Genomic DNA, 55,504 nt, shown 5'->3' on the forward strand with positions numbered 1-55,504 from the left:
CGCACCGCATCCACCGAAATGCGCATGGCTGCCATCAAACGAAAAAGCCATGGCAGACGGGAGAAATCCTGGTTCCGCATCGGTTTCGATGCCCTGCGAAACCATATCATCCATCAGCCCAAAAACGCTGAACTCGCATGGACAACCGCYTGCCCAAAACGCTTCAGCCAAACTTGAGTCGTGTACTGTGGTTTCGAAGAAAAACGGAAACGGTCTAGCTAAGGAAATGCGGGCCGGATCCGACGATTTTCTCGTCGATCTCGCCGACCGCTGCCTTGTCCTTGCCGTCATAGTCGAGCGTCATCAGTATGTGCCGGATGAGATTGAGGCGGGCGCGGCGCTTGTCGTTGGCGCGCACGACCGTCCAGGGCGCATAGTCGGTATGCGTCTCCTTCAGCATCCGGTCGCGCTTTTCGCTGTAATCCTTCCACTTGCCGAGTGCTGCGATATCCATCGAGGAAAGCTTCCAGATCGCCCGCGGATCGAAACGCCGGTCGTGGAAGCGCTTGAGCTGCATCTCGCGGCCGATGTCGAGATAGAATTTGAAGAAGAAAATGCCCTCGTTGACGATGATATTCTCGATCAGCGGCGTCTGCTTCAGGAAGTGCTCGTACTGTTCGTCCGTGCAAAAGCCCATGACGGGCTCGACGCCGGCCCGGTTGTACCAGGAGCGATCGAAGAGGACGAATTCGCCCGCGGTTGGAAACTGTGCGACATAGCGCTGGAAATACCACTGACCCTGTTCGCGTTCCGTCGGCTTGGTCAGCGCCACGGCGCGGGCAAGGCGAGGGTTCATGTGAGCGGAGGTCGCGGCGATCGCCCCGCCCTTGCCGGCGGCGTCGCGTCCCTCGAAGAGCGAGAGCACACGTTTTCCGGTCGCCTGCAGCCAGAACTGGACCTTCACGAGCTCGGCCTGCAAGGGCGCCAGCTCCTTCAGATAGTCTTCATCCTTCACTTTCTTCTTGTAAGGATAGCCGCCGGAGCCGAGAGCGCCGTCCTTGACCCAGTCGGGCAGGACCGGATCGTCGACGTCGAACAGGCGTGTCTTGCCGTGGATATGCAGTTCGACCGCGCGGCTTGCCTTGGCGTCATCCATCAGCGTCCTCCTGTTCATGTCCCGCCGGCCGTATTGACGGGCGGCAAATGAGCGTCAAAGGCAGGTAATCACTGCCGCGGTCGTCTTGGCAAGCGTCGGACGTTCCCTTTCCATTTCGACGCGTTGTGGATAACTGCGAAAACTGCTGTCATGAATGCGCGGTATTCAGGCGAATCTTGAATTGCGAACGGTTGGAGCGGCGAAAAGCATTTGGAAGAGGATCTATCGTTTCAGAAAAGGCTTATCGGGCGCTTGCGCCATGACTGGACGCTTCTTTTGCTCGCGGCCCTCATCGCCCTGCTCGCTGTTGTGGAAGGCGCCAATGCCTTGGCGGCAATCGGCCTCTGGATCATATTCGGGACAGCCATTCTGGCGCGTCCGCCCCTGACGGTGGATGCGCCGGGTTCCGTCAAGACGCACGCGACGCCTGAGGACGGGGCAAGCATGGTGTCAGCGCTTGCCGCCGGTTTTGCCGCGCTCGACGCACCGGTGCTGGTGATTGGAAGCGATGCCTCGATCGTCATCCAGAACGCGGCGGCGGAAAAGGCGTTCGGCTCGTTCCCGGTCGGCGCCCACCTTTCGTCTAAACTGCGCTCGCCGGGCATCCTCGACATGGTGAACGAGACGATCGCCACCCGACGGCCGAATCAGATCGAGCACGCTGAGCGGCTTCCCTCCGAACGGGTCTACATCGCGCGCATCGCGCCGGTCGGGGCTGCAAGCGACGGGGCGTCGGACGCGCTGTTCGTGCTTTCCTTCCGGGATATTTCAGAGTTGCGTCTCATCGACCGCATGCGCTCGGATTTCGTCGCCAACGCGAGCCATGAGTTGCGCACGCCGCTTGCCTCGCTTCGTGGCTTCATCGAGACGATCCAGGGGCCAGCACGCGCCGACCCGAAGGCGCAGGAGCGGTTTTTGGGGATCATGCTCGACCAGGCGACGCGCATGAGCCGCCTCGTCGACGATCTCCTGTCCCTCTCGCGGCTGGAGCTGAAGTCTCATATCGCGCCGGATCAGTTGGTCGACATCGTGCCGCTGCTGGGTCACGTCCGCGACTCCCTCATGCCGCTTGCCCAGGAGGTCGGTGTCGACATCAAACTGCACCTGCCGGCCGGCAAGGCGGAAGTTCTCGGTGATCGCGACGAACTCGTTCAGGTGTTCGAAAACCTCGTCGAAAACGCCTGCAAGTACGGGCAGGATGGCAAGGTCGTCGACGTCTCCGTGACGAACGGGCCTGGAGCGCCCGTCGAAGTGACCATCTCGGACAGGGGACCGGGGATCGATGCCGAGCACGTGCCGCGGCTCACCGAGCGTTTCTATCGCGTCAGCGTCGCCGACAGCCGGTCGAAGAAGGGCACGGGGCTGGGACTGGCGATCGTCAAGCATATTCTCACGCGACATCGCGCCCGGCTGATCGTCAAATCGGAGGTGGGCAAGGGAACCGACTTTACCGTGCGCTTCTAAAGACCGTGCCGCCGATCCATAGCGCGCTGTTTTCATGCTTGAATTTCAACACTTTGGACTGTCATAATTGTTTCATTCGCCTGACATAAAACGTCGGTGCTTGGACCGCTATGGAAGGACGCTGAAATATGCGCAGCCTGCCCGTTGTCGGCTCACACAATTCAGGTCCCACGAAGGAACACGGATGACTGTCAGCAACGTTTCCATCGCATCGGTGCCCTTGTCCTTTGCTCCGGCAGCTTGGCCGGGTGTCACTCCGATTTTTGCCTCGCGCACGCAGATCGAGATGACGCGCCGCGCGCTGCGGCCTGGTCTGTCTGCCCAGCGCCTTCTCTTACCTTGAGGATAGAAGAATGCCTTCGACCCATATCTTTACAGCTTACGACGAAGATCTGAAGTTCCTGACGCGCCGCATCTCCGAAATGGGTGGCCTGGCCGAGCAGATGGTGGCCGATTCCGTCCGCGCGCTCGTGCAGAGCGATACGGCACTGGCCCAGAAGGTGATCTCCGACGACGTCATCCTCGACCACGCCGAACGCGAGGTCGGCGACAAGGCGATCTTGACCATTGCCCGCCGGCAGCCGATGGCGGCCGACCTTCGCGAAATCATGGGTTCCATCCGCATCGCCGCCGATCTCGAGCGCGTCGGCGACCTCGGCAAGAACACCGCAAAGCGCGTCATCGCGGTGCAGGGCACGGGCGTTCCCCGCCGGCTTGCCCGCGGCTTCGAGCACCTGGCGGAGCTGGCGTTGGTCCAGCTCAAGGAAGTCCTGGACGTCTATACGACGCGTTCGCCCGACAAGGCCGTGTCGATCCGTGAGCGCGACGAGGAAATCGACGCCATGTACACCTCGCTCTTCCGCGAGATGCTGACGTACATGATGGAAGATCCGCGCAACATCACGACCTGCACCCATCTGCTCTTCTGCGCCAAGAACATCGAACGCATCGGCGACCACGCGACCAACATCGCCGAGACGATCTATTACATGGCGACCGGCAGCCAGCCGGAAGGCGAGCGCCCCAAGGACGACACGGCGAATACCGTCGGCGCCGTGACCGAGTAAGCCCGCGAATATCGAAAAGAGCGAAAAGCGAATGATCCCGAAAGTTGCCGTCGTCGAAGACGAAGAAGCTCTGAGCGTCCTCCTGCGCTATAACCTCGAGGCCGAGGGCTTCGAGGTCGATACGATCCTAAGAGGTGACGAGGCGGAAATCCGCCTACAGGAGCGGACCCCGGACCTTCTCATCCTCGACTGGATGCTGCCGGGGGTCTCCGGCATAGAACTCTGCCGCCGGCTGCGTCAGCGGCCGGAGACGGAGCGCTTGCCGATCATCATGCTGACTGCGCGCGGTGAGGAGAGCGAGCGGGTGCGCGGGCTCTCCACCGGCGCCGACGACTATGTGGTGAAGCCCTTCTCGACGCCCGAACTGATGGCCCGCGTCAAGGCCATGCTGCGCCGTGCGCGGCCTGAAGTGCTTTCGACGGTGCTTCGCTGCGGCGACATCGAACTTGACCGCGAGACCCACCGCGTTCATCGCAAGAACCGGGAGGTGCGCCTCGGTCCAACCGAGTTCCGTCTCCTCGAGTTCCTGATGTCTTCGCCCGCCCGCGTTTTCTCCCGCTCGCAGCTGCTCGACGGCGTCTGGGGCCACGACATTTATGTTGATGAGCGCACCGTCGACGTCCACGTCGGGCGTCTGCGCAAGGCGCTCAACTTCTCCAACATGCCGGACGTGATCCGTACCGTGCGCGGTGCGGGCTATTCCATGGAAGCATAAAGCGCCTTCGAACCGCCAAAATGCAAAACGGGCCGCGAGGCCCGTTTTTTGTTCGTCAGAGATCGGAAGCGGCGCTCAGTGCGCGGCGGCCCGGCGGCGCTCGTTCACTGGCTGGTAGGCGAGGCGCTGGTGGTAGCCGCAATAGGGAGAGTTATCCGGGCTGTCGCAGCCGCAGAAATGGAAGTCTTCCTTCAGCGGGTCGCCGACCGGCCATTTGCAGGTGCGCTCCGTCAACTCCGTGAGGCCGAGCCGGCGGGAAATCGGAACGACGACGTTGGAGGCGGGACGGTATTCGATCTCCTCGACGATCTCGATCTCTTCCTTGAGCATGGTCGCGCCCTGCTGGCGGGTGACCGTGCGCGTCGTGACGCGAGAGGCGTAGTTCGGCGCGCGAGGCGCAGAAGTCGTACGCTTCTGCGCCGCCCGCGCCGGCGTGGCGGTCCCGCCCGCCTTCGCCCGCCCAGGCAGGCTCAGACGGTGCACCTTGCCGATGACCGCATTACGGCTGACGCCGCCGAGCTGCGCCGCGATCTGGCTGGCGCTCAACCCTTCGGACCATAGCTTCTTGAGCTTCTCGACGCGTTCGTCTGTCCAGTTCATGCCCCTGTCTCCGCCTGTCGCGTTTCTCGGCAGAATCCCTCGCCACTGCCTCGATTGCCATCGAAGCCCAAAACGCTGTAAAATTGTGGTGACTAGTTCCGCCGCATGCAGTCTAGTAATTAACGCTTAACCTAGTGTCAGGCTGACTCGGTGGCAAGAGTCGGAGGAATCTCAACGATTCGATTTTCGGGTTTTCCCCAACTTGCTGGTTTATGTGGCATTTTTGCAATGAAACCCGTTGAGGTTTTGCACCCGTCGCAGACGGTTTGACGCACTTGCGAACACCGCAGTTTTGTTGACATCGCGGTGCAAAAAGGAAATAGTGCGACCCGGCCGCCGAAAGGCGGCATTTTGATTTTTTGGCGCCGAGACACGGCATTTTTTTGAACCTTTGGCGGTGCCCATTCGACGAGAACGGCACCTCCGTCCGAGCTGACCGGGAGACCCGCGCCATGGCTGAAGCCACGCCGCTTTATGATACCTATCTTCGCGCGCCCTTGCGGTTCGAGCGAGGCGAGGGGGTCTGGCTGATCGCGGAAAACGGCGAGCGATATCTCGATTTCGGCGCGGGCGTGGCGGTGAGTTCGCTCGGTCACGGCCACCCGCACCTGGTGGATGCTCTAAAGGCGCAAGCGGACAAGGTTTGGCACCTGTCGAACCTCTACGAAGTTCCGGGCCAGGAGACGCTTGGACAGCGCCTGACCGAGGCGACCTTCGCCGACAAGGTGTTCTTCACCAACTCGGGCGCCGAGGCGCTGGAATGCGCGATCAAGACAGCGCGCCGCTACCAGTTCTCCAAGGGTCATCCTGAGCGCTTCCACATCATCACCTTCGAAGGCGCCTTCCATGGCCGTACGATCGCGACGATCGCTGCCGGCGGCCAGGAAAAATACCTCGAAGGCTTCGGCCCGAAGGCCCCGGGCTTCGATCAGGTTCCGTTCGGCGATATCGAGGCGGTCAAGGCCGCCATCACGGAGGCGACGGCGGCGATCCTGATCGAGCCGGTCCAGGGCGAAGGTGGCATTCGCCCGGCGACCACGGAGTTCATGCGGGCGCTGCGCGCGCTCTGCGATGAGCACGGTCTGCTGCTGATCCTGGACGAGGTCCAGTGTGGCGTCGGCCGCACCGGCAAGCTCTTTGCCCATGAATGGTCGGGTGTCACGCCGGACATCATGGCGGTCGCCAAGGGCATCGGCGGCGGTTTTCCGCTTGGCGCCTGCCTCGCCACCGCCGAGGCGGCGTCGGGCATGAAAGCGGGCACGCATGGCTCCACCTACGGCGGCAACCCGCTGGCGATGGCTGTCGGCAACGCCGTTCTCGACGTGGTCCTGAGCGATGGATTTCTTCAGAACGTCCGCGACGTGGCGCTCGTCTTCCGCCAAGGCCTCGCCTCGCTCGAGGACCGTTATCCGGATCTGATCGAGGACGTGCGCGGCGAAGGCTTGATGCTTGGCATCAAGCCTAAGGTTCCGTCGGCCGAGCTGCTTCAGGCGATCCGCGCCGAGCATCTGCTCGGTGTGCCCGCCGGCGACAACGTCCTGCGTTTGCTGCCGCCGCTCGTCACCACCGCCGAGGAGGCCCGCGATGGGCTGGCGCGGCTCGAAAGGGCGGTTGAGAGCCTGCGCGCGGCAAGGGCACTGAAATCGGCTTGATTGCGGGCGGTTGCCCGGAGCGCCCGCCCTTGCGGGCGCCCTATTTTTTTGGAGCATAGACAGATCATGGCATCCCCAAAGCATTTCCTCGATCTCTCCGCGGTCGCCGCTGCCGATCTGCGCAGCATCATCGAGGACGCGAAGGTCCGCAAGCAGGCGACCAAGGCTGGCACGTCCGGCAAGCCGCTTGCCGGCAAGATGCTGGCCATGATCTTCGAGAAACCCTCGACCCGCACCCGTGTCTCCTTCGACGTCGGCATGCGGCAACTCGGCGGCGAGACGCTGTTTCTCTCGGGCACGGAAATGCAGCTCGGCCGGGCGGAGGCGATCGGCGACACGGCGAAGGTGCTGTCGCGCTACGTCGACGCCATCATGATCCGCACCACCGATCACAACCGCATGCTGGAGCTTGCCGAGTATGCGACGGTGCCCGTCATCAACGCGTTGACCGACGACACCCATCCTTGCCAGATCATGGCCGACATCATGACCTTCGAGGAGCATCGCGGCCCGATCAAGGGCAAGACGGTCGCCTGGACCGGCGACGGCAACAACGTGCTGCATTCCCTGGTCGAAGGCGCTGCCCGCTTCGGCTATCGCATGACGATGGCGGTACCCCTTGGTTCCGAGCCGAAGGATCACTATTTGAACTGGGCCCGCAACGAGGGCGCCGACATCCTGCTCTGCCACGAGGCCGAGCGCGCGGTTGCCGGCGCAGATTGCGTGGTTACCGATGCTTGGGTTTCCATGAACCAGGAACACCGGGCGCGCGGTCACAACATCTTCCAGCCTTATCAGGTCAACCCGGCGCTGATGAAGCACGCGGACAGCCAGGCGCTGTTCATGCATTGCCTGCCCGCCCATCGTGGCGAGGAGGTGACGGACGAGGTGATCGACGGCCCGCAATCCGTAGTGTTCGACGAGGCGGAAAACCGCCTGCATGCGCAGAAATCTATTCTGGCATGGTGCCTGGGTGTGATCTAATTCAGGCTGCGGCGCGCCGCAGCCTCCGGGCGGCAACCTGCGCCCAAGGACTAGGAGTAGGATATATGGCGGAAAGTGCCGCATCGCTCGGCCAATTCGATTTTGCCGGGGATGACCATGTCGTTCCTTTTCAGGTGGAAGCCCTGGACGTGCGCGGACGCGCCGTCCAGCTGGGTCCGCTTCTCGATGCCATTCTTGCCCGGCATGATTATCCCGAGCCGGTGGCGCGGCTGCTGGCCGAAGCAGTTGTGCTGACGGTATTGATCGGCACGTCCCTGAAGTTCGACGGCAAGTTCACCGTGCAGACCAGGAGCGACGGGCCGGTCGACATGCTGGTCGCCGATTTCGCGACGCCGGAAAACGTCCGCGCCTATGCTCGCTTCAACGCGGAAGCGCTGGAGCGCGCCGTGGCAGCCGGCGAAACGGAGCCGGAGCAGCTGCTCGGCGCCGGCGTGCTTGCCTTCACCATCGACCAGGGCCGCTACTCGCAACCCTACCAGGGCATCGTGCCGCTCGACGGCCGCTCTCTCGAAGAGATCGCGGGCGTCTATTTCCGTCAGTCGGAACAGATCCCGACGCGGGTGCGGCTAAGTGCTGCCGAGCTTTTCGACCGCGATGCGGCGGGCAAGCCGCGTCATCGCTGGCGGGCGGGCGGCCTGATCGCCCAGTTCCTGCCCGAGGCGCCCGAACGCATGCGCCAGCCCGACCTCCATGGCGGCGATGGCGATATCGTTGCAACCGGCAGCATCGAGGACGATGCCTGGGCCGAAGCCCGCTCGCTGGTCGAGACGATCGATGCGGATGAGCTCACCGACCCGCAGGTCGGCACGGAACGGCTGTTGTTCCGCCTGTTTCACGAACGCGGCGTTCGCGTCTTCGAACCGCAGTCGGTAGTCGACCGCTGCAGCTGTTCGCGCGACAGGCTGAAGGGCGTGCTGAAGAGCCTGTCCGCCGACGACATCGAAGCGGCCCAGGATAACGGCGAGATCGCGGTCACGTGCGAATTCTGCTCGACGACCTATCGTTTCGAGGCGGCGGAAGTCAGCGCCGAGGCCGAATAGCCGGACGCTTGCCGAGGCAATTGCAGGCGCTCGTGAAAACAAAAAGATAGAGCGGATCTGCGATTCAAAGAAAAGCTGATCTGCTCTAGTTCAGCGTGCGTAGCAGGCCCGGCGTATCGAGCGAAAAGGCCGGAATGGCGACGTCGAACAGTTCGCCCTCGTCGGTTTCCATCTGGTAATGGCCGAACATCATGCCCGATGGTGTATCGAGCGGGCAGCCGGAGGAATACTCGTAAGTGTCGCCCGGTTTCAGCCTCGGCTGTTCACCCACGACGCCCGGGCCACTGACTTCGTCGACCTGGCCGTTCTGATCGGTGATGTGCCAGTATCGATTGACCAGTCGCACCGTCAGCACCGAATTGTTCGAAATGACGATGCGGTAGCCCCAGACATAGCGATCGTCGTCTGGATCGGATTGCTCCTCCAGATAAAACGGTTCGACGACGACCTCGATGCCTCGTGTTAGGGCGCGATACATATGCGAGTGGCCTAGTTTTGACACACCAACCGATAGCCGCAGGCCGAGCCGCCCGTCAAGAAATCGTTGGCGAATCATTCTAGAACAGTACGCTGCGGGAGCTTTACCGACTGTTAACGCTAAAATTCAGGGTTAACCTGACTATTAGCGCGTCTTTTTTGGCGATCGGCGGCCGCTTTCGCGAGCCGCCGGGTGTTCGGTCAGGCCGACACCTTGTCAAGCGCGCGGGCGAAGTCCTCGACGAGATCGGTGGTGTCCTCGATGCCCGCGGAGAAGCGGACGGTGCCCGGCGAGATGCCAAGTTCGGCGCGAGCGTCTTCCGTCAGGTTCTTGTGCGTGGTGGTTCCCGGATGCGTGATCAGGCTGCGGGAGTCGCCGAGATTGTTGGATATGCGCGTAATCTCGAGCCCATTCTGCAGCGCAAAAGCCGCGTCCTTGCCACCCTTCAGTTCGACTGCAACCAGCGTCGATCCGCCGGTCATCTGCTTGGCGATGATGTCGGCCTGCGGATGGTCCTTGCGACCGGGATAGATGACCTTTGCGACCTTGGGATGCGCGGCGAGGAAATCGGCGACGGCAGCCGCATTCTCCGTCTGCTGGCGCACGCGCAGCGGCAGCGTCTCGATGCCCTTCAGAAGCGTCCAGGCATTGAAGGGCGACATGGCAGGACCGGTATGGCGGTAATATTCCTGGAACTCTTCCTCGATCCACTTCTTGTCGGACAGAACGATGCCCCCGAGGCAGCGGCCCTGGCCGTCGATATGCTTGGTCGCGGAATAGACGACGATATGCGCGCCAAGTTCGAGCGGCTTCTGGAAGAGAGGGGTTGCAAAGACGTTGTCGACGATCAGCTTGGCACCGACCTGATTGGCGAGTTTCGCAACGCCCGCGACATCGACGACTTCGAGTGTCGGATTGGTCGGGCTTTCCAGGAACATGACCTTGGTGTTCGGCCTGATCGCCTTTTCCCAGTTTTCCAGCGAGCGGCCATCGACCAGCGTGCACTCGACGCCGTATTTCGGCGCCAGCGTCTCGACGACATAGCGGCAGGAGCCAAAGACGGCGCGGGCCGCGACGATATGGTCGCCGGCCTTCACCTGGCAGAGCACCGCTGCGGCGACGGCTGCCATGCCGGAAGCGGTGGCGCGACCCTCCTCAGCGCCTTCGAGCAGGCACATGCGCTTTTCGAACATGGCGTTGGTGGGGCTGCCGTAGCGGGCATAGATGAAGCCCTCGGTCTCGCCCTTGAAACGGGCCTCGGCGGCTTCCGAGTTCTCGTAGACGAAGCCCTGTGTGAGATAGATCGCTTCGGACATCTCGCCATATTGCGAACGGAGCGTGCCACCGTGAACGAGTTGGGTTGCGGGGCGCCAAGTCTTGCTCATGCCATCACCACTTTCAAAACAAAAAAACCGGTCGCGAAAGCAGACCGGTTCCAACCCCGGTCTTTTTAGCCACTTGTTTAACGTGGCTGCAAGCCGACCGGCCAAATCACCACGGGATAAGACTGCAATACCGCCGTTGACGGCTTGCGTCAATTCCTCGATTTTGGTTTTGTCGGCGGCAAAATATGGATGGGACATGATGGCTCGCGAAACAGGAATCTTGGCGGATCGCGCCATTTCGGCGCTTTTCGACACGGGGCGCCTCAGAAGCGAAAAAGCGCTCGACCGCGACCAGATCCAGCCGGCGAGCCTCGACCTGAGGCTTGGCGCCAAGGCATTTCGCGTCCGGGCAAGCTTCATGCCCGGCCCCTCGCATCGTGTCGCGGACAAGCTCGACCGGCTGAGCCTGCATGTCATCGATCTCACGGAAAGCGCCGTCCTGGAAACGGGCTGCGTCTACATCGTGCCCCTGATGGAAGCGCTCGACCTGCCGGCCGACATGTCGGCCTCGGCCAATCCGAAGAGTTCGACCGGCCGCCTCGACATCTTCACGCGCGTCATTACCGACTATGCGCAGGAATTCGACAAGATCCCGGTCGGTTATTCCGGACCGCTCTATCTGGAGATCAGCCCGCGCACCTTCCCGATCGTCGTGCGGCGCGGTTCGCGGCTGTCGCAGATCCGCTTCCGCGTCGGCCAGGCGCTGCTCGGCGAGCCCGAGCTTCTGGCGCTGCACGAGCGCGAGACGCTGGTCGCCGCCAAGCGGCCGAATGTCAGCGGCGGCGGGATTGCGCTTTCGATCGACCTTACCGGCGACAAGGCCGGCCTGATCGGCTATCGCGGCAAGCACCACACCGCCGTCGTCGATGTCGACAAAAAAGACCAGCACGACATCTTCGATTTCTGGGAGCCGCTCTATAGCCGCGGCCGCACGGAACTCATTCTGGATCCGGACGAATTCTATATCCTCGTCTCGCGCGAGGCCGTGCACGTTCCGCCGCTCTATGCGGCGGAAATGACGCCGTTCGATCCGCTCGTCGGCGAATTCCGCGTGCACTACGCCGGCTTCTTCGATCCGGGCTTCGGCCACGCTCCGGCAGGCGGTCGCGGCAGTCGCGCCGTGCTCGAAGTCCGCAGCCACGAAGTGCCCTTCATCCTAGAAGACGGCCAGATCGTCGGCCGCCTCGTCTACGAGCATATGCAGGAACAGCCCTCCAGCCTCTACGGCTCGGGCCTCGGCTCCAACTATCAGGCCCAGGGTCTGAAACTGTCGAAGCATTTCAGGCTCTGACACCAGGCGCGCTTAGAGCAATTCCAGGAAAAGTGTGACACGGTTTTCCGTCCGGAATTGCGTAAAAACGGTCTAGGACGGCATCAGGCACTCAGTAAAAATCGTCGGGCCGCACCCTTGAGGAGCGGACACGGTCCTACATATCGATTCTGCATCATGATCGACCTTGAGGTTTCCGACGATGATGAACAGACGGACGTTCACGCTCGCCCTTGCGGCCGGCTCAATGCAGCTGATTTCGACCGTCGGCTTCGCCGCATCCTCAGCCCCCGTGAAAGCCCGCAACGTCGTGCTGGTGCACGGGCTGTTTGCGGATGGATCCTGCTGGTCGGAGGTGATCGCGCGGCTGCAGTCCGCAGGGTTCAACGTCACGGCGGTCCAGAACCCGTTGACGACGCTGCCTGAAGCCGCCGCCTCGGTCTCGCGCGTGCTGGCCCGCCAGGACGGGCCGACCGTGTTGGTCGGGCATTCCTTTGCAGGCATGATCGTCTCCGAGGCAGGCGTCCATCCGAACGTTTCGGCGCTGGTCTATGTCGCCGCGCGCGCGCCGGACGCCGGCGAGGATTATACCGCGCTCGCCAAGACCTTCCCCACCCCGCCGGCGACCGCCGGCATCGTTTTCGACGGTGACGAGGGACGGCTCGGCGAGGAGGCGTTCCTGCGCGATTTCGCAGGCGACCTGCCGGAAGAAAGAGCGAAGGTGCTCTACGCCGTACAGGAACCGTTCCACAAAGACCTTCTCGCCGGCAAGACCACGCAAGCCGCCTGGCGCTCGAAGCCCAGTTTTTACGCGGTTTCGACCGAGGATCGGACGATCAATCCCGACCTCGAGCGGTTCATGGCCAAGCGCATGGGGGCGAAGACCATCGAAGTGAAGGCCAGCCATCTTTCGCTGATCTCCCAGCCGGACGTGATCACCAACCTCATCATCGAGGCCGCCGGCTGAAGCGCCCGCGGGCCGGCCTGACGCGCACAAAGACCAGACCGCGGCAACGCCGGAGCCACCGCGTTTTCCGCCTTGACACCGGCAAGGAACTGTTGGAAATCTCCAAACGTCGCGGGTGTAGCTCAATGGTAGAGCAGCAGCTTCCCAAGCTGAATACGAGGGTTCGATTCCCTTCACCCGCTCCAATGATTTCAATTTGTTAGATAGGTAGGCGTTTCACTCGTTACACTGACGGTTCACGGCGATTTACAACACGTGCTCCGGCAATCTTGCGGCTGATCTTCTGCGTCATTTTCGTTGTCGTGTGGGTGGCAGGCTTGCTTGCCATTTAGATGGAGCCAGTTGCATCCACCGTCTCAGAAACGGCGCCGGCGCGGCTATCATTCGCCCCCTTCCGCTTGCAGCGCTTAAAAACGGTCACGCGCATCGCCTATATGTGATTGGACAGCTAAACCGCGACCGAGTACAAAGCGTGTACATATGTGTCAAAAAAATGAAAGCGACGATAGCTGGCATGAGCTTGGACGTTCTATAGACCACAAAAACTGCTAGGCGAGATAGACCGAAGCAGCTACTGTCAGAGCATCGAACACCTAAGTGGGCCGGAACCAGCAACTCTGATGAATGTTAGTCATGACGACTGTCGCTTCCGTTACGCTGGCGCAGGGTTGTTAACTGTTTCGTGCAACAAATTGCAATGCCAAGGGGAGAATGAGTATGGCCGCTCGTAAATCCGTCATCACGCCAGCACCAGCACGTCCTGATTTGGATCGTCTGCTTGAACGCGCGCGCACCCACAAAGTATCGGAAGCGCAGCTTATCGAGCAGCGAGCCAGTTTTGCATATGGAAACGCGCCAGAGGGTTCCAAGATAACAAAGGACTCGGCCCGGCAAGCTTCGCAGAGTGTAAGGCTGCTTAGCGCGTAACAACTTCATTTATGGGAGAGCCTGCCTTTGGCAGGCTTTTTTTATGCCATGTTGGTTACAGAAAAACAGTATCCAGAACTCTATAATGCGCTCTTGGAAAAGAACCTAATCCGCCAGTACGACTTGTTGACGAACTTCATTGAAATTGGCATTGAGCAGGGCCCGACGTCGATCGACAAGTATATGTTATGGGCGTTGAATCACGCCGCGGTCGCAGGTATCTCCCAGTTCGGCGGGCGCTTCCGCGAAGAGCCTATCTACGTAGGAAACCATATACCCCCGCATTTTGATACGGTTCCCGACTTAATGGATCGGTTCATTTCCTTTATTCACGAGAACTGGGATAATCTGAGTCCCACTCAACTCGCTGGCTACGGTTTATGGCGCCTCAACTGGATACATCCATTCGTTGAGGGGAATGGGAGAACCGCCAGAGCAGTTTGCTATTACCTTCTCTGCGTGCGTTCCGGAACTTTGCTGCCGGGGAACAAGATCGTTCCAGAGCGAATTAGGGACGAGCGAATGCCCTACTATGATGCTCTCCGGGAGACGGATAAACATTGGGCAAATGGCAATCTCGAATTGCAGTTTATGGAAGAGTACCTTGCGAAACTGCTTTACGCTCAGCTAAGCGAAGACTGAGGTAGTCACGCGTTGTAAGGGACGGTCGGGGCCACTACGCGACGGAGATGTTGCGTCGCATAGTAGGTGATTCCGACTCGACTTCGAACGCATGCCCCCAAAATTCGTAACTCGCCAATGATTTCAATGGCATACTGAGCCGCCTATTGCCGATGTAGCTGCGTAGCGCGCAGCTGCTCCGTGCCCGGTCGAGTGCCGCGAAAAAAGGGGGAACGCTGCGCGTCCCACCCTTCGCTTTCTTAGCTGGTCAGACGCTTCCGGTCAGAACTCAGTCCAGTCCGCATCCTTGGATGAGGAGGTAGCAGCCGTACTGCCGCCAAACGCGTTCATCAGTTTTTGGCCGAGCGCACGGGCAGGGGATGAGCGGGCGCGTGTCTTGCCTGCTTCGGCAGCCTTCACCGGGGTGTAGGCCTGCCGCGTGGCGGCGGCAAGCGGCGCGGCGAAGGGAGCCCGGGTTTGTGGCGCCGCGGAGGTGGGGAAGCCTCCGCCGCTTACCTTGAATTGGCCAAGCAGCGCGGTCAGTGCCGCGGCCTCGCCAGCCAGTCCGTGGCTGGCGGCCGTGCTTTCCTCGACCATGGCGGCGTTCTGCTGCGTACCCTGGTCCATCGTGTTGACCGCGGTATTGATCTCCTGCAGCCCAAGGGACTGCTCGCGCGCTGCCTCGGCGATCGCGTGGACGTGGCGGTTGATTTCCTGCACTTCGCCGACGATGGCGTCGAGCGCCCTGCCGGTCTCGCCCACCAGGTTGACGCCGCTGCGGACATGGGCGCTCGAGGCTGAAATCAGTGACTTGATCTCGCGTGCCGCGCTCGCCGAACGCTGGGCAAGCTCGCGTACCTCCTGTGCCACGACGGCGAAACCCTTGCCGGCCTCGCCGGCGCGTGCGGCTTCGACGCCGGCGTTCAAGGCAAGCAGGTTTGTCTGGAAGGCGATGTCGTCGATAACGCCGATGATGTTGCTGATCTCGGTCGCCGACTTCTCTATCTGATGCATCGCGTCGACGGCGTTGCGCACGACGACGCCGGACCGTTCCGCGCCTTGGCGGGTGCGGGCCACGAGTTCGCGCGCTTCCTCGGCGCGCTTGGCCGCATCCTTGACGGTCGTGGTGATTTCTTCCAGCGCCGCTGCCGTTTCCTCGACGGAGGCGGCCTGCTGTTCGGTCCGCTTCGAAAGATCGTCGGCGGAGGAGCGGATCTCGTTGGCGCCCGAACTGATCGCGCGCGCGTTCGAGCCGACCGCCACCATGGCTTCGTTCAGCTTGGCGAGCGAGTGATTGAAGTCCCGCCGAAGCGCGTCGAGTTCGCCTGCGAACGCAACGTCGATCGACGTGACGAGATCGCCGTCGGCAAGCCGGCGCAGGCCATTGCCGAGCGCCTGAACCACGCGTTGCAGCTCATCGGCTTGCGCCGTTTGGCGTGTCTCGCGCTCGGTGCGCTCGGTCTCGCTTTGCGCGCGGTCGGCCCTGGCCTGGGCTTCGAGCCGCATTCTATCGATCGCGTTGTCGCGGAAAATCGCGACCGTGGCGGCCATTTGACCGACCTCGTCGCGCCGGTCGAGGCCGGCGATTTCTCCATCGGTATCGCCGGCGGCCAAGGTTTCCATGCGCTCGCGAAGACGCGCCATCGGCCGAGCGATGCCCACCTCGGCGATGTAGAGGGCAAGGCCGATCGCCGCAAGCGCTGCCAGGCCGACGAAGATAAGGCTATTTGTCGCCGTTGCGTGGATGGATTGCGAAAGTTCCGCGTTGCCGTCGCGCAGCAGTTTGGTCAGCGCGTCGTTGTTGGCGATCATCAGCGGAACCACCTTGGCCATTTTGGCGCTGACGGTGGGCATTGCCGCAACGGCTTCGGCGGTCTTGCCCTCGCGGCGAAGATCCATGACCTCGTGGCCGAGGTTCTGCAGCTCATCGATGCTGGAAAGAAGTTCATCGACGGCGGCCTGACGAGCGGGCACGAGCTCGGCGGTCTTGCGCAGGCGTGTGCGCGCCAGGTCGAAGAACTTGTCATGCTCCGTGACGGCGGCGGAAAATTGCGGCGAAGCGGGGTCCATGTTCAACACCAGGCTCGTGTCGAGCACGGAGGTCACGATCGAGGCGCTGGCGCGCGCCGCCTCCAGGGAAGCGGAGGCCTCATGGGAAATGAAGCCGCTATACCGCGTATCGGCAAAATTCAGTTGGCTGACGACGTGCAGCAGGCCGGCAAAGGAAACGGCACTGAGGAGAAGTACGACAGCAAGGATCTTGGTCTTGATCTTGAAGTGGTTGAGCATGGGTTCGTCCGCTGTGGTGACTTATGGCGCGCTCGGCCCTGGGTGGCCGCCGCGCCGAAAATCGACAATGCAAGTGCTTTGGCTGAAATACCTTGCAACAAGGTGACGACGGCGGAGCGTCATGCCGTCTGCCCCTGGAATACCTTGCAGCAAGGGGAGATGCCGTCGACCCGAATAGAAGCGACATTGTTTAATAGCGTGCTAAGGGCAAGGGATTTTCCACGATCTCGGATCGCGCCCGATGTTCATGCCATCCCGGTCGGCTGGGACGGTTCGTGCGGCGTCTTGTGCCAGAAAAATGGGTTTGAGCGCAATTCGAAGACCGCGCGCCAGGCTGCGAACGAGACAAGCATCCAGTAGATGGGGACTGTCACGAAACGCCAGCCGATCTGCTTCTTTTCCCGATCGATCATCGCTGCCGTTCCAAGCAGTAGAAAGACGGCGTAGCTGCCGAGGATGTTGATGAAATCGACAGCGAGCAAAATCTGCTCGGCGATCGACATATCCTTCTCAGGTGTCACAAACATCGCCGCGATCGGACGCGCAAGGCAGGCGAGCACCAGCGGATGGGCGAGTGAGGAGATCAGCATGCCGCCGATCAGGAGATGGAAGACGCAGAAAGCGGCAAGGCCCATCTCACGACGAAGCGCACGAGGGTCGCGCATCATGACCAGCCAGGTCTGCATCCATCCCTTGAACCAGCGAGTGCGTTGGCGCACCCAGATCCCCGCATCGGTCGGCGCGTCCTCGACCGTCTGTCGTTCGATCACGTCCGAGCGGAAACCCAAGCGATAGAGGCGCATGCCGAGATCGGCGTCCTCGGTGACGTTGAAGGGATCCCAGCCGCCGACGGCGCGGAGCACCTCGGTGCGGAAATGGTTGGAGGTGCCGCCGAGCGGGAGCGGCATGCGATGGCGCGCCAGCATCGGCAGCAGGGCGCGGAAAAGGGCGGCATACTCAAGCGCGAACAGCGCGCTCAGCCAGGACTGCCCGCCATTCGCAATCACCAGCGGCGCCTGCAGGCAGGCGACCCGATACGGCGCGGCGGCAAAGCGCGCATGCGCTTCGCGCAGTTGGTCGGGATGGGGGCGATCTTCGGCGTCGTAGACGGCAAGATAGGAACCACGCGCGCCGGCCAGCGCGTAGCTCAGCGCCTTCGGTTTGGTGCGCGGCAGCATTGCCGGCACTTCGATGATCTCGAACTGGGGACCGAGCGCCTGGGCGACCAGTGCCTCGATGGTCTCGCGGTCGTCGGCCTCGCAAACGAGCTTTATGTCGAGGAGCGCGGTCGGCCAGTTCAGCCGCTTGAGTGCCGCCACCAGCTGGGCCGCCACCCCCGCCTCGCGGTATAGCGCTACCATGACGGTGTAGACCGGCAGGTTCCCTTCCGGATGGGGGACGACCGGCGGCCGCGGACGTTTTCTCAGCATGACCGCGTGTCCCCGCAGCATCAGCGCGGCGAGATAGAGAAACGACAGCAGCAAGTGCGCGACGAGGGCGCTGGCGGGGACGGCGACGAGGCAAAGCACGAGAAGGGTAATGACGACGCCGGCGTAGAAACCCTGATTTCCCTGAAAGACGATCCGGGCGCTGAAACGCGGCTGTGTTTCAAAGAGGCCGGTCACCGTGTCGCGGACGCGCCGGACGGCGCCCGCTGCCCAGACGGTGCGGCGAACGGTCGTCGGCGATGCGATTGCAAGGGAATCCCGCAGGCTCGGAAAGCGGGCGAGCAACCCTTGGAGATCGGACAGGCGCCGTGCTTCGGGAACGATTACGGTCGTCGGCGGCAGGCGCGGATGCGCCAGTCGGAGCATGGTCGGCGAGCGGAGTTGGCTGTCGAGCCCGACGCTATCGGTGACCGCCCCGTCGCCGATGGTTTCGATGAAGGGCAGTCGAAGGCTTTGCGCAATTGAACGATAGTAATCGCATTCGAGAAGGCCGCCGGCGAGCAGCTCCTGCTCGATGCTCGTGTCGTGCACGAGCGCGCGATTCGCAGCGCCGGCAATTGCGGCGTTCTCAATGCCGAGTGCACGGAGCGCCCCGATCTCGCGCTCCATCGGATCACGCGGAGCCTCGGCGACCGGTAGCTCCAGCCGGAGCGCGATGGCACTCGATTGTCGTTGATCTCCGGCTAAGGTCACCGGCGGCAGATATTCCCCGAAGCGCGTCACTCTGCTACACCGTTACCAAGCAGCAACGTCCCCTAGCTCAGGCAGGATCATAGTGAGACGCGCGAATTGTTCACCCCTACATTTTAAGGGTTTATACACGCTTTGCGTGATTTTTTTGGGCATTCTTGTATCATTTGCGGCGCAAGCCGAACAACGCGCCCAGCCCGGCCTGCCGATCCTGTTCGACGCGCGCGAGCGCCTGCCGAAGCCTGACCTATCGTCGCTGGTTCGGCTGCGCTTTCTAACGACCGTGGATTTTCCGCCGTTCAATTTCTCCGACCAGTCGGGAAAGCTGTCAGGCTTTCATGTCGATCTCGTCCGCGAGGTCTGTGACGAACTTGGCGTTGCCGACAAGTGCCAGATCCAGGCGCTGCCTTTCGAGGAGCTTCAGGCAGCCCTTGCCGCCTCGCAGGGCGACGCGGTCATCGCTGGCCTTGCGGTAACGCCGGAACTGAGGCAACGTTTCGCCTTTTCACGCCCCTACCTGGAACTGCCGGCCCGCTTCGTGCGCAATCTTCACGCCACGCTTGAAGGGACGACCGCCTCGGCGCTCGCCGGCAAGCCGGTCGGCATCGTGAGGAATACCGCTCACGAAGCCATGCTCGCCGCTTTCTTTCCGGCCATCAAACCGGTGCCTTTCGACAGCAAGGAGGCACTCCTTGCCGCCGTCAAGGAAGGCAAGGTCGATGCGATCTTCGCAGACGGCCTGCAGCTTTCCTTCTGGGTCGCCTCGCCCGCGGCTGAAAAATGCTGCGACCTCTTCGACGGCCCGTACCTGTCGCCGCAGTTTCTCGGTGAAGGCATGACCATCATGCTGCGCCAGCAGGATGCCGACCTGACAGCGGCCATCAATCATGCGTTGGCGACGTTGTCGCGCAACGGCCGTCTGCAGGAAATCTATCTGCGCTATTTTCCCTACGGCCTCTATTAAGCAATTCCAGGAAAGTGTGAGGCGGTTTTCCGTCCGGAATTGCGCCGTCAGGATTTGCGGTGCCGGGCGATCGCGCTGCGCTCGATGGCGGCGCAGGTAAGCTTGTCGAGGCCAAGCCGGTCTCGAACGAGGCTGAGCAGTCTCAGTTCCTCCGCCTTGACGGAAAGGTCGGCGGAAGCCACCTCGACGGCGAGCGCATAGGCCGTGTCGTAGAGCCGCGCCGGCAGCGTGTCACGCACCGTCTCAAGCACGATGTCGAGCCCTTCGGGGCCGGCAAGGAGCTTGGCGCAGTCCCTGGACACCGCGATCAGATTGTCCTCGTCGAAGCCTTTGAATACCGGCAGCACCTGAACCAGCTCGCCGATCCGGCCGAGTTCCCGGTCGTTCATCGTGCGGTCGACGGCGGACGCCATGACCATGACGTAGATGAGCGCTTCATGCGTGGTCAGCGGATGGTTCATGATGGTCCCTGTGAGCATTGTTGAGAGGGGAGAGTAGAAAGCCCTGCGGCTCGTGGCAAGGGCGGCGCGCTTCATTCAACGCTCAGATCGGATTGAGGGGATCCTCTTTTGCCGGCGTCGGCGCCAGCGTCGATGGACCGCCCTTGCGCGGACCGTCGCCATAGATGCCGCGCCTGGCGTTGCGAGCCTCGTCGCCGGCGCCCGCAAGCGGCGAACCGGGCTCAGCCTCCGCCCAGCCGTTCTTGACGAGCCATTGGCCGATGTCGACCTTTACGTATCGGCATTGCGCGGTGACCGTTCCCTGCCAGTCCTCTCCGGGGAGGTCGCAGGTCAGCGTGCGCCCGCGCAGAAAACTGCGCAACGCCGATCGCGCGACCGTGCCGCACGGCCACTGCCGGCCGTCCGCATCGGTGCACGTCCGAGCCGGGTCCGTAGGTGTTACGCCGGAAAGCTGGAGCCTGCGGTCACCGACCGTCAGCACGCCGGCACGTTCGACGAGAAGGTTGGCGAGATCGACCGGGATAAGATCGACTGGCTTGCTTGGCGCCAGGCGCGCGCCCCGTTCGATTGGCGCCGGAGCAAAAAGCGCCTCGGCACCGTTGCGGGCGGGGGCCTCGGGTTCGGGCGCTGCCTGGGTCGGCGGCTCGCCGGCTTCGTTTCCGGTGCCGTTCCGGTCGCGCAGGAAGTGTTCGGCGCCGATGCCGACCATCGCCGCGACTGCTGCCATTCCCACCAGTCCTGTCAACAAGGCGGCTCGGCGCATGGGAGAAAACTTTCCTATTGGCTGGCCCAGATGATCCGGGCGGTCCACTCCACGTCCTTGAGATCGAGTATGCGATTTGGGTGTTCGGGATTGAGCGACATCAGCTCGATCGAGCGCGCGCTCTGGCGCAGCAGCACCTTGGCCATGACCTCTCCCTCGCGCGTTTTCACGACCACACGGTCGTTGCGCCGGATCTGCGCGCCGGGTTCGACGATCAGCACATCGCCGTCGCGATAGAGCGGCATCATGCTGTCGCCCTGCACCTCCAGCGCATAGACGCCGGCCTTTTGCGCCGGCGGTGCGGGAAACTCCACGACATCCCAACCTTGGCCGGCGGGAAAGCCGCCATCGTCGAAGAAGCCACCGGCGCCGGCCTGCGCAAAGCCGAGGAGCGGGATCGAACCGGTCTGCGGGGGAAATGCGCCGTCCGGCAGTCTGCCCGGAACCGAACGCGGCGGCATCAGCCCCAGGAACTGCTCCATCGAGGCGCCCGTTGCGTCGAGGATCTTGGCGATCGATTCCGTCGAGGGCCAGCGCATGCGGCCATCCTGGCTCAGCCGCTTGGATTTGTTGAAGGAGGTCGGGTCGAGGCCGGCACGGCGGGCAAGGCCCGACGAGGTCAGGGCATGCTCCTCGGCGAGCCGATCGATCGCTTCCCAAATCTGGTCGTGTGACAGCATTGCTCAGCCCTGGAAAGACGGTCGCTTGGCAGCCCGTACTCGTGGCTCTGCGCATAGTCCTTTCGTCAAATCGGATCCGATTTGAAGATTACGCCGAGACTAGCGGAGGACCACGGATGCGTAAAGAGTAAAGCAGGAATAAAATCCTGTATCCACCGTTGCTGAATGCGGCAGACGCTTCAAGCCGGCGCCATGTTGATCTTGCTGAGCTGGATGACGGCCTGGGTGCGGCTGTCGACGTCGAGCTTCAGGAGGATCGCGGACACGTGGGCCTTGATGGTTGCTTCCGACACGCCAAGCTCATAGGCGATCTGCTTGTTGAGAAGCCCTTCGCTCACCATGGTCAGCACGCGGCTTTGCTGAGGCGTCAGCGTCTGCAGCCGGCGGATGAGATCGGCGATCTCCGGGTCCAGCTCCCGCCCCTCCTGGTAGGATGGGGGCGTGGCGATATCGCCGGCAAGCACGGTCTGGATGCCCCGGCGGATCTCGTCGATATCGGCCGATTTGGAGATGAAGCCGGAGGCGCCGAGCTCGAGCGAGCGCCTCACGGTCTGCGAATCGTCCGTCGCCGAAATGATGACGATCGGCAGGCTCGCAAACTCCGCGCGCAATGATATCAGCCCGGAGAACCCGCTAATGCCGGGCATGGCGAGATCGAGGAGCATGAGGTCAGCGTCAGGATTGGTCTTGGCGGCTTCACGCGCGGCTTCGAAATCGCCGGCTTCGACGATCGCGCGGGCGCCCTCCATGCCGCCGACCGCTTGGCGCAGGGCATCGCGAAACAGCGGATGATCGTCGGCGATGATGATGGTCTGTTCGTTCATCCAAGCCCCCTCCCAAGGGCCGGTCCGCGGCGCAGAGCGGTTATCCCGCAAAAATCGACGCAATGCTATTCATAGATCGCGCGTGTCTTTTGCGGAAGTGTCTTGTCCTTTTCTTCCTCTCCCTGGAATTCCCGGACCATACCCATGAAGCTGCGCATCATGCGTTCCATGATCCCGATCGTGCGGTCGACCTCGGCGTCGCTCGGCAGGTTGGGTTTCACGGCGGCCGACTTTTCGAGCGCCGTTACCCGGTCGGCCAGCCGGTTGAGTTCCTCGTCGTAGGCGGCACGCTCGTCGGCGGCCATGCGGCAGGCCAGCGCCCCGTCCTTGTCCTCGCAGACCGACATGGCGCCGGTCTGCCGGTCGAGCCGGACGAAATGATCGCCGCTGCGCTCCAGCTGGAACCGCGACGGGTCGGCTTCGGCTGCAATCGCCGATGCCGGCAGAAGAAGGGTCAGAAAGGCGATCGAGATTGCCGTGTTCATGTCATCCTCCGGAAATTCGACGTCGCGGGCCGAATTCTTTGCCTCCGGCCGTGGACATCGGCGCCGCTTTTCGGCAAAGCGCTGGCAGAAACAGTCTTGCTACAGGGGATGATGACCGTGACGCCCGTCGTTTACAAGATCGTGCCGCATGCGCTCTGGCAGGAAGCCAGACAAACCGGCGTTTTTCATGGCGCCGCGATCGACCTGACCGACGGCTACATTCATTTTTCCACGGCCCCGCAGGCAAGGGAAACGGCGGCGCGCCATTTCGCCGGACAGGCGGGCCTGCTCCTCGTTGCTGTCGATGCCGCAAAACTTGGCGACAAGCTCGTGTTCGAGCCCTCGCGCGGCGGCGATCTCTTCCCGCATCTCTACGCAGCGCTGCCGGTTTCGGCCGTTCTATGGGAGAAGCCGCTGCCGATCGGCGCCGACGGCGCCCACATCTTTCCGGAGCTCGGCGAATGATCGACGCCTTCAAGACGCTCGGCCGCCGCGGCCTGTTCCTGTTCGACGCCGAGACGGCGCACGGGCTTTCGATCGCGGCGCTGAAATCCGGCGTGGTTCCCACCTGCCGAGTGCGCCCCGACCAACGTCTCGCCCAAACGGTAGCCGGCATCCGCTTTGAAAACCCGCTCGGCATGGCGGCGGGTTTCGACAAGAACGCCGAGGTGCCGGAAGCGCTCTTGAAACTCGGCTTCGGATTTACGGAAATCGGCACGGTCACGCCGAAGCCGCAGTCGGGCAATCCGCGACCGCGCATCTTCCGCCTCGTCGAGGATGAAGGCGTCATCAATCGCCTTGGCTTCAACAATGAAGGTCATGAGGCGGCCTATCGGCGGCTGGCCGCCATTCGTGGGCAAGGCATCATCGGCGTCAACATCGGCGCCAACAAGGATAGCGGAGACCGTGTCGCCGACTATGTGGCGGGCATCCGCCGCTTCTACTCGGTCGCTCGGTATTTCACCGCCAATATCTCCTCTCCGAACACGCCCGGTCTGCGCGACCTTCAGGGGCGTGAAAGCCTGGCGGCGTTGCTCCTGGCCGTGCTTTCGGCCCGTGACGAAGAAGCGGCGAAGGCCGGCCGGAAGGTGCCGGTCTTCCTGAAGATCGCCCCGGACCTGACGGAGGAGGGCATGGACGACATCGCCGCGGAAGCGTTGGCGCACGACCTCGACGGCCTCATCGTCTCCAACACGACGCTTGCGCGCGACGGGTTGAAAGACGCGGTCCAAGCAAAGGAAACGGGCGGCCTTTCCGGCAAGCCGGTGTTTGAAAAATCGACGGCGGTGCTGGCGAAGATGCGCAAGCGCGTCGGCCCGGCACTTCCGATCATCGGCGTCGGCGGCGTGTCCTCGGCGGAAACGGCGATGGAAAAGATCCGCGCCGGCGCGGATCTGGTGCAGCTCTATTCCTGCATGGTCTACGAGGGGCCCGGCCTGCCGGCGCGCATCGTCGGCGGGCTGTCGAGGCTGATGGATCGCGAGCGCGCCGCCTCGATCCGCGATCTGCGCGACACCAGGCTCGACTACTGGGCCGCCAAGAAGGTCTGATCGGCACGCTTCTTCAGGTCGTATGCCAGGAAGAAGCCGCGAAACAGCAGGAAGGCGTTCATCGCCAGCCACAGGCCGTGATTGCCGAAGGCCGGCACGAAGAGCGCGAGCGCCGCAAGGTAGCCGGCAAAGGACATCAGCATACGGTTTCGCATCGCGCGCGACCAGGTGGCCCCGATGAAGACCCCATCCATCAGAAACGCGAGCGCCCCGGTGAGCCCCGTCACCGCCGCCCAGGGAAGATAGGTCGAAGCTGCCGCGCGCACATCCTCTGCCGTGGTCAACAGCCGGATGAGCGCCGGGCCTGCAAGGAGGAAGAACAGCGTCGCCAGGGCCGCAAGCCCGAACGACCACAGCGTCGTCAGCTTGAGCCCACGGTCGAAGGCCGGGCGATAGGTGGCCCCGATCGACCGGCCCGTGATCTGCTCGGCGGCATTCGCCAGCCCGTCTAGATAATAGCCGGAGAGCAGGAAGAAATTCATCAGCACGGCGTTCGCGGCAAGCGTGACGGCGCCGAAGCTGCCGCCGATGCGCGTCATCAGCGTGAAGGCTGCCAAGAGCACGAAGGTGCGGATCAGGATATCGCGGTTGAGCGCGAAGAGCTGGGCGAGTTTTTCGCGCGAGAAAAGCTCGGCGCGCGATGGGCGGGGATTGCCGGAGAAGCCCTTGAGCACGATCGCAAGGCCGGCAAGCGCCCCGGCGGTCTCGCCGATCATCGTCCCCCAGGCGACGCCCGCGACGCCCCAGCCGAGGCCAAGCCCGAGCCCGATCGCAAGCACGATGTTGATGCCGTTGATCAGCGTCTGCAGCATGAGCCCGATGTGACCCTGGCCGCGACCAAGCACGAAGCCGAGAATGGCATAGTTGGCAAGCGCGGCCGGCCCCGCGAGCATTCGGATCGAGAAATAGGTACGCGTCGCCTCCGCCACGCCGCCTTGCGGCCCCATCAGCTTCAGGCCTAGCCAGAGGAGGATCGGAGAGAGCAAGAGCATCATCCCGCCGCAGGCAAGCGCCGAGAGGAAGGCCCGCCAGAACACCGCCTGCTGCTCATGCGCGTCGCGCCGGCCGAAGGCCTGCGCTGTCAGCCCCGTCGTCGATGAGCGCAGAAAATTGAAGCTGGCGAAGATGAGGTCGAAAAGCACCGCACCGATCGCAAGGCCGGCGAGTGCCTCAGCCTCGCCCATCCGCCCGACGACGGCGGTATCGACGAGGCCGAGGAGCGGCGTCGTCATGAAGGCGAGCGTCATAGGCAAGGCGATCGACAGGACCAGGCGGTGCGTGACCTCGAAGGCGAGCGCGTTTTTTCCCGTTGCCACCTGATCCATTCCAGTCCTCGGCTGCTCAATTCCCGGCGAGACGGCTCGCTTATGTGGTGGAGAGGACCATCGCCCAATAGGGCGTGTCACCGGAAGAGGGATTGTGCGCAACGGCGACGCCAATGCCTGAATAGTTGCCGAGCATGTTGCGCAGGTGGTGCGGCGAATTGATCCAGGCCGTCACCGCCGCGCCCACATCGCCCTGATGTGCGGCGATGTTTTCGGCGGCCGGCAGCCTCACGCCGCTTGCCTTGACGCGATCGCCGAAATTGTCGCCGATGCCCATCAGGTGCCGCATGCTGCCGGCGTTCGCCATGCGTTTCGCCTGATAGAGGGCGGCGGCCGTCGCGGCGGGATCGGCATGCACCGGCGGCAGGCCGTTCTTGGCGCGCAGCGCATTCACCATCGGCAATGCCGCGGCCGTCTGGTCCGCACCGGGTACATTGGCGACCTTGCTGGGCGCGACGCGCGTCGCGCAGCCGGCGACACCGGCGGCAAACGTCAGGGCGGCAAACCGTAGCACGTTGCGGCGCGTAGTGGACTTGGATTGAAAGCTCATGGGGTCAACGCCGGAAGTTGAAGACGCGGAGGATGACGAAAAGCGGAACGACGATGCTCGCGCCAAGGAGGAGATAGTCGCCGAAATGTCCAAGCGCTGCAAAGCCCGAATGCCAGAGCTCCAGCACGAAACGGCGGATGCCCGCAATCAGGTCCCACGCCTGCCAGCCGAACACCCGCATCACGAAACCGACGATCAGCGAAACGACGATAAGCTTCACCAACGTGCGGCCGGGCGAATCGCCGAGAAATTTGTTCACCGCATCCGACATGGAATGTCTCCTGTTCGCTCTTCAGATAAAGCGGCGAACAGCAGCCCGCAAGCGCTTTCCAAGGCAAATTCAAAACTTCACAGCGTCCTTGGCGCGTCATGCACATCTCCTGGCGCTGTCGTGCTCGTTGCCTGAGATAAGACTTGAGTTTTTTTGTGGCCGCCGCCAAATGGCGGCCTTTCGAAGGGATGCCACCATGCTGCCGAGCCAGCTCTCCTCCGGCGACGTGATCGCCGACCGTCGCGCCGACTATGCCAGGATGCTTGCCGAAAGCGGCGAGCCGCAGGGCGCGGCCGAGCTGATGGAGCAGGCCCTGGAGCTCGTGCCCGGCTGGGCCGCGGGCTGGTTCAGCCTTGCCACCTATCGCGACAAGGCTGGCGATGCCGCAGGCGCTCGAGAAGCACTTCGCACGGTACTGGCGCTCGATCACGGCGATCTCTTCGGCGCCGGGCTGAAGCTCGCCCTATTGGGCGGCGCCGAGGTGCCGGACCAACCCTCGAGCCGCTATGTCGAACGGTTGTTCGACGACTATGCCGACCGTTTCGAAACCTCGCTGGTCGAGAAGCTGGACTACAGCGTTCCGCAAAAGCTGGCGGTTCTCATCGGCGCTATCTCCGGGCGCTTCCGGCTCGCCGTCGATCTCGGTTGCGGCACCGGGCTGCTTGGACCTGAAATCCGCGACCGCGTCGATCGCCTGGAGGGCTTCGATCTTTCGCGGAACATGCTGGCCAAGGCTGCCGAAAAGGGTGCCTACGAGCATCTCGGCCAGGCCGACCTCTCACTCGATGCCGAACGTTCTGGCCTTTTCGGCGATGGACTGCCCGCACACCGCGCCGATCTTGTCACCGCCGCCGACGTGCTGATGTACCTGGGCAATCTCGAAAGCGTGTTTTCGCTGGTCTCGGCGCTTGCCGCACCCGGTGCGGCCTTTGCTTTTTCCGTCGAGGATGCGGGCGAGGGCGACGGTTTTTTGCTTCGCGATTCCCTGCGCTACGCCCATGGCGAAGCCTACGTCCGGTCACTTTGCGACCGTCACGGCCTTTCCGTCGAGACGGTGGAGCGCAGCGTCATTCGCATGGATGTCGGAAAACCCGTGCACGGCATCTTGTTTGTTACGCGCGCGATCGCGTGAAGGAACAATTGTTGCGAAGTTGAATTAGGTCAGCATTGCTTACGTATTTCGCTTGATCGAAAGCACCGAAGGCCCCACAATTCGGGCCATACGCTGGCAGGACGGAAACGTTAAGAGTGCCGTCCGGCGCTCCAGCTCATCATCAACATTGCCATCGCTTGGGGGCTTGACCGCTCGAGCGCCACCTTCACCGTTTGCCATCGGAGTGTGCGACGTGACGCAGCTTATGAGTGCCCTGGGTTTCTGGAACACGAGTGCCACCCGCCACACCGCCATTGAAGACGTACAGGGCGTCTTTTCAGGCAGCCTCGTCAGCGCGCTCGGTCTCTACCTGCTGGCTAGCGCCGGCCTCCTGACCGGCAGCACCGCCGGCGTCGCCTTCCTTTTGCACTATGCCTTCGGCGTGAATTTCGGGCTGGCCTTCTTCCTGCTGAATGTGCCGTTCTTCTATCTCTCGTGGAAGCGGCTGGGCCTGGCATTCACGGTCAAGACCTTCATCGCGATCGGCCTGACCTCGGTGATCGCCGATCTGCAGTCGCGCTTTTTCACGATTTCCAGCATTCATCCGGCCTGGGCCGCGCTGCTCGGCGGCGTGCTCCTCGGCTACGGGCTGCTTGCGCTCTATCGCCATCGCGCCAGCCTCGGCGGCGTCGGCATTCTCGGCATTTATCTGCAGGAGAGTTTTGGTATCCGTGCCGGCCTGGTGCAGCTCTGCATCGACCTTTGCGTGCTTGCCGCGGCCTTCTTCGTCACCACCCCGCCGGTGGTCTTCTACTCCGTGCTTGGAGCAGTCGCCCTCAATCTCTTCCTGGCGATCAACCATCGCTCGGATCGCTATATCGCGCTTTGAGGGGATGTGTGCGGACGCACGCGCCGCACCATGGCAGGAAAGAACCCGGTCAGGGGTAACGGCGGTCAGGACTTGCGGGGCTGCTGCGATTCCGTGATCGCCTGTTCGTGATACCATCCGCCGCTGCCGGCATCACAGATGCGCGACGCCTTGGCCTCTTCGGCCGCCTTTGCCATCTCGGCCGCGCGCGCCGAAGCGATCTTTACAGGAAACTGAAAGATCTTTGCCGTCTGCTGATGAAAACCAATCGCCATTTCAGCGTTTCTCCAGATTTTCCGGCGCAACTCGTCGTGCACGGTTCGGATCAGATATAGGATGACCATAGCTCATCTTGAAGAGTAATGCTCATAAAAAATGCGAAGTGATTAAATTATAGGCACACGTTGCCCCTTGGCACTATGCCGTGCAGTTTTCTGCCGATTGGGGTGCGCCACATGGCGCGTTCTGTCGCAGTGCAGCATGTGAGCTGCTGGAATCATTTGAGATTCCGCTTGTCCATGGGAAGAGGCGAATTGCCGCTTGGGGCTGCTAGAGGCCGGGCGATGAAACTGGCATGGCAAATGCATGACGGGATTCAGCCGTTTCGTGGCCTGAGTTCAATACCCGCGAGCACGCTCCGTTTTCCTTGGGCGCGCTCCCGCCTTTAGAGGTTCGCAATGACAAAGTATAAGCTCGAGTATATTTGGCTCGATGGTTATAAGCCGGTGCCCAGCCTTCGTGGCAAGACGCAGATCAAGGAGTTCGAAGCGTTCCCGACCCTCGAAGAGCTTCCGCTGTGGGGTTTCGACGGTTCGTCGACCATGCAGGCCGAAGGCCGCAGCTCCGACTGCGTTCTCAAGCCCGTGGCCCTCTATCCCGACCCGGCCCGCACCAACGGCGTGCTGGTGATGTGCGAAGTCATGATGCCCGATGGCGTCACGCCGCATGAATCCAACGCCCGCGCCACCATCCTCGATGACGAAGGCGCTTGGTTCGGGTTCGAGCAGGAATATTTCTTCTACCAGGACGGCCGTCCGCTCGGCTTCCCCGAACATGGCTACCCGGCGCCGCAGGGTCCCTACTACACCGGCGTTGGCTACAGGAACGTCGGCGACGTCGCTCGCCAGATCGTTGAGGAGCATCTCGACCTCTGCCTCGAGGCCGGCATCAACCACGAAGGCATCAATGCCGAAGTGGCCAAGGGCCAGTGGGAATTCCAGGTGTTCGGCAAGGGCTCGAAGAAGGCCGCCGACGAAGTCTGGATGGCGCGCTACCTGCTTCTGCGCCTGACGGAAAAGTATGGCGTCGACATCGAATTCCATTGCAAGCCGCTCGGCGACACCGACTGGAACGGCTCGGGCATGCATTGCAACTTTTCGACCAGCTTCATGCGCGAAGTCGGCGGCAAGGCCTATTTCGAGGCGCTGATGGCCCAGTTCGACAAGAACCTCATGGAGCACATCGACGTCTACGGACCTGACAACGACAAGCGACTGACCGGCAAGCACGAAACCGCGCCGTGGAACAAGTTCTCCTATGGCGTGGCCGACCGTGGCGCTTCGATCCGCGTTCCGCACTCCTTCGTGAAGAACGACTACCGCGGCTATCTCGAGGACCGCCGCCCGAACTCCCAGGGCGACCCCTACCAGATCGCCTCGCAGGTTCTGAAGACGATCTCGGAAGTTCCGACGAAGGCTGCGTCCGCCGCCGCCTGATCTGGAGCAATTCCAGGAAAACTGCCACGCGGTTTTCCGTCCGGAATTTCGAAAGACAACCAGATCTAGACTGTTAAATGATATGGCGCCGACCCTGAGGTCGGCGCCATAGTTTGTTGACAAAGCAGTCTTTTTTGCGAGTCCTGTCCATTCTCTCCGTCATCCCGGCCTTGAGCCGGGATCCAGCCGCGCCGCGTCGGCGGCGCGAAAGAGTCTTTTGCGCGCAAGGACTTGCGCGCGCTGGACCCCGGATCGAGTCCGGGGAGACGGCGGATAGCGGCGCAGTCCTGGTAAGCCGTCATATTTCATGCCTGCCACGACCGTCGCAGAAGCGACGATGGGATCACGCCGCCTGCGCGGCCTTGTCGATCGGGTGCTGCAGCCGGAAGCCGACGGCGATCCGGTTCCAGACGTTGATCGCCCCGATCGTCACCGTGATTTTGGCGATTTCCGCTTCCGAAAAGAATTCCTTCAGCGGCTCGAAGGCAGAGTCCGGCGCGCCGGTCTCGGAGATCTTCGTCACGGCATCGACCCAGCCGAGAAGCGCGCGTTCGCGTGCGTCGTAAATCGGCGATTCATGCCAGACGCACAACAGGTTGATCCACTGTTCGCTCACGCCGTCGTGACGGGCTTCCTTCACGTGCATGTCGACGCAATAGGCGCAGCCGTTGATCTGGGAGGCGCGCAGCTTGATCAGGTGGACGAGGCGCCGTTCGAGACCGGACTCCTCCTGGACGTATTGCTCGAGCGCGGCAACGGCCTTGTAGGCATCAGGGGCGGCTTTGAAGGGGTTGGAACGAGCTTGCATTTTAGTCTCCTATCTTGGGTTGGATCTATCTGTTGTTGGTTCTGCGTTCGTGGAGTTCGAGAAAGGCGCAGCCTCTCGCGGCAATGCTGCCGTCGTCGTCGACGGCGAGGTCGGCTTGCAGGTCGGCAATGCTGACCCGCGAAAGTTCGGCGCGATAGGCGCGCTCGGCCTTGAGCATGGCGGCGTTGATGCCGCACGGCTTGGCAAAGAGGTGCGCACCGACCGGATTTGGCCCGCGCTGGCGGATTTCACTGCAGCGAAACGCAGGCGCCGGTCCTTCCACCGCAAGCACGATATCGAGCAACGTGATCTCGCGCGGCCCTCGGGCAAGACGATACCCGCCCTTCGGTCCCGGCACGGTGTGAACGATGCCGGCGCCCGAGAGCGCCTGCAGATGCTTCAGGAGATAGCTTGGCGATACGCCATGGAACTCGGCCAGTGCCGCGGCCGACAGCACGCCATCCGAAGACAGCCCCGCCAGCATCGACACGCTATGGATCGCCTGTTCTACGCCGTCTCCGAGTTTCATTGGTTCCTCCTAATCATGGATAATTTATATCCGTGATTATTGGCAATGTCAACGGGGATCTATCATCGCTTCTCAATCCTCGCTTTTGAACTACATTGACCCGCGTGGATCAGATCGATGTCGAAAGCCGCGCAGCCTTGCCCGCCCCCTTCTTGCGCTGGTTCGCGGAAAAGGGCTGGCAGCCGCGCGACCATCAGCTGGAGTTGCTGGCGCGCGCCGAGGCTGGCGAAAGCACGCTGCTGATCGCACCGACCGGCGCGGGCAAGACGCTCGCCGGCTTCCTGCCGTCGCTGGTCGAGCTCACCCGACGCGGAAAAATTCCACCCGGATCGGCCTTTCGCGGCATACACACGCTCTATGTCTCGCCGTTGAAGGCGCTCGCCGTCGATATCGAGCGCAACCTGATGCGGCCCGTGACCGAGATGGGCCTGCCGGTCTCCGTCGAGAACCGCACCGGCGACACGCCGTCGGCCAAGCGCCAACGCCAAAAGCTCTCGCCGCCCGACATCCTGCTGACGACGCCCGAGCAGGTGGCGCTGCTTCTGGCGAACAGCGAGGCGGAGCGTTTCTTCAAGGATCTCAAATACGTGATCTTCGACGAGCTGCATTCGCTGGTCACGTCGAAACGCGGCCACATGCTGGCGCTCGGCCTTGCGCGGCTGCGGCGGCTGGCACCCGATCTCAAGACCATCGGCCTCTCGGCGACCGTCGCCGAACCGATGGATCTGAGGCGCTGGCTGGTGGCGCAGGAAGAGGGCAGGGAGCATGAGGCCGGGCTGGTGACGGTTGAGGGTGGCGCTAAGCCCGACATTTCGATCCTTGCGACCGACGAGAACATTCCCTGGGCCGGCCATGCGGCAAGATACGCCATTCCCGACATCTACCGGCAGCTGAGGGAACACCGCACGACGCTGCTCTTCGTCAATACGCGCAGCCAGGCCGAGATGCTGTTCCAGGAATTGTGGTCGGCCAACGAGGATAACCTGCCGATCGCGCTGCATCACGGATCGCTCGACGTCGCGCAACGCCGCAAGGTGGAGGCGGCGATGGCGGCGAACCGCTTGCGCGCCGTCGTTGCCACGTCGACGCTCGATCTCGGCATCGACTGGGGCGATGTCGATCTCGTCATCCATGTAGGTGCGCCGAAGGGGGCGAGCCGGCTTGCCCAGCGCATCGGCCGCGCCAATCACCGCATGGACGAACCGTCGAAGGCGATCCTGGTGCCGGCCAATCGCTTCGAGGTGATGGAATGCCAGGCAGCACTCGACGCGAACTACATCGGCGCGCAGGACACGCCGCCGCTCGGATCGGGCGCGCTCGACGTGCTGGCCCAGCACGTGCTCGGCATGGCCTGCGCGGAACCCTTCGATCCGCTCGAACTCTACGACGAGATCGTAAGCGCCGCCCCCTATGCAGATCTCTCCTGGGAGACCTTCGAACGCATCGTCGATTTTGTCGCGACCGGCGGCTATGCGCTGCGAACCTACGAGCGCTATGCGCGTATCCGCAAGATGGAAGATGGGCGCTGGCGCGTCTCCAATCCGCAAGTGGCGCAGCAATATCGCCTCAATCTCGGCACCATCGTCGAAGCGCCGATGATGAATATCCGCCTCGTCAAGCGCAACGCCCGGGGCTCGCTCGGGCGCGGCGGCGCATCGCTCGGCAAGGTGGAGGAATATTTTCTGGAGCAGCTGTCGCCGGGCGACACGTTTCTTTTCTCCGGCAAGGTCCTGCGCTTCGAAGGCATTCGCGAAAACGAATGCTATGCCAGTCAGGCCTTCTCCTCCGATCCGAGGATACCGTCCTACATGGGCGGCAAGTTTCCGCTTTCGACCTACCTCGCCGACCAGGTGCGCGCCATGCTAGCCGACCCAGACCGCTGGCGCCGCCTGCCCGAGCAGGTGCGCGACTGGTTGGCCATCCAGGACGAAAAGTCCCTGCTGCCGAAACACGATGAACTCCTCATCGAGACTTTTCCGCGCGGCAGTCGCGGCTATATGGTCGCCTATCCCTTCGAGGGGCGGCTGGCGCACCAGACCCTCGGCATGCTCATCACCCGCAGGCTCGAGCGCGCCGGCGCCAAGCCGCTCGGCTTCGTGGCTTCCGACTATGCGCTCGGGATCTGGGGCCTGGAGGACATGGGGGCGATGATCGCGGCCGGTCGCTTAAGCCTTTCCGATCTTTTCGACGAGGACATGCTCGGCGATGATCTGGAGGCCTGGCTCGACGAATCCTTCCTGTTGAAGCGCACTTTCCGCAATTGCGCCGTGATTGCCGGCTTGATCGAGCGCCGGCATCCGGGCAAGGAAAAGTCCGGCCGGCAGGTGACGGTCTCGGCGGACCTGATCTACGACGTGCTGCGCAGCCACGAGCCGGACCACATCCTGCTTGAGGCGACGCGGCGGGATGCGGCGACAGGACTTTTGGATATCGGCCGGCTTGGCGATATGCTGAAACGAATCAAGGGGCACATCACCCACAGGGCGCTCGACCATATCTCGCCGCTCGCCGTGCCTGTCATGCTGGACATCGGCAAGACACCGGTGCCGGGAGAAGCCCACGATGTCGTGCTGGCGGAAGCCGCGGATGATATCATCCGCGAAGCCATGGGCTGACGAGAACGAGGATAAAGCTTGATGCATCGCCTGGCGCTCTCGCGCGACTTGAATGCTTTCGGACCCGGCGCAGGCGCGGAAACGTCGGTGAACGGCGTCGCGGCGGTGTGCGATCCGCTCGGAGCACTCTACCTGCCGGACGCCGGCACGCTCGTCGTCTCCGATCTGCATCTGGAAAAAAGTGCGGCCTACGCGCGGCGCGGAATGCTGCTGCCTCCCTATGACACGCTGGCGACGCTGACGGTGCTTGAAGCCGTCATCGCGCGCTACGATCCAAAGCTCGTCATTTCGCTCGGCGACAACTTTCACGATCGGGTAGGGTCCAGGCATCTGCCGGAGACGTTCCGCAGCCGTATCGTTGCCATGGCCGCGGGCCGCGAATGGGTCTGGATCAACGGCAACCACGATCCGGACGGCACGGTCGACCTGCCCGGCATCTCGGCCGACGAACTTCACCACGGCGGTATCGTCTTCCGCCACGAACCGCTAGGTGGCCAACAGCGGGGCGAGATCGCCGGTCATCTGCACCCGGCCGCAACCGTTCGGCGTCGCGAAAAATCCGTGCGCCGGCCGTGCTTTGCGACAGACGGCGCACGCCTGATCATGCCCGCCTTCGGCGTCATGAGCGGCGGCCTCGATCTCAGAAACCGCGCCATGGCCGGCCTCTTCGACCACGCCACCCTCGTCGCCCACCTCCTCGGCCGCGACCGGATTTATTCCGTCCGTTTCGGAAATTTGGGCCATTGAGCCCATACTGAGTTGCGCTTGACTTGGTTGTGCAACTGATGTTCTTTACGCCAAGAACTCGTGAGCATGGTGAAGCTGGGCTTGGCGTCTTTGCAAACTGAAAAGTTGGAGCACTGGCGCCATCTTGTTAGCCAGCAGAAATCGCTGTTTGGCTGGCCGTCATGGCAAAACGTCTCTCCGACGCGCCACCGCGATACCGGGCCGGCTTCAGTGACGCAACGCCACATCAGGTCGGCGGTCGCGGCCCGAGCCCAGCTGGTCACTCAGTTGTCGGATGCCGACGGGGTCTCGATCGAGGAGGCCCGTTTAAGGATTTCGGCGTGGACTCAGCGCCCCATGGAGGATGTCACCGCAACGTTCGAGGTGCTATATCAGCAGCGCTGGCTCTGCATAAGCAGGATTGACTTCCATCCGAGCGCACCCCACGCCAATAGACATTGGCGCAGCTGTAAGGTTCCACCGGAAGTGATGGGTTCCCATATTCATTCGTTCGAAGACAACGCCAAGCTCGGTGACGAGGCCTTCGATCCGCGTGAGAATCTGCCGAACGCAAGACCACTTGACATTGAGCCGCAATCGCTTCGCGAAATATTCACCATGGTAGGCGACTGTTTTAATGTATCCGAGTTAACTGAGCTTCCGGCGCTTGAATGGAATAGGAGCCTGTTTTGATCGATGGACTTTCGATAAATCAGATCGCTGACGAAGTTGCACGCGCCCTTTCCTATTCGAAGGCAGGCAACGAAAGCGCGATGATCGTAACGCCCTTGGTCTATCCGGGTGGCGCTCGCGTGGTCTTACGTTTGCAAGAAAGCCCAACCGGTTTTTTTGTGTCCGACAACGGGGCTGCCCGCAGCGAAGCCGATCTTATGGGTGGGCGCGCGATCTTTGCGCGTATCGCTCGCGGATTGGCAGAGCGCTTTTCCGTACGGTTCGACAGCGACATGATCTTTGATCTCGACGTTCCACGGGAAGCATTGGTGAGCGCTGCGATTGCTGTCGGCAACGCCTCGAAATACGCTGTCGACCACACAGCGGAGCGACTTTCGGAACGGAACGCCTCGGACATGCGACAAAAGTTGTGGGAGCGACTGGCGGCTGTGTTTCCGCGCGCTTTTGTTGAACGTGAAGCGATGTTTATGGGAGCGAGCTCGGAATGGAAATTCGACGCCGTCATGGAAAGCGATGAGCACAAATCTGTGTTCGACCTTGTGACCCCCCACGCGGCATCTGTGCATGCCGCCGTTTCGAAGTTTCTCGATGTTAAGGATCTCGGCGATGGAGCGCCGGTTCGCGTCGCCGTCGCGATCGACCGGCAGAAGACGCCGCATTTGCCGCTTCTCGGCCGTACTGCCAAGATTATAGATCTCGGTAGTGGAGCAGAGATCTATAAGAACGCAGCGTAGTCACCGGGCACCTTACGGCTTAGGTTCGTAGCGCAGGATCAGCGCGCCGTTCTTGAGCGTTGTCGCCTCCAGCAGCTCGAGTGCCATCTGCTTTTCCGCGGGCTTGAAGTGCGGATTGCCGGCGCCGAGCACGACCGGCACGAGGCAGATGCGGTATTCGTCGATAAGGCCTGCCTTGGCGAGCGTATCGACAAGTTCGGCGCTGCCGAAGATGAAGATCGACTTGCCGGCTTGCTCCTTCAGCCTAGTCAACTCCGCTGCCGGATCGGCGATGACGCGGCTGTTGTTCCAGTTCGCCGTTTTCATGGTCCTGGAAGCGACGAGCTTCTCGATGCCGTTCATGTAGGCGGCGATCTTGGGCGCCTCCTCGGCCGTCGGCCAGTATGAGGCCATGCCCTCGTACGTTTTGCGGCCGAACACCAGCATGTCGCCTTCCTCGCCGAGTTCGGTGGCGTAGCGTTCGAGCTCTTCGCCCCAGGCAAGCATGTGAAACTCGAGATCCCAAGGTTTCGTGCCCTCGAAATACCCGTCGAGCGTCATCAGGTTCCAAACGATCAGCTTTCTCATCACTTCCTCCAAAATGCTGAATCTTGCGGCAAAGCTGATTGCAACATGAAACTGGTTGCTGCTCAAGAAAGCGGCTGCCAAAATGCAAGCAGTTTTCTGGAGACCAGAATGGACGCGCTTCACCGCTCCGGCTGCCCGATCAATCTGACGCTCGAAGTCCTCGGCGACCGCTGGAGCCTGATCATCATCCGCGACATCATGTTCGGCAATCGCCGGCATTTTCGCGAGCTGCTGCAGCATTCGGAGGAAGGGATCGCCTCGAACATTCTTGCCGATCGCCTGAAGCGGCTGATGGAGCGCGGGCTGCTGACGCGCAGCGACGATCCGACCCACAAGCAGAAGGCGATCTACAGCCTGACGGAAATGGCAATCGAACTCGTCCCGATATTGGCGCAGATGGGAGCCTGGGGGCGGAGGCATCTCCCGGCGTCGGAGGAGCTGTCCATAAGGGCGCAGTTGCTGGAAGAGGGTGGGCGGCCGCTTTGGGACGACGTCATGGACGAGTTGCGGGCGGTGCATCTCGGCAAGGCGTTGCCGCCCGACACCCCATCGGTGCTCGGTCGATTGACCGAGGCCTATCTGGAGGTGGCGGCGCGAAACCGCGCTGGCGAGGCTTAGGGCATATCCGCTCTATCCATTTGTTTTCATGCCTCAGGCTTGCGGGATTTCGCCGCGCAACACCTGCCCGAAGGCATCGGCGTCGATGTTGCCGCCCGAGATGACGCAGACCACGTTGCCCTTGCAGCGGTCGCTGGCAAGCGCTGCCGCCAGCGAAGCGGCGCCTGCGCCCTCCGCGACGATCTTCGCCTTCGAAAAGAGCAGCCGCATGGCCTCGGTCACCTGAGATAGGGACACGGTGATCGCGCCGTCGATCAGGGGATGTACCAGCGGCCAGATCTCAGGCAGCAGCGAAGGCCCGCCGATGCTCTTGATGAAGGATGGCCGCGTTTCGATCTCGACGATCCGGCCGGCGTCGATCGCAGCCGTGACGGGCGCCGCATTTTCATCCTCGACGGCAAAGACCCTGGTTTGCGGCCGCAGGAACCTCAGCGCACTTGCGACACCGGTTGTCATGCTGCCGCCGCCATAGGGGGTGAGCACCCAATCGACATCGGGCAGATCCTCGAGGATCTCCATGCCGATCGAGCCGTTGCCGTCGAGCACCGCCTGATCCGTGACGGGGTTGATCAGGAGCTCAGGACCGTCCGGCCGTTCGACGTCGGTTATATATCGCCACCAGGTTTCCTTCGAAATGAAGCGGACCTCGCCGCCAAGCCGCCGAACGCCGTCGATCTTGGTCTGGGGCGCCCCGGAATACATATAGGCGGCCATCGGCACGCCGAGCGCGCGTGCGGCCCACGCCGTGCCATAGGCCATGTTGCCGGAACTGGCGACGGCGACGCCGTGGCGCAGCGTTTCGGGCTCCCGGCTCAGCAGCGCATTCAGGGCCGGACGGAGCTTGAAAGCCCCAATCGGAGAAAGCGTCTCGAGCTTCAGGAATATCCGCCGGTCGGAAAGCTCGAGGGCCAAAGGCATCAGCGGCGTGCGCGGGATGTAGGGGGCAAGCCGCGCCCGTGCCGCCGCGATGTCCTCAAGCGTTGGACGATGCGGCGTTTCACGTCCCGCAGCGCTCATTGCGCGGCCTTTCGCGGCCGCTTCTTGATACCGGGCAGGCCGCCGCCGCTTTGTTCGCTTTCCGATTGAACGTAGACGTCGAGTGTGTAGCCGATGTGCTCGGTGATCAGCGCTCGCGTCCGCTCGATGTCACGGTCGAGGGCCGCCTCCATGAGCTTGGTGTGATGCTCGATGGCCATGGCTTCGCGCAGCGCCGCCATGGCTCCGTCGTAGCCGTCCTTCAGTCCGGCGGCGGCGCGCAACGTCGGCACGAGCCCGAGGAAGCGGTGATGGCGGCGCAATTGATCCCAGAGCGTGGCGTGGAAGCGCAGGAGCCAGCTTGACGTCGCCGCACTCAGCAGCGCCGAATGGAAGGCGGCATGCTTCTCCTCCCATTCGTCGACCGCCGCCTCGGACGTATCGTCCACGGCGATCCGGCAGCGCGACAGCCGGTAATGGGCGGTGACGACGGCCGACTCCCATTCGCTGCCGCCCCGTTCGACCGATTCCAAAAGCAGCGGTACTTCGATGACCTGGCGCGCGCGCGTCAAATCTTCCAGCCCCTCGCGCGACACCGGGGCGACGGCAAAGCCGCGATTGCTGACGGCGGTCACAAGCTTTTCCGCCTCCAGCCGCGTCAACGCCTCGCGCAGGGGCGTCCATCCGATGCCATAGGTATCGCGCAACGTGCTCAGTTTCAGCGAGGCGCTCGGAGGAAGGCGCGTCGTGAGGATGTCGCGCCTCAGCAGCCGGTAAGCGTTCTCCGTCTTCGTCGAATGCTCTTCGTCCTGCATTTGAACCCCCACATGCTTTGCCGAAATATATACGGGATCGCCATTTTCGCAAATAAATATATTTTTTGGAGGATTTTGAGAGAATATATATAGGAATTGACAAGCCTTTCGCGGCGGATAATATCCCTCACCGTCGCCCGAGGAGTGCGGCGTCAAATCCGGGAGGAAAAAATGCATAAATCGAAGTCCGGCTGGCTCTCTGGCCTGGTTGTCGCGGGCGCGCTTATGGCCAGCATCGGCTCGGCTGCCGCTGCCGATCAGATTCGCATCGGGATCGCCAATTTCGGCGAGCATCCGCAGCTGAACGCATCCATCGACGGCTTCAAGAAGGCGCTGGCCGCCGGCGGCTACGTCGAGGGCAAGGATGTGGTCTACAGCGAGAGCCACACCAATTTCGACGCGTCCCTGGTGCCGCAGATGATCGCCAAGCTGCAGGCCGAAAATCCGAAGCTGATGTATACGATCACGACGCCGGTCTCGCAGATCGCCAAAAAGGCGCTTGCCGGCTCGGGCATTACGATCGTGTTCTCCGCCGTCACCGATCCCGTCGCGGCCAAGCTCGTCCCCTCCTGGGAAGCAGGCGATGCCGGCATGACGGGTGCGACCGACCTGCAGGACGTGGCCGCCGTGATGGCCTTCACCAAGAAGCTGCTGCCGAACGCCAAGCGTCTCGGCGTGCCTTATAATCCTGGCGAAGCCAACGACGTGGCGCTGCTCGACAAGATCAAGGCCGCGGCCCCCGCCGCCGGCTTCGAGGTCGTGGCTGTCGGCGTCGACAACGTCAATGACATCCAGCAGCGCATCGCTTCGCTCGCCGGCAAGGCCGACGTGATCTACACGCCTGCGTCCAACCTGCTGCAGCCGGCGATTGCCGCCGTATCGGCCGCCGCCCGCCAGGCCGGCATCCCGATCGTCAATTCCGACGATGGCGCCGTTCGCAAGGGCGTGGTTCCCGCAAGCTTCGCCGTCAACTACGAGCAGGTCGGCATGAACGCCGGCAAGATCGCCGTTGAGATCCTCAAGGGTGCCGATCCGAAGACGATCGCGCCGTCGCGCCCGGCCTACGAGGACCATTTCCCCTTGATCTCGAAGAGCGCCATGAAAGCCTTCGGCATCGAACTGCCGGCAGATCTCGCCAATTGCGGCTGCATCGTCGACTGAGTTCGACGGTCGCAACATCGTGACGGCGTGACCTGCGCCGTCACTTCTCTCAGGGAGGAGAGCATGCTGGAAATCCGCGCGGCGCGCAAAGTATTCTACAGGGGCCAGCCCGACGAGAAGGTCGCGCTCGATGGCCTGGATCTCAAGCTCAAGACCGGCGAGTTCGGTGTCGTCATCGGCTCGAACGGTGCCGGCAAGAGCAGCATGCTCAATGCCATATCAGGAGCGCTGAGCCTCGATTCCGGCAGCATCGTCCTCAACGGCGATGATGTCACGGGCCTGCCCGTGCACAAACGGGCGATGCGCATTGCCCGCGTCTTCCAGGACCCGATGAAGGGCACCGCCGCCAGCATGACGGTTGCCGAAAACATGCTGCTCGCCGACCTCCGCAGCAAGTCGCGTGGACTTCGCCGCGGCCTCACAGCTGAGCGCCTCGCGATCTATAGGGAACGGCTGTCGATGCTTGGCCTCGGCCTTGAAAAACGCCTCGACACCCGCGTCGAGCTTTTGTCGGGCGGCCAGCGTCAGTCGTTGTCGCTGATCATGGCGGTCGGCGGCGAGCCCGAGCTTCTGCTTCTCGACGAGCATACCGCGGCACTCGATCCGCGCACCGCCGACATCGTCATGCAGGCGACGATACGCACCGTCGAGGCACTGAAGCTCACGACGCTGATGGTCACGCACAACATGCAGCACGCGGTCGACTTCGGCGACAGCGTCATCATGCTCGATGCCGGCCGCGTCAAGCTGGAGATTTCCGGCGAAGAGAAGAAGCGCCTCACCGTTCCCGACCTGATCGGCCACTTCTCCGTGAAGACCGACCGTATGTTCCTGGCGAGCTGACGACCATGACCTTCATTCAAGACATCTTGACGAGTTTCGTCGGCCTCATTCCGGTGACGCTGGCGCAAAGCCTGATCCTCGCCTTCGTAGTGCTGGGCATCATGATCCCGTTCCGCATGCTGAGCTTCCCCGACCTGACGAGCGAGGGCGCCTTTCCGCTCGGCGGCTGCGTCAGCGGCGTGATGCTCGCCGCCGGTGCCTCGCCGGTCGCGGCAATCCTGGTCGCGCTGGTGGCGGGCTTTGCAGCCGGCTGCTGCACCGCCTTCATCCACCTGCGTTTCCGCATTCACACGCTTCTCGCCGGCATCCTGATGATGACGATGCTCTACAGCATCAACCTGCGCATCATGGGCAGGTCTAATCTTTCCGTGTTCGGCACGACCGCCGTCTTCGACTGGGCGCCTTTCGTACAGCCGGGCTTCCCGGCTGCGAAGATCATCATCGCCGGCGTGCTGGCGCTGATCGTCTTCTTCCTGCTCAATCTCTTCTTCAACACCGAGAAGGGCACGGCCATGCGCGCCGTCGGCGCCAATCCCGACATGGCGGAAGCGCAGGGCATCAACGTCTGGGCCGCGACCATCGGCGGCGTTGGCATTGCGAGCGCCTTCTCGGCCACCGGCGGCGCGCTGATGGTGCAGTCGCAGGGCTTCGCCGACGTCAACATGGGCATCGGCATCCTCATCAACGGCCTGGCGGCGCTGATGATCGGCGAGGCGATCGTCGGCAAGCACACCGTGCTGCGCCAGCTTTCGGCGCCCTTCGTCGGCGCGGTCGCCTATTACCAGCTGGTGTCGTTCTGCCTTGCCGCCGGCATGCCGCCGCCGGACCTGAAGCTCGCCACGGGGCTCTTCGTGCTTGCCATGCTGGCACTTCCCAGCATCAAGCGCAGCCGCGGCCCGGCGCCCGCTCGAGAAACCATTCGCGAATAGGAATTCGATATCATGACTGCACTTCCCGATCTCGCCGCCATCGAAGCGATGGACGCGACCGACCCGCTCCGCGCGTTCCGTGACCGCTTCGTCCTGCCGCAAGGCGTGACCTATCTCGACGGCAATTCGCTCGGCGCGGCAGCCCCCGCCGTCTTCGCCGAGCTGCAGAAGGCAGCGACCGATGAATGGGCGAACGGCCTCATCCGCAGCTGGAACACCGCTGGCTGGTACGACCTGCCGGTCACGCTCGGCGACCGTATCGGCCGGCTGATCGGCGCCGCTCCCGGCCAGACGGTGGTGACCGACACCACCTCGATCAACATCTACAAGGCCCTGCATGCGGCAATCGCCATGCGTCCCGGCCGCTCGGTGGTCGTGGCAGAAGGCTCGAGCTTCCCGACCGACCTCTACATGGCCGAAGGCGCGGTCTCGACCCTGCCGGGCGCAACGCTCCGGCTCGAGGGCGTCGATGCGCCGTCGATCGAGGACCTGATCGACGAAAGCGTTGCTGTGGTGCTGATCAACCACGTCAACTACAAATCGGGCGAGATGCGCGACATGGCGGCGCTGACGAAGAAGATCCACGATGCCGGCGCGCTCGTGGTCTGGGACCTCTGCCACTCCGCGGGCGCACTTGCCGTATCGCTCGACGAAGCGGACGCCGACTTCGCGGTCGGCTGCACCTACAAGTACCTGAACGGTGGTCCCGGCTCGCCTGCCTTCATCTATGCGGCGACGCGCCACCACGACGTCATGCGCCAGCCACTGAGCGGCTGGTTCGGCCATGCCCGGCCCTTTGCCTTCGAGCAGAGCTATGCGCTCGGCAGCGGCATCCGGCGCTTCCTCTGCGGCACGCAGTCCGTCCTGGCGCTGCGCGCGCTCGACGGCGCGCTGACCATCTGGGACGACGTCGATATGCACGCGCTGCGGGCCAAGAGCATCGCCCTGACGGAGCTCTTCATTCAGCTCGTCGAGGCGAAATGCGGACGCTACGGCGTGACGCTGGAAGGCCCGCGCGACCCCGCCAAGCGGGGTAGCCAGGTGTCCTTCGTTCACGACCATTCCTACGAAATCATGCAGGCGCTGATCGAGCGGGGCGTCATCGGCGACTTCCGCGCGCCCGCGACGATCCGCTTCGGCTTCACGCCGCTCTATGTCGGCTTCAAGGATGTCCTCAGGGCATGCGAGGTTTTGGACGAGATCCTGCGCACCGAAGCCTGGCGCGAACCGCGCTTCGCCGTTCGTGGATCGGTGACCTGACCGAACCCGGGGACGAAGAGTTTTCGGGCGCGTTCGAAAGGACGCGCCCGCAGTTCGTTGGCAAAGCAGTCGTTTTTGCGAGCGCTATCCTTTCTCTCCGTCATCCCGGCCTTGAGCCGGGATCCAGCCGCGCCGCGTCGGCGGCGCGAAAGGGTCTTTTGCGCGCAAGGAATTGCGCGCGCTGGACCCCGGATCGAGTCCGGGGTGACGGCGGATAGGGCCGCAGTCCTGGTAAGCCGTCAGAGTTTGTCAGCAGTCTGCGGACGCGCCCGTTTCATTTCTTGCGGAAGACGAGGCTTGCGCCCCAGCCGGTGATGACGGCGAGCAGCACGGAGAACAGGCCGTAGCTGATCGGCCGCTCGTGGGCGGCGTCGGTGATCATCTGCTCGATACCGGTCTTGATCACGCGCAGCGGCAGCGACTTGTCGGTGATGAATTTGCCGCTCTTGAAGAGATAGGCGTGCACGGTATGCACGCCGTTCGGCACGTCGGCCGGAAGGCGCAGCGTTGCCTTGAAAAGGCTCGAGCTGACGAAACGCACGCCGCTTGGATCGTGCTCGTAGAGACCGGAAGCCGACTGCAGCCGTCGAAACGCATTACGGAAATCCGTAAGATTGGCGGCATTGCCGACGAGCCCGAGCGGTGTCAGCGGAATGTGATCCATGCCGATGCCGCGGTCGTTGAGTTCGAGCGGCGTCATGATGTTGTCGACGGGCCGCGTGCTCGACAGCGAATAGGCGACCGGCACGCGCTCAAAGGTCATGGAACGGGTGTTGACCCAGATGCCGAAAACCCGATCCTTGCGGCGGACGGTGGCGTTCAGCCGTGGTCCTTCGAGCACGACGACAACGTCATACTGGCCGATCGCGAGCAGCAGCTGATCCGTGTTCGATAGCGCACCGAACACGGTGAGGTCAGCACCGGTGAAATCGGAGGTGATCAGGATCTCGTTGGTGGAGGTGCCGATCTCTATCGTTTCCCGCACCGTTCGCGGCTGCTGGTCGAGAAAGACCTGCGCTCTTGCCGCGGGGGCGGCGAGCATCAGCGCGGCAGCCAGCATGAGACGGAAGCGGATCATGGCCCTGCCGCTTCCATGACGATGGAATAGATATCGGCGGGCCTGGCGACGAGGGCGATCGCAAGACGGATCCCGACGGCAAGGACCAGCAGTCCGAGCAGCGCGCGCAGCTGTTCGCCGCGCAGCCTCTGGCCGACACGAACGCCGTATTGCGCACCGATGACGCCGGCGACCATCAGGACGAAGGCGAGCACGATATCGACCGAGTAGTTCGTGGCCGCCTGGACGATCGTGGCGTAGGCGGTGACGAAGATGATCTGAAAGAGCGACGTGCCGACGACGACGTTGGTGGGTATGCGGAGCAGATAGATCATTGCCGGCACCATGATGAAGCCGCCGCCGACGCCCATGACCGAGGTGAGGATGCCGATCCCGAAGCCGAGCGCGATCACCGGAATGACGCTCAGATAGATCTTCGATTTCTTGAACCGCATCTTGAGCGGCAGGCGGTGCACCCAATTGTGATGCCCGGGCCTGCGCGCGATCGGCGCCTCGTTGCGGGCGGCGCGGCGCATGGCATACAGGCTTTCCATGAGCATCAGACCGCCGACGGTGCCGAGAAAGATGACATAAAGCAGCGAGATCATCAGGTCGAGCTGACCGATGCTTCTCAACAGCGAAAAGATCCAGATACCGAGCGTCGCACCGGAAATACCGCCGATCAGCAGCACCGAGCCGAGCTTCACGTCGAGCGTGCCCCGCCTGAAATGGGTGATGGCGCCCGATATGGAGGACGCGACCACCTGGTTTGCGCCCGTCGCGACCGCGACGACCGGCGGGATATTGTAGAAGATGAGCAGGGGCGTGATCAGGAATCCGCCGCCCACGCCGAACATGCCGGACAAGAAGCCCACGGCCGCGCCCATGCCGAGGATGATGAAGATGTTTACCGACAGTTCAGCTATCGGCAGATAAATCGTCACGGCCGTCCCTCACTGCTGGCGTTTCGATCGGATGAGACCGACGCTTCGCGAGATCACGTCCCTCCCGCAGCGGCGAGCCTAGCGTGAAATCCTTGCCAGGTCCTTAGGGACCGCAATTCATTAGTGGCCCCAAGTCATTCAGCCCCAGGCCCAAGTCCTTGGGCTACCAAGTCCTGAGGCCCGGATCCTTAAGCTTGAGCCGCGATCCCATGCCTACGGTATTCGGATGGTTGCAGCGCTGTGTCAACTGCACCCATCGCCGCAGCCCCATACTTCCCGAGGCGGACCGCTTAGTTCTTCGGCATGTTGCGTGCGAGCAGTTTCTTGACGACGGTGTCGTTGACCTTTCCATCGGGGGCAAGGCCGACCGACTTCTGGAAGCTCTTCAGCGCCGTCACGGTCCTCTGGCCCAGCTCGCCGTCCGGCTGGCCGGCGTCGAAGCCGTTGTTGTTGAGGATCGCCTGGATATTGCGGATCGCCTTCTTCATGTCGATCGAGGCGGTGTGGACGCCCTTGCCGGCCCATTCGTCGGGCACGTCGGCGCTGTTGGCCTTGCTGTCGATCGGCTCGGCCTTCCATTGGTCGACCTTGGCGCGGGCGCTTTCCAGCTGCTCCGGCTTCAGCGCTGCGGCCACTTCGTCACGCTTCAGCGCGGCGTCCTTGTCGCCGGCCTTGGCGGCGATCGCGAACCATTTGTAGCACTCTTCCAGATCCTGTTTCACGCCGTTGCCGCGCGCATAGAGGATGGCCAGATTGAACTGGCTGTCGGCGACGCCGAGATTGGCGGCCTTGGTGAACCAGCCGGCTGCCGCCGCATAGTCCTGGGCGCCGATGGCGCCGGACGCCAGCAGCACCGCGAGATTGTGCATCGAACTGACATTGCCCTTGGCCGCCGCCAGCTCGTAGTACTGCTTCGCCTTGGCAAGGTCGCGCCCGAGACCGCTGCCCTTTTCGTACATGCTTGCCAGCCGGTATTCGGCCGGCGCGAAACCTTTGTCCGCCGCGCGCTGGTACCAGGTCGCCGCCTGTGCGAGATCGGCCGTGACCCCACGGCCATCGGTATAGCGCGCGCCGATTTCGAAAAGCGCTAGCGCGTCGCCGTTGCGGGCGGCATCGGCAAGCGAGGCCGGCTGGATTGCTTCGGGAACCGTGATCGCGGAGCTTTCGCCGGCTGCGGGTTGAACGAAGGCCGCCGGAGGCGCCTTGGTCTCGGCGGGCGCGAAAGCCGAGGCGTTCGGCGTCGGTGCACCGGCAGGCGTCAGCGTCTCGCTTGCGTTGTCGCTTCCAAGTGGTGCCGTGGCGGTCAGATGATCACTGCCGGTCTGCGCCGCGCTCGTCGGAGGGACGGTAATTGGGGCGGCCGCAGGCGCAGGCGCTGGCACGCCCGCATCCACAGCCGGAGCTGTCGCTTGAATGTTGGCGGCCGCTGCTTTGGGGGCAGGATCGGCGGCAGGGGCGGGCTTGATCGCGGGTGCTTGCGGGGCGGCCTGGTTCTCGACTGGGCGCGTGTCTACCGCCTGCGGCGCCTTGCGGCCCTCGAGCACGGTGTGAACGAGCGGAAGCGACATGATCGCGAGCAGCGCGGCGCCGACGGCAAGCAGGATCGGCCGGCGGTAGCGCGAAAACGCGCTCGACGGATCCCCGTTCGAGGCCTTTTCACCCTTCTTCGTGGCGGGTGCGCGCGGTGCCTGGTCTACTTCGAAGGCGGCGGCCTGGGCGGCGCGGCGGGCAGCCGCGATATAGTCCGCGCGGTCGTGGTCGCCGGCGCGGCCGGGTGCGCCGTTGCGCGCGGCCTGGCTCGCGCGGACGCGCTCCATGATCATCTTGATATCGGGCGTGCCTGAACCGGGTTCGAGAAGTTCGTTCGGCTCGTCGGCGGTCACGGCTTCGACCGGATCGATCGAGGGTGTGGGATCGATCAGCGGCCGGTCGGCGTTGCCGGCGATCTCGCCCTTGCGGCTCGGGCGAAGCCGCTTGCCGAGGCCGGCCAGGAGGCTCGTGCGCTGTCCTTCCTTGGCGGCGGGCTGCTTGCCGTTCGCCTTGGCCAGCGGCTCGATTGGCAGGTCGGTGGGGGAAGGTTCGTCGAAAAGAGAGAGCGCATCGTCGGCGTAGGCCGGCTGGGCGGCGGGCGTCTTTGTCGCGGCGGGCGCCGTTTCCGCTGGGCTATGCCGGTTGAATTGCACCTCGGTGGCTGGCGCACGGTTGGCCGGCGGCCGTTGTTCCATGTGGTCGAGCCGGTCGGCGATTTGCACGAGCGTATCGTGCAGCGCTTCGAACGTGCGGTGCGTGCGTTCGTCGGTGCTGCGGCTCAATTCCTCGAGATGGCGCAGATCCTCGGCGAGAGCCGTCAGGGTCGCCATCTCCTCGTCGGAGGTGGCCATCGGCGCGCTGCCGTGCGCATAGGCGGCAACGACGGTCTCGGCCGCCTGGCGGGCGGCCTCGATGATGTATTCGTCATTGGTAGACATAAAATCTTCGAGCGCGGTCATGCGCCGGTCGAAGTCGAGATGGAAGGCGTCATCGAGGCCCGGGCGCGGCTCGTTCATCAGGGCGGAGAGATGGGCGATCTGCTCTTCGAGGCCACGCATCGACGCGAGGTCCGCGGGTGGTGCCGCGGTGCTCTGCTCCAGGCGGGTCGCGATATCCGAGAGGCGGGTTTCCAGGCGGCTTGCCGCGCCGTTGTCGATGGCAGCGGCCAGTTGCGGCGGGTTGAGGTCCAGTTCCTCGATGCGCCGTGCCAGATGGTCGAGCCGCTCAGCCAAGACGTCGTTGACGGTGCCGTGCTCCAGCGCGTCGATCTTGCGCGATATATCGGCCAGATGCCCCGTCAGCTCCGGCTGTGCCGCCGCCTGCGAGCGCTGCATGAGATCGAAGAGGTGGTCGAGGCGTTCCTCGAGCTTGGCGGCTGCCTCGGCGTTCGAAAACTGCTCCATGCGAACGGTGAGCGCTTCGATGCGACCGGCAAGATCCTCGTCGGGCGCGGCCTGCCGGCTTGCCTGCGCGCCGATGAGGTCGATCTGCTCGGCAAGTGCTGCGATGCGTCCGTCGAGGCGCTGGACGAGCGCCGGCTCGGCGGCGGCGGAGGCCGTGCGGCCGCTTGCGACGATCGCGCGGCTGATTTCGTCGAGGCGCTGGTCGATCGCGGAGAACTGTTCGCTCATGGCGCGGTCGTGCGGCTGCATCAGGCTGCCGAAGTGCTCCATGGCACCGGCGATCGAGATCAGCTTTTCCTCCAGCGCCAGCACGGCGGGCGTCTGGTTCATGCCGCCCAGCTGGCGCTTGATGTCGTCGATGCGGTAGGCGAGCGTGACGAGCTCTTCGCGCAGGCCAGCGGTGTCGAGCGTCTGCAGCCGCTCCTCCATCCGCTGCGAACGGTTGTCGATATCGCGCACGCTTCCTTCGCGGGCAAGGCCGTCCATCAGGGAATGCAGGGCTTCGAATTCGGTCTTCAGCCCTGCGGCTTCCGGGTGCGCGGCCGGTCCGGCAAGCTGGTTGATGCTGTCGGAGAGGCGGGCGAGATCCGCCCGCATGTCCTCGGCGAAATTGCGCTCTTCGGCCTCGCTGCGGATCGTGCGCATTTCCTCGCGCAGCACGCCGACTTCGCGGGCAACCCCTTCGGCGATGTCGCGCTTCAGGTCCTGCCTGAGCGCCACCAGCGCGCCGGCAATCTCCGAAAGCGCATCGGCTGGACGCGCGGCAGCGGCATCGCGCCTCGGCATCTCAGGAGCACGAACGCCGGGGGCGGATGACTGGGAAATAGGATCCTCACGGCGGGGCAAGGAGCGCTCGCGGCTCATCTCCAGCGCATGCTGGCGTTGACGGATAGCGGCAAGATGCTCGGCGCGAGAAAGGGGTTCGCCGCGCGCGTCGATGCGCTCGGCGGTGGAATGATCGCTGTGCGAAGCGCGATCGGCGGGGCGGCGGGAGAGCGCCGCATCCTCGCCTGGGGCGGGCTCGCTTGCAGGCGCCTGAGGCGCTGCATAGGCGGGCGTCGTTGCCCGGTGACGAGGATCGCGCGTGGTGGCCGGTCCGAGTAGGCCTTCGATGCGGGCCTCCAGCCCTTCGATCGTCCGGCTGAGCGCATCCAGCGACGTTCTGTCGCCGGTGACAGGGGTAATTGGTCGCGATCCACTCATCTCTAGCTCATTTCGCCAGTGGCCAGGGGCCTTCTCAGGGTGCACATCGATGGTCCAACCGTGTTTTTGTGGCGGGACCGTCGCGAACCGTCCGAAAAAGGCTGCCATATTAGGCTTTCCTCAAGCTGACGGCTGAGCTGCTCTCGCGAGAAAACTGAAAACGCGGATTGCCATGCTCACTCAGCACCATCGGCGAAACGTGGTAAATAAGCCGTTAATTTCCGGTGAAGTTCTTAATTTTTGCTTTCGATCCGCTCGCGCTGGATCATATCCACGGTTGTGTCGGCGGCGCTGTCTCGTGGGGTTTCTTTCGACCATCCGTATCGCCGCACGGCGGGCTTTGAACGCCGCTGCCGGTCCTCCGCGTAAAAATTTTCGTGAGCAGTAACATTTGACGTTTACGCAAACGTCAATATTTTATAGGACTATGCCGACAGCGGGCGCCGGCACGGCTGACCGCATTTGGAGGAATTCGAACGATGCCAGTCTACAAGGCCCCGGTTAACGACACGCTCTTCGTGCTCAATGATGTGCTCGGCCTGGAACGCCACAACAATCTCCCCGGTTTTGCCGATGCGACGCCCGACATGGTGGAAGCGATCCTCGGCGAGGCGGCGAAGCTGGCGGAAGAGGTGCTGTTTCCGCTGAACTATTCCGGCGATCAGGAAGGCTGCGTGCGCCACGACGACGCCACGGTCTCGACGCCGAAGGGCTTCAAGGATGCCTACCGCGCCTATTGCGAAGGCGGCTGGCCGGGGCTTGCGGTTCCCGAAGAATTCGGCGGCCAGGGCCTTCCCTACACGCTTCATGCAGCCGTCGGCGAATATACCTCCGCCGCGAATATGTCGCTGATGATGTATCCGGGCCTGACCCAGGGCGCGATCGCCGCGATCCTCGTTCATGGCTCCCAAACGCAGAAAGAGACCTATCTGGCAAAGATGGTGGATGGCACCTGGTCTGGCACCATGAACCTCACCGAGCCGCATTGCGGCACCGATCTCGGTCTGCTGCGCACCAAGGCGGCGCCGCAGGCGGACGGCTCGTACAAGATCTCCGGCCAGAAGATCTTCATCTCGGCCGGCGACCACGACATGACGGACAACATCATCCATCTTGTTCTTGCCCGCATCGAGGGCGCGCCTGAAGGCGTCAAGGGCATTTCGCTCTTCATCGTTCCCAAGGTTCTGGTGAAGGAAGACGGCGCGCTCGGCGCGCGCAACGCCGTCTCCTGCGGCGCCATCGAACACAAGATGGGCATCCATGGTAACGCCACCTGCGTCATGAACTATGACGAGGCGACCGGCTACCTCATCGGCGCGGAGAACCGGGGCCTCAACGCCATGTTCGTGATGATGAACGAGGCGCGTCTGGGCGTCGGCCTGCAGGGCCTGTCGATCGCCGAAATCGCCTATCAGAATGCCGTCGCCTATGCCCGCGAGCGCATCCAGGGCCGGGCGCTGTCTGGCCCGAAGGCGCTGGACAAGAAGGCCGATCCGATCATCGTCCATCCCGATATCCGCCGCACGCTGATGACCATCCGCGGCTTCAACGAAGCGGGCCGCGCCTTCCTGCTGTGGACCGCGCTGAAGTCGGACATCGCCCATCGCGCCAGCGACGAGAAGGAGCGCCAGGCGGCCGACGACATTCTCGGCCTCGTGACGCCGATCCTGAAGGGCGTGCTCACCGACAAGGGCTTCGACCATGCGGTGATGGCCCAGCAGGTCTTCGGCGGCCACGGCTATATCGAAGAGCACGGCATGAGCCAGTACGTCCGCGATGCCCGCATCGCGATGATCTACGAAGGCGCGAACGGTATCCAGGCGCTCGACCTCGTCGGTCGCAAGCTCGGCATGAACGGCGGCCGCGCCGTGATGGCGCTGTTCAAGGAAATCGGTGACTTCTGCGAGACGCACCGCGCCGACGAGGCCATGAGCGGCTTCACCAAGGGCCTGAAAAGGGGCCTGAACGACGCTCAGGGAGCAACCATGTGGTTCATGCAGAACGGTATGGCCAAGCCCGACAATGCCGGCGCCGGCTCCACCGACTACATGCACCTGATGGGCCTTGTCGTCCTCGGCTATATGTGGGCGAAGATGGCGAAAGCGGCCGAGGACGCCCTTGCCGCCGGCGACACCGCCCGTCGGGACTTCCTGAACAGCAAGCTGGTCACCGCCCGCTTCTTCATGGAACGCATCATGCCGGAAACGGCGCTGCGCAAGGCCCGCATCGAGACCGGCGCCGACACGATGATGGCGCTTGCGGCGGAGGCGTTCTAAGCGCATTGTCCGAGTGGAGGAAAGTTATATATTCATATAACTTTCCAAAGGAGACGAGCATGGCGGTATCGACATTGCGTACGGTTGGTGGCTCGGTGATGATGACCATCCCGAAGCCGGTGCTGGAGACGCTCGGGCTTTCGGCGAATACAAAGCTCGACGTTTCCGTCGAGGATGGGCGTTTGATCGCTGTGCCAAGGGCGCGGCCGAAGTACACGCTTGAAGAGCTGCTCGCCCAATGCGATCCGGATGCACCGCTCAGCGACGAGGATCGGGAGTGGCTGGATAGCCCGCCGGTTGGTCGGGAAGTGATCTAATGGAGCGCGGCGACGTCTGGCAGGTGGATCTCGAGCCGTCGCGCGGCCGCGAACAGGCGAATGCGGGCTACGTGCTCGTCGTCACGCGCAAGATTTTCAACGATCTTGGTACGCCGATCGTCGCGCCGATTACCACCGCTGGGCAATTCGCCCGGTTTCAGGGTTTTACCGTGCCGCTGTCCGGCGCGGGAACGAAAAGCGCCGGCGTGGTGCTCTGCAACCAGCTGCGGGCCATCGATTTGAAATCGCGGGGAGGGCGTTTTGTCGAGCGCGTTCCCGGTTTCATCGTGGACGAAGTTCTGGCCCGGGTGAGTACCTTTTTCGAATAGACAATGGACGTATTTCAGGCGGCTCACCGCCGACAGGGAGAAGAGGAATGACCGACGTTTTCATTTACGACCACGTGCGCACGCCGCGCGGGCGAGGCAAGAAGGACGGTTCGCTGCATGAGGTGCCGTCGGTGCGTCTCGCCGCGAAGGTTTTGGAAGCGGTGCGCGATCGCAACGGCCTCGATACCAACACCGTCGACGACATCATCATGGGCTGCGTCGATCCGGTGATGGACGCCGGCGCCGTCGTGCCGAAGGGCGCGGCCTTCGAGGCGGGCTATTCGAACCGCGCCCCGGGCATTCAGATTTCCCGCTTCTGCGCTTCCGGCCTCGATGCCGTCAACCTCGCCGCGGCCAAGATCGCGCAAGGGGCGGATGACATCGTGATCGCCGGCGGCGTCGAGAGCATGTCGCGCATCGGGCTCGGCATGTCGGGTGGCTCGTGGTTCATGGATCCCTCGGTCAACTTTCCGGCCTATTTCATGCCGCAGGGCGTGTCGGCGGACCTGATCGCCACCAAGTACGGCTTTACCCGCGACGACGTCGACGCCTATGCCGTCGAAAGCCAGAAGCGTGCGGCGCACGCCTGGGAAAAGGGCTATTTCAACAACTCCGTCGTGCCGGTGAAGGACCAGAACGGTCTGACGATCCTCGCCCATGACGAACACATGCGCCCCGGCACCGACATGCAGGCGCTCGCCTCCCTCAACCCTTCCTTCCAGATGCCGGGCGAAATGGGTGGCTTCGAAGCGGTCGCCATCCAGGCGCACCCGGAGCTGGAGCGGGTCAACTACGTGCACCACGCCGGCAACTCCTCAGGCATCGTCGATGGCGCCGCGGCAGTGCTCATCGGCTCCAAGGCAGGCGGCGAGAGCATGGGGCTGAAGCCGCGCGGCCGCATCAAGGCCTTCGCCAATATCGGCTCCGACCCGGCGCTCATGCTGACCGGCCCGGTCGACGTGACCGAAAAGCTCTTGAAGCGCGCCGGCATGAAGATTTCCGACATCGATCTCTTCGAGCTGAACGAGGCCTTCGCCTCGGTGGTGCTGCGCTATATGCAGGCTTTCGACATTCCGCATGACAAGATCAACGTCAATGGCGGCGCCATCGCCATGGGCCATCCGCTCGGCGCCACCGGGGCCATGATCCTCGGCACCGTACTGGACGAACTCGAGCGTCGCGGTCTCAATACCGCCCTGGTGACGTTGTGCATCGGCGCCGGCATGGGCACGGCTACGATCATCGAGCGCGTATAAGAGGGAACGTAGTCATGACTTACAAGAATTTCACCGTCGCAACCGACGCCGACGGCATTGCGCTCGTCACCTGGGACATGCCCGGCAAATCCATGAACGTCTTCACGACTGAAGTGATGGACGAACTTGACGCGATCATCGACGCCACGGTCGCCGATGCGGCGGTCAAGGGCGTCGTCATCACCTCGGGCAAGTCCTCCTTCTCAGGCGGCGCCGATCTAACCATGATCCAGTCGATGTTTTCCTTCTACCATGATGAGAAGGCGAAGGATCCGGCCGGCGCGGTCGAGAAGGTGTTCCATCTGGTCGGGCGCATGACGGGCCTCTTCCGCAAGCTGGAAACCTGCGGCAAGCCGTGGGTCTCGGCGATCAACGGCACCTGCATGGGCGGCGCTTTCGAGATGTCGCTCGCCTGCCACGGCCGCGTCGCCTCCAATGCCAGAAGCGTCAAGATCGCGCTGCCCGAGGTCAAGGTCGGCATTTTCCCCGGCGCCGGCGGCACGCAGCGCGTCTCGCGCCTCGCCAATGCCCAGGATGCCCTGCAGATGATGACGACCGGCTCGTCGCTGACGGCGCAGCGCGCCAAGGCGATGAACCTCGTGCACCAGGTCGTCGAGCCGGACCAGCTGATCCCCGCTGCCAAGCAGATGATCAAGGACGGGTTGAAGCCGGTCGCCCCCTGGGACGAAAAGGGCTTCAAGGTTCCCGGCGGCGGCATCTGGACGCCGGCCTCCGCCCAGCTCTGGCCGGCCGTGCCCGCCATGCTGCGCAAGGAAACCGCCGGCAATTATCCCGCGGCGCTTGCCATCCTCAAATGCGTCTACGAAGGCCTGCAGGTTCCGTTCGATACCGGCCTCAGGATCGAGCAGCGCTATTTCACGCAGGTGCTGCAGACGACCGAAGCCTTCTCGATGATCCGCTCGCTGTTCATCTCGATGCAGGAGCTGGGCAAGGGCGCCCGGCGTCCGTCCGGCGTGCCGAAGAGCGAATTCAAGAAGGTGGGTATCGTCGGCGCCGGCTTCATGGGCGCGTCAATCGCCTATGTCACGGCAGCGGCCGGTATTCCCGTCGTGCTGATCGACCGCGATCTGGAGGCAGCGACCAAGGGCAAGGCGCATTCGGAAGGCCTGGTCAAGGAAGCCGTCGGCAAGGGCCGGATGTCGCAGGACGAAGGTGCCGCACTTCTCGCGCTGATCACCCCAGAGGCCGGCTACGAGGGCCTGAGGGACGCAAGCCTCGTCATCGAGGCGGTCTTCGAGGACCGCGACGTCAAGAAGGCGGTGATCGAGGCGGTCGAGGCCGTGCTTCCCGAGGGCGCGGTCTTTGCCTCGAACACCTCGACGCTGCCGATCACCGGCCTTGCCAGGAATTCGAAGCGTCCGGGCGACTTCATCGGCGTGCACTTCTTCTCGCCGGTCCACAAGATGATGCTGACGGAAGTCATCCTCGGCAAGGAAACCGGCGACAAGGCGATCGCGGTTGCGCTCGACTACGTGGCCGCGATCAAGAAGACGCCGATCGTCGTCAACGACACGCGCGGCTTCTATGTCAACCGCTGCGTCTTCCGCTACATCCACGAGGCCTACGACATGCTGATCGAAGGCGTGCCGGCGGCGATGATCGAGAATGCCGCCAAGATGGCCGGCATGCCGG

At 63.0% G+C, this 55,504-nt stretch carries 52 protein-coding genes, 1 tRNA gene and 1 riboswitch (1 of these 54 cut by a window edge); of the genes, 30 read left to right on the forward strand and 23 right to left on the reverse strand.

Going from position 1 to position 55,504, the window contains the following annotated elements; all coding sequences use genetic code 11:
• Positions 1 to 214: 214 nt before the first annotated feature.
• Positions 215 to 1,096, reverse strand: a complete 882-nt coding sequence (gene ppk2 / locus AB4048_RS16415; protein ID WP_442203046.1) for a polyphosphate kinase 2 — start codon at positions 1,094 to 1,096, stop codon at positions 215 to 217.
• 210 nt (positions 1,097 to 1,306) lie between these two features.
• Between ppk2 and phoR the strand changes: the two genes are divergently transcribed.
• From phoR to phoB, 3 genes are all read left to right on the forward strand, one after another.
• Positions 1,307 to 2,560, forward strand: coding sequence for a phosphate regulon sensor histidine kinase PhoR (gene phoR, locus AB4048_RS16420; RefSeq protein WP_442203047.1), 1,254 nt, complete (start codon positions 1,307 to 1,309; stop codon positions 2,558 to 2,560).
• A gap of 353 nt (positions 2,561 to 2,913) precedes the next feature.
• The gene (gene phoU / locus AB4048_RS16425) at positions 2,914 to 3,627 is read left to right on the forward strand and encodes a phosphate signaling complex protein PhoU (protein ID WP_442203048.1); all 714 of its coding nucleotides are present in this window, start codon (positions 2,914 to 2,916) and stop codon (positions 3,625 to 3,627) included.
• 31 nt (positions 3,628 to 3,658) lie between these two features.
• Positions 3,659 to 4,342, forward strand: a complete 684-nt coding sequence (gene phoB / locus AB4048_RS16430) for a phosphate regulon transcriptional regulator PhoB (RefSeq protein WP_442203049.1) — start codon at positions 3,659 to 3,661, stop codon at positions 4,340 to 4,342.
• A gap of 75 nt (positions 4,343 to 4,417) precedes the next feature.
• Here phoB and AB4048_RS16435 read toward each other — a convergent pair whose 3' ends face one another.
• Positions 4,418 to 4,942, reverse strand: a complete 525-nt coding sequence (locus AB4048_RS16435; protein ID WP_442203050.1) for a GcrA family cell cycle regulator — start codon at positions 4,940 to 4,942, stop codon at positions 4,418 to 4,420.
• A 452-nt stretch (positions 4,943 to 5,394) separates the two neighbouring features.
• Between AB4048_RS16435 and AB4048_RS16440 the strand changes: the two genes are divergently transcribed.
• From AB4048_RS16440 to AB4048_RS16450, 3 genes are all read left to right on the forward strand, one after another.
• Positions 5,395 to 6,594: an aspartate aminotransferase family protein gene (locus AB4048_RS16440; protein ID WP_442203051.1), complete on the forward strand. Its 1,200-nt coding sequence runs from the start codon at positions 5,395 to 5,397 to the stop codon at positions 6,592 to 6,594.
• A gap of 66 nt (positions 6,595 to 6,660) precedes the next feature.
• Positions 6,661 to 7,578, forward strand: a complete 918-nt coding sequence (gene argF, locus AB4048_RS16445; protein ID WP_442203052.1) for an ornithine carbamoyltransferase — start codon at positions 6,661 to 6,663, stop codon at positions 7,576 to 7,578.
• A 65-nt stretch (positions 7,579 to 7,643) separates the two neighbouring features.
• Positions 7,644 to 8,639: an Hsp33 family molecular chaperone gene (locus AB4048_RS16450; protein ID WP_442203053.1), complete on the forward strand. Its 996-nt coding sequence runs from the start codon at positions 7,644 to 7,646 to the stop codon at positions 8,637 to 8,639.
• 85 nt (positions 8,640 to 8,724) lie between these two features.
• On the opposite strand, the gene apaG is transcribed toward AB4048_RS16450, so the two are convergent.
• The gene (gene apaG, locus AB4048_RS16455) at positions 8,725 to 9,117 is read right to left on the reverse strand and encodes a Co2+/Mg2+ efflux protein ApaG (protein WP_442203054.1); all 393 of its coding nucleotides are present in this window, start codon (positions 9,115 to 9,117) and stop codon (positions 8,725 to 8,727) included.
• A 200-nt stretch (positions 9,118 to 9,317) separates the two neighbouring features.
• Complete coding sequence (locus AB4048_RS16460) at positions 9,318 to 10,502, reverse strand: O-succinylhomoserine sulfhydrylase (RefSeq protein WP_442203055.1); 1,185 nt, start codon at positions 10,500 to 10,502, stop codon at positions 9,318 to 9,320.
• A 44-nt stretch (positions 10,503 to 10,546) separates the two neighbouring features.
• Positions 10,547 to 10,625, reverse strand: a riboswitch (SAM riboswitch).
• A 73-nt stretch (positions 10,626 to 10,698) separates the two neighbouring features.
• On the opposite strand from AB4048_RS16460, the gene AB4048_RS16465 reads away from it, so the two are divergent.
• From AB4048_RS16465 to AB4048_RS16480, 4 genes are all read left to right on the forward strand, one after another.
• Positions 10,699 to 11,793, forward strand: a complete 1,095-nt coding sequence (locus AB4048_RS16465; protein WP_442203056.1) for a 2'-deoxycytidine 5'-triphosphate deaminase — start codon at positions 10,699 to 10,701, stop codon at positions 11,791 to 11,793.
• A gap of 181 nt (positions 11,794 to 11,974) precedes the next feature.
• Positions 11,975 to 12,739, forward strand: coding sequence for an alpha/beta fold hydrolase (locus AB4048_RS16470; protein ID WP_442203057.1), 765 nt, complete (start codon positions 11,975 to 11,977; stop codon positions 12,737 to 12,739).
• A gap of 111 nt (positions 12,740 to 12,850) precedes the next feature.
• A tRNA-Gly gene (locus AB4048_RS16475) sits at positions 12,851 to 12,924 on the forward strand.
• Between the two features lie 769 nt (positions 12,925 to 13,693).
• The gene (locus tag AB4048_RS16480) at positions 13,694 to 14,308 is read left to right on the forward strand and encodes a Fic family protein (protein WP_442203058.1); all 615 of its coding nucleotides are present in this window, start codon (positions 13,694 to 13,696) and stop codon (positions 14,306 to 14,308) included.
• Positions 14,309 to 14,569: 261 nt separating this feature from the next.
• On the opposite strand, the gene AB4048_RS16485 is transcribed toward AB4048_RS16480, so the two are convergent.
• A complete protein-coding gene (locus AB4048_RS16485; protein WP_442203059.1) occupies positions 14,570 to 16,576 on the reverse strand; it encodes a methyl-accepting chemotaxis protein in 2,007 nt (668 codons plus the stop codon).
• 245 nt (positions 16,577 to 16,821) lie between these two features.
• Positions 16,822 to 18,747, reverse strand: a complete 1,926-nt coding sequence (locus AB4048_RS16490) for a glycosyltransferase family 2 protein (protein WP_442203060.1) — start codon at positions 18,745 to 18,747, stop codon at positions 16,822 to 16,824.
• A 106-nt stretch (positions 18,748 to 18,853) separates the two neighbouring features.
• Between AB4048_RS16490 and AB4048_RS16495 the strand changes: the two genes are divergently transcribed.
• Entirely contained in the window at positions 18,854 to 19,678 is an 825-nt protein-coding gene (locus AB4048_RS16495; protein WP_442203061.1) for a transporter substrate-binding domain-containing protein, read from the forward strand.
• Between the two features lie 47 nt (positions 19,679 to 19,725).
• Here AB4048_RS16495 and AB4048_RS16500 read toward each other — a convergent pair whose 3' ends face one another.
• The 5 genes from AB4048_RS16500 to AB4048_RS16520 all read right to left on the reverse strand — a co-directional run bounded on the left by AB4048_RS16500 (position 19,726) and on the right by AB4048_RS16520 (position 22,891).
• Positions 19,726 to 20,139: a tellurite resistance TerB family protein gene (locus AB4048_RS16500; protein ID WP_442203062.1), complete on the reverse strand. Its 414-nt coding sequence runs from the start codon at positions 20,137 to 20,139 to the stop codon at positions 19,726 to 19,728.
• Positions 20,140 to 20,221: 82 nt separating this feature from the next.
• Positions 20,222 to 20,866 carry a thermonuclease family protein gene (locus AB4048_RS16505; RefSeq protein ID WP_442203063.1) on the reverse strand — a complete coding sequence of 215 codons (645 nt, stop codon included), beginning with the start codon at positions 20,864 to 20,866 and terminating at the stop codon, positions 20,222 to 20,224.
• A gap of 50 nt (positions 20,867 to 20,916) precedes the next feature.
• Entirely contained in the window at positions 20,917 to 21,582 is a 666-nt protein-coding gene (locus AB4048_RS16510) for a S24 family peptidase (protein WP_442203064.1), read from the reverse strand.
• A 179-nt stretch (positions 21,583 to 21,761) separates the two neighbouring features.
• A complete protein-coding gene (locus AB4048_RS16515; protein ID WP_442203065.1) occupies positions 21,762 to 22,406 on the reverse strand; it encodes a response regulator in 645 nt (214 codons plus the stop codon).
• A 65-nt stretch (positions 22,407 to 22,471) separates the two neighbouring features.
• On the reverse strand, positions 22,472 to 22,891 hold the full coding sequence (locus AB4048_RS16520; protein ID WP_442203066.1) for a hypothetical protein: 420 nt from the start codon (positions 22,889 to 22,891) through the stop codon (positions 22,472 to 22,474).
• 108 nt (positions 22,892 to 22,999) lie between these two features.
• On the opposite strand from AB4048_RS16520, the gene AB4048_RS16525 reads away from it, so the two are divergent.
• Both AB4048_RS16525 and AB4048_RS16530 read left to right on the forward strand, forming a co-directional pair.
• Entirely contained in the window at positions 23,000 to 23,356 is a 357-nt protein-coding gene (locus AB4048_RS16525) for a DUF952 domain-containing protein (RefSeq protein ID WP_442203148.1), read from the forward strand.
• Positions 23,353 to 24,441, forward strand: a complete 1,089-nt coding sequence (locus AB4048_RS16530; protein WP_442203067.1) for a quinone-dependent dihydroorotate dehydrogenase — start codon at positions 23,353 to 23,355, stop codon at positions 24,439 to 24,441. The genes AB4048_RS16525 and AB4048_RS16530 overlap by 4 nt, the downstream gene beginning before the upstream one ends.
• On the opposite strand, the gene AB4048_RS16535 is transcribed toward AB4048_RS16530, so the two are convergent.
• The 3 genes from AB4048_RS16535 to AB4048_RS16545 are packed head-to-tail and all read right to left on the reverse strand — an operon-like array spanning position 24,417 to position 26,587.
• The gene (locus AB4048_RS16535) at positions 24,417 to 25,766 is read right to left on the reverse strand and encodes an MATE family efflux transporter (RefSeq protein WP_442203068.1); all 1,350 of its coding nucleotides are present in this window, start codon (positions 25,764 to 25,766) and stop codon (positions 24,417 to 24,419) included. The genes AB4048_RS16530 and AB4048_RS16535 overlap by 25 nt on opposite strands.
• Before the next feature lie 40 nt (positions 25,767 to 25,806).
• A complete protein-coding gene (locus AB4048_RS16540) occupies positions 25,807 to 26,316 on the reverse strand; it encodes a CAP domain-containing protein (RefSeq protein WP_442203069.1) in 510 nt (169 codons plus the stop codon).
• A gap of 4 nt (positions 26,317 to 26,320) precedes the next feature.
• Positions 26,321 to 26,587: a DUF6460 domain-containing protein gene (locus tag AB4048_RS16545; RefSeq protein ID WP_442203070.1), complete on the reverse strand. Its 267-nt coding sequence runs from the start codon at positions 26,585 to 26,587 to the stop codon at positions 26,321 to 26,323.
• Positions 26,588 to 26,783: 196 nt separating this feature from the next.
• Here AB4048_RS16545 and AB4048_RS16550 point away from each other — a divergent pair, with 196 nt between their 5' ends.
• Together AB4048_RS16550 and AB4048_RS16555 are read left to right on the forward strand one after the other, a co-directional pair.
• The gene (locus tag AB4048_RS16550) at positions 26,784 to 27,719 is read left to right on the forward strand and encodes a methyltransferase (RefSeq protein WP_442203071.1); all 936 of its coding nucleotides are present in this window, start codon (positions 26,784 to 26,786) and stop codon (positions 27,717 to 27,719) included.
• Positions 27,720 to 27,933: 214 nt separating this feature from the next.
• Positions 27,934 to 28,569 carry a YitT family protein gene (locus tag AB4048_RS16555; RefSeq protein ID WP_442203072.1) on the forward strand — a complete coding sequence of 212 codons (636 nt, stop codon included), beginning with the start codon at positions 27,934 to 27,936 and terminating at the stop codon, positions 28,567 to 28,569.
• 65 nt (positions 28,570 to 28,634) lie between these two features.
• Here the strand turns inward: AB4048_RS16555 and AB4048_RS16560 are convergent, their stop codons facing one another.
• Positions 28,635 to 28,823, reverse strand: a complete 189-nt coding sequence (locus AB4048_RS16560; protein WP_442203073.1) for a DUF2735 domain-containing protein — start codon at positions 28,821 to 28,823, stop codon at positions 28,635 to 28,637.
• A gap of 402 nt (positions 28,824 to 29,225) precedes the next feature.
• Here AB4048_RS16560 and AB4048_RS16565 point away from each other — a divergent pair, with 402 nt between their 5' ends.
• Positions 29,226 to 30,263 carry a glutamine synthetase beta-grasp domain-containing protein gene (locus AB4048_RS16565; protein WP_442203074.1) on the forward strand — a complete coding sequence of 346 codons (1,038 nt, stop codon included), beginning with the start codon at positions 29,226 to 29,228 and terminating at the stop codon, positions 30,261 to 30,263.
• A gap of 343 nt (positions 30,264 to 30,606) precedes the next feature.
• Here AB4048_RS16565 and AB4048_RS16570 read toward each other — a convergent pair whose 3' ends face one another.
• Both AB4048_RS16570 and AB4048_RS16575 read right to left on the reverse strand, forming a co-directional pair.
• Complete coding sequence (locus tag AB4048_RS16570) at positions 30,607 to 31,071, reverse strand: carboxymuconolactone decarboxylase family protein (RefSeq protein WP_442203075.1); 465 nt, start codon at positions 31,069 to 31,071, stop codon at positions 30,607 to 30,609.
• A gap of 25 nt (positions 31,072 to 31,096) precedes the next feature.
• Positions 31,097 to 31,600, reverse strand: a complete 504-nt coding sequence (locus AB4048_RS16575) for an RrF2 family transcriptional regulator (RefSeq protein ID WP_442203076.1) — start codon at positions 31,598 to 31,600, stop codon at positions 31,097 to 31,099.
• Between the two features lie 104 nt (positions 31,601 to 31,704).
• On the opposite strand from AB4048_RS16575, the gene AB4048_RS16580 reads away from it, so the two are divergent.
• From AB4048_RS16580 to AB4048_RS16595, 4 genes are all read left to right on the forward strand, one after another.
• Positions 31,705 to 34,215, forward strand: a complete 2,511-nt coding sequence (locus tag AB4048_RS16580; RefSeq protein ID WP_442203149.1) for a ligase-associated DNA damage response DEXH box helicase — start codon at positions 31,705 to 31,707, stop codon at positions 34,213 to 34,215.
• Between the two features lie 21 nt (positions 34,216 to 34,236).
• Positions 34,237 to 34,962 carry a ligase-associated DNA damage response endonuclease PdeM gene (pdeM, locus tag AB4048_RS16585; protein WP_442203150.1) on the forward strand — a complete coding sequence of 242 codons (726 nt, stop codon included), beginning with the start codon at positions 34,237 to 34,239 and terminating at the stop codon, positions 34,960 to 34,962.
• Between the two features lie 66 nt (positions 34,963 to 35,028).
• The gene (locus tag AB4048_RS16590) at positions 35,029 to 35,634 is read left to right on the forward strand and encodes a hypothetical protein (RefSeq protein WP_442203077.1); all 606 of its coding nucleotides are present in this window, start codon (positions 35,029 to 35,031) and stop codon (positions 35,632 to 35,634) included.
• A gap of 80 nt (positions 35,635 to 35,714) precedes the next feature.
• On the forward strand, positions 35,715 to 36,368 hold the full coding sequence (locus AB4048_RS16595) for a hypothetical protein (RefSeq protein WP_442203078.1): 654 nt from the start codon (positions 35,715 to 35,717) through the stop codon (positions 36,366 to 36,368).
• 12 nt (positions 36,369 to 36,380) lie between these two features.
• On the opposite strand, the gene AB4048_RS16600 is transcribed toward AB4048_RS16595, so the two are convergent.
• Positions 36,381 to 36,935: a dihydrofolate reductase family protein gene (locus AB4048_RS16600; RefSeq protein WP_442203079.1), complete on the reverse strand. Its 555-nt coding sequence runs from the start codon at positions 36,933 to 36,935 to the stop codon at positions 36,381 to 36,383.
• Positions 36,936 to 37,043: 108 nt separating this feature from the next.
• Here AB4048_RS16600 and AB4048_RS16605 point away from each other — a divergent pair, with 108 nt between their 5' ends.
• Complete coding sequence (locus AB4048_RS16605) at positions 37,044 to 37,553, forward strand: winged helix-turn-helix transcriptional regulator (protein WP_442203080.1); 510 nt, start codon at positions 37,044 to 37,046, stop codon at positions 37,551 to 37,553.
• A gap of 33 nt (positions 37,554 to 37,586) precedes the next feature.
• Here the strand turns inward: AB4048_RS16605 and AB4048_RS16610 are convergent, their stop codons facing one another.
• Together AB4048_RS16610 and AB4048_RS16615 are read right to left on the reverse strand one after the other, a co-directional pair.
• Positions 37,587 to 38,570, reverse strand: coding sequence for a threonine ammonia-lyase (locus tag AB4048_RS16610; protein WP_442203081.1), 984 nt, complete (start codon positions 38,568 to 38,570; stop codon positions 37,587 to 37,589).
• Positions 38,567 to 39,343, reverse strand: coding sequence for a GntR family transcriptional regulator (locus AB4048_RS16615; protein WP_442203082.1), 777 nt, complete (start codon positions 39,341 to 39,343; stop codon positions 38,567 to 38,569). The genes AB4048_RS16610 and AB4048_RS16615 overlap by 4 nt, the downstream gene beginning before the upstream one ends.
• Positions 39,344 to 39,514: 171 nt before the next feature.
• Between AB4048_RS16615 and AB4048_RS16620 the strand changes: the two genes are divergently transcribed.
• From AB4048_RS16620 to kynU, 4 genes are all read left to right on the forward strand, one after another.
• Complete coding sequence (locus AB4048_RS16620) at positions 39,515 to 40,504, forward strand: ABC transporter substrate-binding protein (protein WP_442203083.1); 990 nt, start codon at positions 39,515 to 39,517, stop codon at positions 40,502 to 40,504.
• Positions 40,505 to 40,567: 63 nt separating this feature from the next.
• Entirely contained in the window at positions 40,568 to 41,347 is a 780-nt protein-coding gene (locus tag AB4048_RS16625; protein ID WP_442203084.1) for an ABC transporter ATP-binding protein, read from the forward strand.
• 5 nt (positions 41,348 to 41,352) lie between these two features.
• Positions 41,353 to 42,276, forward strand: coding sequence for an ABC transporter permease (locus AB4048_RS16630; RefSeq protein WP_442203085.1), 924 nt, complete (start codon positions 41,353 to 41,355; stop codon positions 42,274 to 42,276).
• A gap of 12 nt (positions 42,277 to 42,288) precedes the next feature.
• Positions 42,289 to 43,536, forward strand: a complete 1,248-nt coding sequence (gene kynU, locus AB4048_RS16635; RefSeq protein WP_442203086.1) for a kynureninase — start codon at positions 42,289 to 42,291, stop codon at positions 43,534 to 43,536.
• Positions 43,537 to 43,810: 274 nt separating this feature from the next.
• On the opposite strand, the gene AB4048_RS16640 is transcribed toward kynU, so the two are convergent.
• The 3 genes from AB4048_RS16640 to AB4048_RS16650 all read right to left on the reverse strand — a co-directional run bounded on the left by AB4048_RS16640 (position 43,811) and on the right by AB4048_RS16650 (position 49,673).
• Complete coding sequence (locus tag AB4048_RS16640) at positions 43,811 to 44,614, reverse strand: TIGR02186 family protein (protein ID WP_442203087.1); 804 nt, start codon at positions 44,612 to 44,614, stop codon at positions 43,811 to 43,813.
• Positions 44,611 to 45,537, reverse strand: a complete 927-nt coding sequence (locus tag AB4048_RS16645; RefSeq protein ID WP_442203088.1) for a sulfite exporter TauE/SafE family protein — start codon at positions 45,535 to 45,537, stop codon at positions 44,611 to 44,613. Before AB4048_RS16645 ends, AB4048_RS16640 begins: the two co-directional genes overlap by 4 nt.
• A gap of 290 nt (positions 45,538 to 45,827) precedes the next feature.
• Positions 45,828 to 49,673, reverse strand: a complete 3,846-nt coding sequence (locus AB4048_RS16650) for a peptidoglycan-binding protein (protein WP_442203089.1) — start codon at positions 49,671 to 49,673, stop codon at positions 45,828 to 45,830.
• Between the two features lie 479 nt (positions 49,674 to 50,152).
• Here AB4048_RS16650 and AB4048_RS16655 point away from each other — a divergent pair, with 479 nt between their 5' ends.
• The 5 genes in view from AB4048_RS16655 to AB4048_RS16675 are tightly spaced (at most 59 nt apart) and all read left to right on the forward strand, a layout consistent with a single transcriptional unit that may run on beyond the window.
• Positions 50,153 to 51,949, forward strand: coding sequence for an acyl-CoA dehydrogenase C-terminal domain-containing protein (locus tag AB4048_RS16655; protein WP_442203090.1), 1,797 nt, complete (start codon positions 50,153 to 50,155; stop codon positions 51,947 to 51,949).
• 59 nt (positions 51,950 to 52,008) lie between these two features.
• Positions 52,009 to 52,266, forward strand: a complete 258-nt coding sequence (locus AB4048_RS16660) for an AbrB/MazE/SpoVT family DNA-binding domain-containing protein (RefSeq protein WP_442203091.1) — start codon at positions 52,009 to 52,011, stop codon at positions 52,264 to 52,266.
• Positions 52,266 to 52,595, forward strand: a complete 330-nt coding sequence (locus AB4048_RS16665; protein WP_442203092.1) for a type II toxin-antitoxin system PemK/MazF family toxin — start codon at positions 52,266 to 52,268, stop codon at positions 52,593 to 52,595. The genes AB4048_RS16660 and AB4048_RS16665 overlap by 1 nt, the downstream gene beginning before the upstream one ends.
• A 47-nt stretch (positions 52,596 to 52,642) precedes the next feature.
• Positions 52,643 to 53,851, forward strand: a complete 1,209-nt coding sequence (locus AB4048_RS16670) for an acetyl-CoA C-acetyltransferase (protein WP_442203093.1) — start codon at positions 52,643 to 52,645, stop codon at positions 53,849 to 53,851.
• A gap of 14 nt (positions 53,852 to 53,865) precedes the next feature.
• Positions 53,866 to 55,504 carry the 5' portion of a 3-hydroxyacyl-CoA dehydrogenase NAD-binding domain-containing protein gene (locus AB4048_RS16675; RefSeq protein WP_442203094.1) on the forward strand. 572 nt of this gene lie beyond the right edge of the window, so only the first 1,639 of its 2,211 coding nucleotides appear in the window; the start codon lies at positions 53,866 to 53,868; its stop codon lies off the right edge, out of view.

The sequence above is a fragment of the Rhizobium sp. RAF56 genome (assembly GCF_052113965.1).
In the GTDB taxonomy this organism is placed as follows: Bacteria; Pseudomonadota; Alphaproteobacteria; order Rhizobiales; family Rhizobiaceae; genus Rhizobium.

What these genes read in the sequence shown, in the direction of transcription:
- AB4048_RS16615 (WP_442203082.1), bottom strand. Translation starts at nt 39,343, where the DNA reads ATGCAGGACGAAGAGCATTCGACGAAGACGGAGAACGCTTACCGGCTG.
- AB4048_RS16515 (WP_442203065.1), bottom strand. Translation starts at nt 22,406, where the DNA reads ATGAACGAACAGACCATCATCATCGCCGACGATCATCCGCTGTTTCGC.
- AB4048_RS16500 (WP_442203062.1), bottom strand. Translation starts at nt 20,139, where the DNA reads ATGAACCATCCGCTGACCACGCATGAAGCGCTCATCTACGTCATGGTC.
- AB4048_RS16440 (WP_442203051.1), top strand. Translation starts at nt 5,395, where the DNA reads ATGGCTGAAGCCACGCCGCTTTATGATACCTATCTTCGCGCGCCCTTG.
- phoB (WP_442203049.1), top strand. Translation starts at nt 3,659, where the DNA reads ATGATCCCGAAAGTTGCCGTCGTCGAAGACGAAGAAGCTCTGAGCGTC.
- AB4048_RS16530 (WP_442203067.1), top strand. Translation starts at nt 23,353, where the DNA reads ATGATCGACGCCTTCAAGACGCTCGGCCGCCGCGGCCTGTTCCTGTTC.
- AB4048_RS16560 (WP_442203073.1), bottom strand. Translation starts at nt 28,823, where the DNA reads ATGGCGATTGGTTTTCATCAGCAGACGGCAAAGATCTTTCAGTTTCCT.
- AB4048_RS16665 (WP_442203092.1), top strand. Translation starts at nt 52,266, where the DNA reads ATGGAGCGCGGCGACGTCTGGCAGGTGGATCTCGAGCCGTCGCGCGGC.
- AB4048_RS16610 (WP_442203081.1), bottom strand. Translation starts at nt 38,570, where the DNA reads ATGAGCGCTGCGGGACGTGAAACGCCGCATCGTCCAACGCTTGAGGAC.
- AB4048_RS16590 (WP_442203077.1), top strand. Translation starts at nt 35,029, where the DNA reads ATGGTGAAGCTGGGCTTGGCGTCTTTGCAAACTGAAAAGTTGGAGCAC.
- apaG (WP_442203054.1), bottom strand. Translation starts at nt 9,117, where the DNA reads ATGTATCGCGCCCTAACACGAGGCATCGAGGTCGTCGTCGAACCGTTT.
- AB4048_RS16625 (WP_442203084.1), top strand. Translation starts at nt 40,568, where the DNA reads ATGCTGGAAATCCGCGCGGCGCGCAAAGTATTCTACAGGGGCCAGCCC.
- AB4048_RS16655 (WP_442203090.1), top strand. Translation starts at nt 50,153, where the DNA reads ATGCCAGTCTACAAGGCCCCGGTTAACGACACGCTCTTCGTGCTCAAT.
- AB4048_RS16535 (WP_442203068.1), bottom strand. Translation starts at nt 25,766, where the DNA reads ATGGATCAGGTGGCAACGGGAAAAAACGCGCTCGCCTTCGAGGTCACG.
- AB4048_RS16620 (WP_442203083.1), top strand. Translation starts at nt 39,515, where the DNA reads ATGCATAAATCGAAGTCCGGCTGGCTCTCTGGCCTGGTTGTCGCGGGC.
- AB4048_RS16550 (WP_442203071.1), top strand. Translation starts at nt 26,784, where the DNA reads ATGCTGCCGAGCCAGCTCTCCTCCGGCGACGTGATCGCCGACCGTCGC.
- AB4048_RS16510 (WP_442203064.1), bottom strand. Translation starts at nt 21,582, where the DNA reads ATGCTGTCACACGACCAGATTTGGGAAGCGATCGATCGGCTCGCCGAG.
- kynU (WP_442203086.1), top strand. Translation starts at nt 42,289, where the DNA reads ATGACTGCACTTCCCGATCTCGCCGCCATCGAAGCGATGGACGCGACC.
- pdeM (WP_442203150.1), top strand. Translation starts at nt 34,237, where the DNA reads ATGCATCGCCTGGCGCTCTCGCGCGACTTGAATGCTTTCGGACCCGGC.
- AB4048_RS16540 (WP_442203069.1), bottom strand. Translation starts at nt 26,316, where the DNA reads ATGAGCTTTCAATCCAAGTCCACTACGCGCCGCAACGTGCTACGGTTT.
- AB4048_RS16630 (WP_442203085.1), top strand. Translation starts at nt 41,353, where the DNA reads ATGACCTTCATTCAAGACATCTTGACGAGTTTCGTCGGCCTCATTCCG.
- argF (WP_442203052.1), top strand. Translation starts at nt 6,661, where the DNA reads ATGGCATCCCCAAAGCATTTCCTCGATCTCTCCGCGGTCGCCGCTGCC.
- AB4048_RS16605 (WP_442203080.1), top strand. Translation starts at nt 37,044, where the DNA reads ATGGACGCGCTTCACCGCTCCGGCTGCCCGATCAATCTGACGCTCGAA.
- AB4048_RS16470 (WP_442203057.1), top strand. Translation starts at nt 11,975, where the DNA reads ATGATGAACAGACGGACGTTCACGCTCGCCCTTGCGGCCGGCTCAATG.
- AB4048_RS16435 (WP_442203050.1), bottom strand. Translation starts at nt 4,942, where the DNA reads ATGAACTGGACAGACGAACGCGTCGAGAAGCTCAAGAAGCTATGGTCC.
- AB4048_RS16565 (WP_442203074.1), top strand. Translation starts at nt 29,226, where the DNA reads ATGACAAAGTATAAGCTCGAGTATATTTGGCTCGATGGTTATAAGCCG.
- AB4048_RS16520 (WP_442203066.1), bottom strand. Translation starts at nt 22,891, where the DNA reads ATGAACACGGCAATCTCGATCGCCTTTCTGACCCTTCTTCTGCCGGCA.
- AB4048_RS16595 (WP_442203078.1), top strand. Translation starts at nt 35,715, where the DNA reads ATGATCGTAACGCCCTTGGTCTATCCGGGTGGCGCTCGCGTGGTCTTA.
- AB4048_RS16505 (WP_442203063.1), bottom strand. Translation starts at nt 20,866, where the DNA reads ATGGCAGCAGTCGCGGCGATGGTCGGCATCGGCGCCGAACACTTCCTG.
- AB4048_RS16485 (WP_442203059.1), bottom strand. Translation starts at nt 16,576, where the DNA reads ATGCTCAACCACTTCAAGATCAAGACCAAGATCCTTGCTGTCGTACTT.
- AB4048_RS16575 (WP_442203076.1), bottom strand. Translation starts at nt 31,600, where the DNA reads ATGAAACTCGGAGACGGCGTAGAACAGGCGATCCATAGCGTGTCGATG.
- AB4048_RS16650 (WP_442203089.1), bottom strand. Translation starts at nt 49,673, where the DNA reads ATGAGTGGATCGCGACCAATTACCCCTGTCACCGGCGACAGAACGTCG.
- phoU (WP_442203048.1), top strand. Translation starts at nt 2,914, where the DNA reads ATGCCTTCGACCCATATCTTTACAGCTTACGACGAAGATCTGAAGTTC.
- AB4048_RS16640 (WP_442203087.1), bottom strand. Translation starts at nt 44,614, where the DNA reads ATGATCCGCTTCCGTCTCATGCTGGCTGCCGCGCTGATGCTCGCCGCC.
- AB4048_RS16600 (WP_442203079.1), bottom strand. Translation starts at nt 36,935, where the DNA reads ATGAGAAAGCTGATCGTTTGGAACCTGATGACGCTCGACGGGTATTTC.
- AB4048_RS16670 (WP_442203093.1), top strand. Translation starts at nt 52,643, where the DNA reads ATGACCGACGTTTTCATTTACGACCACGTGCGCACGCCGCGCGGGCGA.
- AB4048_RS16465 (WP_442203056.1), top strand. Translation starts at nt 10,699, where the DNA reads ATGATGGCTCGCGAAACAGGAATCTTGGCGGATCGCGCCATTTCGGCG.
- AB4048_RS16525 (WP_442203148.1), top strand. Translation starts at nt 23,000, where the DNA reads ATGATGACCGTGACGCCCGTCGTTTACAAGATCGTGCCGCATGCGCTC.
- AB4048_RS16660 (WP_442203091.1), top strand. Translation starts at nt 52,009, where the DNA reads ATGGCGGTATCGACATTGCGTACGGTTGGTGGCTCGGTGATGATGACC.
- AB4048_RS16450 (WP_442203053.1), top strand. Translation starts at nt 7,644, where the DNA reads ATGGCGGAAAGTGCCGCATCGCTCGGCCAATTCGATTTTGCCGGGGAT.
- ppk2 (WP_442203046.1), bottom strand. Translation starts at nt 1,096, where the DNA reads ATGGATGACGCCAAGGCAAGCCGCGCGGTCGAACTGCATATCCACGGC.
- AB4048_RS16545 (WP_442203070.1), bottom strand. Translation starts at nt 26,587, where the DNA reads ATGTCGGATGCGGTGAACAAATTTCTCGGCGATTCGCCCGGCCGCACG.
- AB4048_RS16570 (WP_442203075.1), bottom strand. Translation starts at nt 31,071, where the DNA reads ATGCAAGCTCGTTCCAACCCCTTCAAAGCCGCCCCTGATGCCTACAAG.
- AB4048_RS16460 (WP_442203055.1), bottom strand. Translation starts at nt 10,502, where the DNA reads ATGAGCAAGACTTGGCGCCCCGCAACCCAACTCGTTCACGGTGGCACG.